We start from the raw sequence: 54,693 nt of genomic DNA, 5'->3' as shown, positions 1-54,693 counted from the left end.
AGAAGGCATTCCCGATTCCTGCTGACGGACCATGTGTCCCCCGCGTGTCTCTATCTACGAGACAGTGACGAAATCAGCTCGGGCTAAACACGTACGATTTGAGTAACAAACAAGCAGGCTTTCATTAGCGCCTTCAGTGAGGGTTTATCGGCTGTCACAACGCCTCATAGCGGTTAGAAGCGGATGTTAAAAACTGGTATCGAGCTTCCGGGAGTGTGTCGGGTCGTGTTCGGGGCGTACCCTGAAGATCGTAGTACGATACGGGGAGATCACAGTGCTGGCTTGATACTGGGCGTGTCCTAAGAGCGGTATATCGCGTATTAACGGTGATTATCGTGCGATAAAAAGAAACAACAGTGTCGGCGATCCTACGATGGACTATTCTGAGTCGGCGAAGGCAGCTCCATCGCTGCCATCGACCTCCGTGATGTCATCGATCGTCTGGTCGGCAATGATCGACTGCGAAGGCGTGTGGATCAGGCGCACGCCGTCAATAATAGTCTGATCATCAGCAGTATCAGTATCTGCTAATTCAACCGAAACCGAGTCGCCAACGCTGATCCGAGCGTCGTCGTTCTCGTCAATGACTTCGCTAAGCTGGTCCCGGTCGGTCGTGTCACTTCCGCTACGAATCACGATATCGATGTTCTCGGCGTCGATCGTATCACCGCCAGTGTGTTCGATGGTTATCGTTCCCGCCACGTCCTCATCGGTGCTTTCCTCACCCGAGATCGATAGTTGTGCGGTCGGCTGGTTATCCCCGAGACTGTCGCCCAGTCCGAGGACGAACGTCCCGATGACGGCCGCGAGGATCACCGTGATCGCGACCATTAGTATGACCCCTATGACTGGACTGACGGCCCTCTCGTCCGTGTTGAACAGGTTTCCTGTTTCCATGATTACACCCAGCTGCGTCCGACGAGCATCACCTTGACATCAGCGTTCAAGACGAGCCCGCCGGAATACTGGCTATCTGAACGGAGGCGGATCCTCCTTATGTACTTGCTGGTCCGATTTTCAGTTATAAGAATACTAACTCGTCGTCTCCGAGCTCTGCGTGACGCGACGCGCAGTTCATCGGTCTGTTTCCGTTTTCTGCGAGGAGTCGTATGCCTACGGACGTTCTCGACGTTCTCATCGACCGACCGTACGCAACCCGTTCGAGGAGCGAACTCGCGGATGACCGGCGGGTACTCCGAAGAGAGGTATTTAGCCACTGACGCCGGTGAAGTCGGCCGTGGAGATCAAGCCAGGGCAGGGATTTGAACCCCGGAAGTCTCGATTACAAGTCGAGTGCATGAACCGCCCATGCTCCCCTGGCGCAGGCGGGCGTACTCGGTCCTCGTATGAGTGCGTGTCGCTTTCGGCGAGCCCTCCGGGTCACCCGCCCCGGTTCTCGGTCCCGTCTCGCTTCGTCTCGTCTTTCTCCGTCCCGTTTTTTTCCGGTCCACCTTCTTCCGTCCCGTCACCGAGGGGTTTCCCGAACTCGATGCGGGTAGGCTCGTATCCGTGGTCGGTGTAGAACGCTCGCGCGCGCTCGTTGTCGACGAGTGCCTCCAAGGCGACCGCCTCGGCCCCGGCGTCCGCGAGCGCCGCCTCGGCCGCCGCCAGCAATGCGGCTCCGATCCCCTCGCCGCGTCGCTCCGGTCGGACGTAGAGGTTGCTGACGGTGCCGCGCGTGTGGTCGCGCTCGTACCCGCCACGTTCGAGCGAGAAGCCGACGAACCCGAGGAGTTCGAGGTCGTCGCCGTCAGGATCGGCATCGCGGTCCGGACGAGCGACCAACAGTTCGCCGGTGACGATACCGCGGGCGACCCACTCGCGAGCCGCCTCCCGGTTCGCCCCCGCGAGCAACGTGGACCCGTGCCGCTGCTGTCCGCGGGCGAGGTCGACCCACAGCTCCGCGACCGCGTCGAGGTCGTCCATCGTGGCGGCGTCGACCCGCGGGTCCTCGACTCGTGACACGGACGCCGGTTCGCCCCCGACGGTGTTGAGGATGTCGGCGTCGGCGTCGCCCCCGCGTTTCGGGCCACCGGGCTGCGGATCGCCCGCCGGACGCGAGCGACTCAGACCTCGCGACAGTTCGGACAGACCGCCTGCCCGTTCGCGTTCGCGAGCTCGGGAGCGAGCGCGCCACAGACTTCACAGACCCCTTGCGTCGACGCTCCGGACGCGTCGGTCGACGACGCGGTTCGGGCCCGGTCCGACCCGCGGGCGGCGTCCTGAGCCCCGGTCGGCGATGCGTCTCCCGGCGTCCGCTCCGCGCCGTCGCCGGCAACGCCCGGTTCTCCGGCAGACGACCCCGCTCCCGCGGGACGCGTCGTGCCCGCCGCCAGCGAGTCCTGGGCGGTGACGACGCCGACGGCCTCACCGTCGTCGGCGACGACCACCCGACTCACGCCCTCGGCGACGAGCAGTTCGTCGACACCCACCAGCGCGTCGTCCGGCGCGACCGTCGGGAGCGGGGGCCGCATCACGTCCCCGACGGTGGTCACGCCGCCGTTCGTCTCGCCCGCGTCATCGGTTCCCGCGTCGGTTCCCGCCACGCCGTCGAGCACGCCCCCGAGCGCGTCCCGGGCGGCCAGCCGGCCGACCGCCTCGCCGCCCCGGAGGACGACGGAACAGTCCGTCCCCTCTTCGACCAACAGCGCGGCCGCGTCCGCCAAGGGATCAGACTCGCTGACGCCGAGGAACTCGCGATGCATCACGTCACGAACCGTGGTATCTGTGCGCATGATCGGTTGATCCACGGCGAGCGGCTAAAAGGTGCCCCCGGTACCGTTATGACGTGTGCGGCCATATCTCGGGGTTCGGACCCGCAGACGTTCGGAGCCGCCAGTCGTCTCCTCGCCACCGAAGGGGAGGGTTGAAGCGGTCCGGCGTCGGAACGCGGACATGACCATTCCCTCGTTCGTGATCGGGATCGCAGGGGGGACCGGGGCGGGGAAGACGACCGTCTCCCGGCTCGTCACCCGGAACCTCGGCGACGACGTGACCCGGATCCCGCTCGACAACTACTACGAGGACCGTTCGGAGCTCTCCATCGAGGAGCGCCGCGAGATCAACTACGACCATCCCTCGGCGTTCGAGTGGGACCTCCTCCGGGAGCACCTCGAAGCGCTGTTGGAGGGCCAGTCGATCGAGATGCCGACGTACGACTTCGAGGTCCACAACCGAAGCGAGGAGCGCGTCACGGTCGAGCCCACGGACGTGATCGTGCTGGAAGGGATCCTCGCGCTCCACGACGAGGGGATCAACTCGATGATGGACCTCCGGCTCTACGTCGAGACGGATGCCGATGTCCGGATCCTCCGGCGTATCCGGCGGGACGTGCTCGACCGCGGCCGCGACCTGGAGGGGGTCATCGATCAGTACCTCTCGACGGTAAAGCCGATGCACGAGCGGTTCATCGAGCCGTCGAAGAGCCACGCCGACCTGATAATCCCCGAGGGAGCGAACAGCGTCGCGATCGATCTCATCGAGGAGAAGCTCCACGCGGAGGTCGAGGGGGACGCGCTCCGCAACTGGGAGCGTGGGAGCCTCGAACGCGAGTTGGCCGAGAAACGCTCGCTCGACGTCGACGTCGATTCCGACCCGGCAGCGGGAGGCGACCCGGCAGCGGGAGGCGACCCGGCAACAGGAGGCGACGCGGGGACCGGCGAGTAACCGGGTAGCGCTCGCGAGCCGGCGAGTGACCGGGTAGCGACTCGGGAGACGACATCCGGATCAGCCGAGTCGCTCGTCTAGGATCAGTCGAGTTTTCGTGGACTTGACCTCGTCGAGCTCCCGCGCCTGTGTGATGAGTTCGTTCACCGCGCGGGTGTCGACCGCGTCGACGACCAGCACGATGTCGTCCTCGCCGGAGACCTGCCAGACGAAATCGACCTCCTCCCACTCCACCATTCGCTCGCCGACGGCGGCGGTGTTGACGTTCATCTCCACTGAGATCTCGATCATCGCCTTCACGTTCCCGGTCCGGGTAGTTACTGTGAACCGCTCGATGACGCCCTCCTCGGTCATCCGGTCGACGCGGTTGCGAACCGTCCCCTCCGAGGTACCGACGCGGTCCGCGATCTCGGTGTAGGGGGTTCGCGCGTCCCGTCGCAGGATCGAGAGGATCCGCCGGTCGAGGTCGTCCATATCACGAGATCCGCTCGCGGCGACTTACCGTTTACGAAGATCGTAACACGACTTCGAACTCCACAACGACCCCCGTCTAATACTGCGATCTTCGCAGACAGTGGTACGCTTGCCGTTCGTCCGTGCCCCGGCCACGAGTCGGCGTGTGCCCGCTCCGCTGGATCCGCTCCGCTGGATCCGCTCCGCTGGATCCGCTCCGCTCGAATCACTCGGCCGGGGGCGACGACGATCGGGCGGGGGAGAGGACCGATCACGTGCTCGGTCCCCACCCCGGTGGGCCACGTGTAGCGGTGGGTGACCGTGATCGAGCCACACTCGCCACGCGAGTTACGAATTTCGTAACGAACCTACGAACGACGCACTTATTACGGTCCATCCATACGTATCTCGTAATGTCGGACGCCTACATCGCGCTGGCCGACGGACGCGTGCTCGAAGCGCGCGCCCGTGCGCCGGGGCGTACACGTGGTGAACTGGTGTTCACGACCGCGTACACCGGCTACGAGGAGTCGCTCACCGACCCCTCCTACGCCGAGCAAGTGCTCACGTTCTCGTACCCCTTGATCGGGAACTACGGCGTCCGAGCGGAACGATTCGAGTCCGACGACGTCCAGCCGCGCGCCGCGATCGCCCGCGAGCTGACCGACGACGTGGCGGAGTGGCTCGAAAGCGAGGACGTTCCGGCGGTTGACCACGTCGACACCCGCGAGATCGTCACGACCGTCCGCGAGGAGGGCGCGATGGCCTGCGGGATCGCCGCCGGGCCGGACGCGACGCCCGAGGACGCGATCGCGGAGATGGAGGCGTGTGAGCCGATGAGCGCACACACCGACATCGGCGCTGGCGTCTCGGTGACGGAACCGACCGTCCACGAGGGCGGCGGGGAGGCGACGGTCGCGATGATCGACTGCGGCGCGAAGGGATCGATCATTTCCTCGCTAACCGAGCGGGGCGCGGACGTTCACGTCCTCCCGTACGACGCGACGCCCGAGCAGGTGGCCGGGATCGACCCCGACGTGTTGTTCGTCTCGAACGGCCCCGGCGACCCGGAGAACTTCGTCGCGGCTCAGGAGGTCGTCGACGCGTTCGCGGGAGAGACGCCAATGGCCGGCATCTGTCTGGGCCAGCAGGTCATCACCAGTGCGCTCGGCGGTTCGACCGAGAAGATGGCGTTCGGCCACCGCGGCGTCAACCAGCCGGTCCGGGACCTCCGGACCGAGAAGGTTGTGATGACGACCCAGAACCACGGCTACACTGTCGACGACACCGGCCCGCTGGAGGTGACGCAGGTGAACGTCAACGACGACACCGTCGAGGGGCTCGACAGCGAGGACCTCGACGTCATCACCCGACAGTACCATCCCGAGGCGAACCCCGGTCCGCACGACTCGCTCGGCTTCTTCGACGAAGTGCTGGCGATGGCCGACACCACCCGCCGCGTCGCGGCCGACTGACCGCCCGACACCATCCCGTCGCCGTACCCCTCGGCGCCCGTCGGTCCCCATCCCGACCGCTGACCGTTGGAGTACCAGTCCTCCACCGACGCCCGAACGCTTCCCCCCGCCAACACCGAGCGATTCGCGACGTTTTTCGGCGACGTTTTCACCCGTGACGACACAGGTAGCCGCATGAGTCCCGACCTCCTCCTCACCAACGACGACGGGATCGATGCCGCGGGGATCCGCGCGCTGTACGACGCGCTCTCCCGGAGCTACGACGTGACCGTCGTCGCGCCGGCGACGAATCAGTCGGGCGTCGGCGGCGCGCGCTCGTGGTGGGACACCACCGTCGAGTACGCGGAGGCCGACCTCGGCTACGCCGTCGAGGGGACCCCGGCCGACTGCGTCGCCGTCGCGGACGTCGCGCTCGACCTCGATCCCGACCTCGTCGTCTCCGGCTGTAACCACGGGCCGAACATCGGCGCACACATACTGGGACAGTCCGGGACGGTCGGCGCGGCGATGGAGGCCGCGTTCCTCGGGACGCCCGCAATCGCGGTGTCGATGTACGACCGCGGAAACCTCCCGATTCCGCCGACCGTGAGCCACGACGACTTCGCGGTCGCGGAGCGGGCAACGCTCGCGCTGCTCGACCTCGTCGAGGACGGTCAGCTCCCCCTCGGTGCGGACGTGTTGAACGTGAACGTCCCCGCCGCGGACGACGAGAACGCGGCCGACCCCACCTATCGGCTGACGGAACCGGCTCGCGGGTTCGACGTGATCGAGTTCCATCCCGGCTCCGTGGACCGGTCACACGCGGACGAGGAGGAGTCGGCCGCCGCGTCCTTCGACGAACGGCGCGGCGAGATGGGGATGGAACTCCGCGACCGGTTCTGGCGGGAGTTCCTCCGGGGCGACATCGACGACGATTCTGGATCCGACCGCCTCGCGACGGTCGAGGGCGAGATCAGCGTCTCGCCGCTGTCGTCGTCGCGAGCTATCGGCGGCGACCGCGTCGGCTCCGTCGTCGACGTCGGCGTCGGCGTCGGAGAGCGGATCAACCCGGAAGAGCCGCGATAGCCTCCCGATCGTCGCCGCTACGGCCGCCGGGACCCGCCCGTGAACTCCGAGGCGAGTCGGCCGAGATACCACACGAACGCCAAGCCGAGGAGGAATCCACCGCCCGCGGCCGCCGCGACCTGCGGGAGGGTCGGGTCGCCGAGAAGCGCCATCATCGGGGGCGAGACCGTCACGATCAGGAGGAAGCCGACCTTGATCTTGCGGTTCCCGGAGTCGCGCTCCTCCCGCGTCATCGGCTCTACCATCCGACACCCCTCCACCAGTGGGCAGTCGCGCTTCTCCACCGGCGGCCGACCGCATTCGAGCATCGTGTCCACATACTCGATCGACGAGTCGGCGGGCTATCAACCCCGTGGACCGAGCCGAAGGAGCGGCGTGTAGCCGAATCAACTTGTGGTTAGGTAATATAACCCTTACGACCGTTCACGCCGGTAGTGACCGATTATCGCCGTGAACGGTCTCGGTAGTTTACGTCCGTCCCCGACGAATCGTACGATGCCCCTACCCGCGGACCCCGACACGGCTACCACGGAGCCGATCGGGGCCGACGGCGGCGCGTCCGCGCGGGATCGCCTCCGTTCCGCGCCGGAGGCGTCGTCCGGTTTCTCGTCGGCGTCCGGAGTCCGAGGCGACACGACCCCGGTTCTCGGGGACGCTACCGTCGGATGCTGCCGGACCGGCCGTTTCGCGGCGTTTTTTACTCGACCCCGACAAGTCCACGGTATGGACGACGAACTCCGCGAGCAGGTCGAGAACGCGGGTGAGACGGCCGCGCTGTTCAACGCGCTCAAACACGGCAGCGATCCGGACGTGGGTGCCATCATGGGACCGTTGATGGGTGAGAACCCCGAGTTCCGCCCCCACGGCGACGAGATCCCGGGCGTTCTCGCCCCGGTCGTGAACCGGGTCGCCGGGATGGACGAGACGAAGCGTCGCGACCGACTGGAGACGCTCGCGCCGGAGCTGCTCGCCGAGCTCGACGCCGACGACGAGGGCGACGACCACGTCCTCCCGGACCTCCCGAACGCCGAGCCCGGCGAGGTCGTGATGCGTGCCGCCCCGAACCCGAACGGCCCGTGGCACATGGGTCACGCCCGCATGCCCGCGGTCATCGGGACGTACAAGGAGCGCTACGACGGCGAGTTCGTCTGCCGGTTCGACGACACGGACCCGGAGACGAAACGTCCCGACCTCGACGCGTACGACGCGATCCTCGGTGACATCGAGTATCTTGGGTTCGAAGCCGACCGCGTGCTAAAGGCGTCCGACCGGCTCGAAACCTACTACGAACACGCCCGCGAACTCATCGATCTGGGCGGCGCGTACACCTGTGACCTTCCGGCCGAGGAGTTCTCCGAGCTGAAGAACGCCGGCGAGCCCTCGCCGAACCGCGACAAGGACCCGGGGACGGTTCACGACGAGTTCGGCGACATGATCGCGGGCGAGTACGACGCGGGAGAAATGGTGCTGCGCGTCCGGACCGACATCGAACACAAGAACCCCGCGCTCCGCGACTGGGTCGCCTTCCGGATGATCGACACGCCCCATCCCCGGGAGGAAGCCGCGGAGTACCGCTGCTGGCCCATGCTGGATTTCCAGTCGGGTATCGACGACCACCTCACGGGCGTCACACACATCATCCGTGGAATCGACCTCCAGGACTCCGCGAAGCGCCAGCGGTTCGTCTACGACTACTTCGACTGGGAGTATCCCGAGGTGCTCCACTGGGGCCACGTCCAGCTCGACGAGTACGACATCGACCTCTCGACGTCGACGATCAAGGCCCTGATCGAGGACGGCGAACTCACCGGCTGGGACGACCCGCGCGCGCCGACCATCGCGTCGGTCCGTCGTCGCGGGATCCGCGGTGAAGCCCTCGTCGAATCGATGACGAGTCTCGGGATGTCGACCTCCGACGTCGACCTCGCGATGTCGTCGGTGTACGCCAACAACCGCGACCTCGTCGACGACGAAGCTGACCGCTACTTCCTCGTCCGCGACCGCGCGGACGACCCGGCCGTCGAGTTGCCGATCACGGACGCCGACGGCGCACCCGCACCGAAAGCGGGTCATCCGGCGGTACACCCCGACTTCCCCGATCGGGGCGACCGAACGGTGCCGGCGGGCCGAGTGCTCGTCGAATCGTCGGACCTCCCGCCGGCGGGCGAGCGCGTCTGGCTGAAGGGGTACGGCTGCGTCCGGTACGAGCCCGAGGGAGACGCGGATGACGGGAGCGACACGACCGGCGATTCGACCGACGCGGGGACGTTAGCCTACGTCGACGCCGACATCGACGTGGTCCGCGAGGGCGACGTCGACGTGGTCCACTGGGTATCGGCCGCGGAGTCGCTCGAAACGCTGCTCAGAACCGTCGCCGGCGACGTCCGTGGACACGCCGAGCCCGCGATCGTCGACGCCGGGACGGACACGGTCGTCCAGTTCGAGCGGGTCGGCTTCGCCAGACTCGACGCGTTCGATCCGACATCGACCGACGAGCCTGACGGGCCGACGGGTGAGGAGGAGTTGGTCGCGTACTACGCACATCCCTAGCCGGGCGGGAGGGAATCACCTCCACGTCGTCTCCCCGTCGCGGTGTTTAAATATCGACGGGCGAAACGACGTGTAAGATGGGCATCGATCCGAACTTCGAGCGGAACCGCGAGCAGGTCGGCGAGGAGGACGACGTCGCCGTGTGGGGGCCGGTCGATCCGCCCGAAACGCTCGGGATCCGCGGCACCCACGTTGCCGTCGACTTCGACATCTGTCTGGCCGACGGCGCGTGTCTGGAGGACTGTCCGGTCGACGTGTTCGAGTGGGTCGACACGCCGGGTCACGGCGAGTCCGAGATCAAGGCGAACCCGACCGACGAAGAGCAGTGTATCGACTGTATGCTCTGTGTCGACGTCTGTCCGGTCGACGCCATCGACGTCGACCCCGGCAGGGAGAATCGGATCTGAGACTGACCCTCCTTCGAAAGAGCCCTTCGGCCTACTCGCTCTCGGCGGGCTGTTCTTGGAACTGTTCGAACTGTGCCGCGGACACGAGCGCTCCGATGTCGTCGTTGTCGAGGGCCTCGATCATCGCGGCGGGATCGCCGTCGACGAGCAGCGCGCCGGCTTGGGTGCTGGTTTCGGTCACGCTGAGCCCGTCGATATCGGCCGCGTACGACTCGACCGCCTCGACCGCGTCCTCCAGTGCCTCGATTTGGGCGGCCTGAAACTCGGCTTGCGCCTCCTCCTGACTGATCTCTTCGTCCTGTAACTGCTGTTGGATCTCCGCTTCGCGCTCGGCCATGCGCTCGTCGATGTCGACCGCGACCGTCGCAGTCCCCCCGGCTCCGTCGGTGTCGAGGGGAGCGTCGTCATCGAGAGCGCTACATCCGGCCAGTGAGAGCGCGGTTCCGGTCGCCGCAGCACCGAGAACTCGTCGTCGAGAGGGATCGTTCATACTCATGCTTCGTCTCGACGCGTATTTGCCTTCCGTTGGAACGACGTGGAGGAGTTCCGTAGTTGAAGGGGCCGGTCGGCGGCGACGCTCGACGTGTCGAAACGAGGTATGGCCGGGGTGGGCTCCGAACCCACGATCTCCGCATGTCCCAGGTCCGAGGCTCGGCGGAGCCACGGGAAGGACGCGGACGCTTCCAAGGCGTCACCGCACCGAATCTCCGAACCCTATGAGTGCGGCGCTATGTCCAGCTAAGCCACCCGGCCTCACCTCTCCGTACCGCGATGACGCCCTTTAACCTTCCCATCCGAGGTCCGAATGGGATGGACTCGCATACTCGGATCCAATGGCGAGAACGGGACCCCGCGGATTTATGCCGAACGACTCGGACGTTCGACGTATGAGCCTTCCCGAACTCCTGTCGGGAACCGTCGGCGACGAGGATGTCGTCGCACGGGTCCCGCTCGGGGGAGACGACCTCCTCGCGGTCACGCCGACGCGAACGCTCGTGTATCGGGCCGATGGCCTGCTCTCCGACGAGTCGGTCGAGGAGTACGGCCACGACGCGGAGCGAATCGACGTCTCGACGGGCCGACGCAAGTCGAAGATCGTCCTCCGCTACGGTCTCGACGGCGACGAGACGCTCTCGCTGCCGACCAAACGCGTCGACGACGTACTCCACCCGATCCTCGCGGGCGTGCTGTCCGCCACGGGCGTCACGGAGCCGGGTGAGTCCGTCAGACGAACGTTCCGCTTCTCCGAACTCACCCTCGTCGTCACCGACCGCCGGCTCGTGAAACACGTCGGATCGGCAGTGTGGGACGAGGAATTCGAGGAGTTCCCGTACGCGAACCTGACCGATCTCGACTTCGAGGAGGGGACCGTCGCGACCGCGGTCGTACTCACACATGACGGCCGCTCCGAGCGGTTCAAGGCCCCGAACGAGTCCGCCCGCGCGGTCCGTGAGACCCTCGTCGACGCGGTATGCGCGTTCCACGATGTCGACAGTCTGGAGGAGTTCCGCGTGACCGCGGCCGCAGATGAGGACGCCGGAAGCGAGACCACCGAGGAAGGCGGAACGACTGATTTCGGAGCGGGGCCGGATCCGCTATCGGCCTCGCCGGCCGCGGACGCAGAAGCAGACGCGGAACCGGACTCCGAACTCGGAGCGGAGCCGACGCTTGACGGTGCGGACGGAACTGAGACGGTCGAGAGCGGTCGAGTTGTCGATGACACCGGGGTAACCGATTCTACCGCGTCGGACGAGCCTGTAGCCTCCGCGGCAACGGAAAACGGGGCAGCACGCGGGAACTCGACTGATTCGGACCCGCTCGCAGACGACTTCGGAGTCGATGAGACTACCGAAGCCGAGACGGCCGCCGAAGCGGAGCCAACGTCTGAGCCGGAATCACAACCCGGAGAAGCGGCCGGATCCGGGGCGGAACCGCCGGTTGGTTCAACTCCCGGGACAACCGGAACTGACCACGCCGATACGAGGGCGGAAGCCGAAGTCGACGCGCCCGCGGAGTCCGCCGAGCCGGACGCGTTCGAGGAGTCCCCCTTCGAGAGCGCTGGCGTCGAGGACGACGACCTCGCCGCCGAGGTTGCGTCGCTTCGAGCCGCCGTTGAAGCACAGTCCGAACGCCTCGAGAGGCAGTCGGAACTCATCGAGCGACTGATCGAAGAACTCCGGCGCGGTCGTTGAGAAGTCGGCCAGCCGGCATCAGTCGCTCTCGCGTCCCGTGACTTTCCTGACACACGAGGAGCCGAACGGACCGAGTTCGCCCGCGTCGAGGCGGACGAAATGGCCGGTTGTGACCGACGCGCCGCACCGTTTACACTCGAACTCTCCGTCGCGAGTCACCACTTGGCTGTCGTAGTTCACGTAGGTGCCGCTGCGTTGTACTCGTAAGCGGGCGTTCTCGCGCTCGATGACGCCGCGTTTCTCGGCGGTATCGAGGATCTCACGCGTGAGCGAGGGGCTCGTCGTGACCGTCTCGATCCGGTCGATCGCGGCCGCAAGCGACAACTCCTCGTGTTCGAGGTTCGCCAACAGCTCGACCCCGAGCTCCCGCTTCTCCGCTCTGCTTGCCGGCCCACTCACGCACGGATGGACGGACGCGCCGGACATAAGTCGGACGGGTGGTCAGCGACATCTCGCCTGACAGTCACGGCTCGCCGCGCGAGAGGGGAAGACAATTACCGTCCGGTCGAGTTGAACTGATATGGACGTACTGGAGGTCGCCGACCGCGCGACCGCGACCGGACCGGTGTGTGACGCGTGTCTCGGCCGTCTCGTCGCCGATCGGAGCTTCGGACTGTCGAACGCCGAACGTGGCTCATCCCTACGAGTGTCGCTCTCGCTTCGGGACGACGCGGACCACGAGCCCGTCGAGACGGCCGACTGCTGGGTGTGTGACGGCTACTGTGACGCGTTCGACGAGTGGGCCGAGCGCGCGGCCGAGACGGTTACTGACGTGGAGTTCGCGACGTACAACGTCGGGACGCGCCCTCCGCCGCTCGTCGAGGAGAACGAGTCGCTGCTGCGTGAGGAGGCCGGTCTGGAGTCCGACGCGGGCGAGCCGTTCAAATCCGAGTTCAACCGGGAAGTCGGCAAGCGGTTCGGTCGGCTGACCGGCGCGGAGGTCTCCTTCGACCGCCCCGACGTACAGTTCACGATCGACCTCGCGGACGACGATTTGGACGTGAAGGTGAACTCCACGTTCGTGTACGGTCGCTACCGCAAACTCGAACGCGACATCCCACAGACCGAGTGGCCCTGCCGGGAGTGTCACGGCTCGGGAAAGGCAGGACACGAGCCGTGTGACCACTGTGGTGGGTCGGGCTATCTCTACGACGACAGTGTCGAGGAGTTCACCGCACCCGTTATCGAGGACGTGCTCGACGGCACGGAGGCGACGTTCCACGGTGCGGGTCGTGAGGACGTCGACGCCCGAATGCTTGGAACCGGCCGACCGTTCGTGGTTGAGGTCGCGGAACCGCGTCGTCGCCGGGCCGACGTCGAGCGACTACAGGCCGACATCAACGCGTTCGCCGACGGCGCGGTCGAAGTCGAGGGGCTCCGGCTAGCGACGTACGATATGGTCGCACGAGTGAAGGAGCTTGAAGCGTCGAAACGGTATCGCGCGGAGGTCACGTTCGACGCCGACGTGACGGCCGAGGCGCTCGCGGAGGCGATCGCCGAACTCGAGGGTGCGACCGTGGAGCAGTACACCCCGAACCGCGTGGACCATCGCCGAGCGAGCCTGACTCGCGAGCGCGACGTGTACGAGGCGTCGGCAGAACTCGTCGACGCACGCCACGCGACCGTCGAGATCCACGGCGCGGGCGGACTGTATATAAAAGAGCTCGTCTCCAGCGACGAGGGCCGGACCGAGCCGAGCCTCGCCGGACTCCTCGGCGTCGGCGCGGAAGTAACCGCGCTCGACGTACTCGCCGTAGAAGGCGAAGCGGAACCGTTCGAGCGAGAGGAGTTCTTCCGGGACTGACGGGGCGCGCTCACGCGGGTATTTATAAACAGATCGGCGAGACAGGCGGGCGACTACCGGAAACCAACAGGATTTATCATGCGTCTGTCTGACGCATAGGTATGTACGGGAGCGACGCCGACGACGGGGGCGGCGGCGAACCGACCGTTGAAGAGGCGGGCACGGGGGGAACCACCGGCCACCCCTCGGTCGTGGACACGGCGTCGCTGGACACGGTCGTTCACGGAGCGGCCGCGGAAACGCCGACCGTGCGTCGAGCGACACTTAAAAACGAAGACCGCGTCGAACGTCCGAATCGGGTCGCCTCGATCCTCGTCGCGGTGGGGGCCGGTCCACATTCCGGAGCCACCGTCGATGTCGCGAAGCGGCTCGCGGAGGCGACCGACGCGTGGCTCGAACTGTTCCACGTGACGCCCGGCGAGTCGGCGACGGATGCGACGAACCCGCCTCCCGACGGCCAAGCCCTTTTAACGGCGGCACGGGAGCGAGTCGCCGAGTTCGAGCGCGCCGATCGGTTTCTCGTCGAGGGTGAGTCGGCGGCGGCGGCGATCGCCGAGCAGTCGGCGTACTACGACCTCGTCGTCGTCGGCGCGACGACGACCGGAACCGTCGGGCGGTTCGTGTTCGGCTGTACGACCGACGCCGTCGTCGACGACGCGGCGGTGCCCGTCGTCGTCGTCGAGTCCGACGAGCCGACTCCGCTCTTATAACCGGGCCGCGTCAGCGTCGTGTCTCCGCCGTTGTGTCCCGACTTTCGATCGGGTCGTCTCGGCGCGTATCGACTTCGCCCCGACAACGTTAAATTAGTGTACATACTTGTACATCACAAGACGGACTCATACATTGGTGGACACTATGGATATCCAGAACACGGTCGAACGCGTCACGAACGGGGAGGAGCTGACGGTCGAGGAGGCTCGTGAGACGGCACGGCTCGTCTTTGAGGAGATGACCGAGGCGCAGATCGGCGCGCTGCTCGCCGCGCTGCGCGCGAAAGGCGAGACCGAAGCCGAGATCGCCGGGTTCGCGCAGGGGATGCGCGACGCCGCCCGAACCATCGACCCGGATCGGGAGCCACTCGTCGACACTTGCGGCACCGGCGGCGACGACTACGACACGATCAACGTCTCGACGACCGCCGCGATCGTCGCCGCAGGTGCCGGAGTCCCGATCGCCAAGCACGGCAACTACTCGGTCTCCTCCTCGTCGGGCAGCGCCGATGTGTTGGAGGTCGCGGGCGTCGACGTCGAGGCCGAGCCCGAGGCGGTCGAGGCCGCCATCGAGGCCGACGGGATCGGCTTCATGCTCGCGCCCGTGTTCCATCCCGCGATGAAGGCAGTCATCGGCCCGCGCAAAGAGCTCGGGATGCGGACGGTGTTCAACGTGCTCGGCCCCCTGACGAACCCCGCCGGAGCCGACGCACAGCTGCTCGGGGTGTACCACCCCGACCTCGTCGCGCCGATCGCCCGGGCGGTCGCGCACATGCCGGTCGAGCGGGCGCTCGTCGTCCACGGCAGCGGGATGGACGAGATCGCGCTCCACGACGAGACCGTCGCCGCCGAGGTCGACGGCGACGAAGTCAGGGAGTTCACGATCGCCCCCGACGATCTCGGGCTCGACGCCGCACCGATCGAGGCGGTCGCAGGTGGTACTCCTGAGGAAAACGCCGCCGACCTCCGCGGGATCGTCGACGGCTCGGTGACGGGCCCGAAACGCGACCTGATCCTCGCGAACGCAGGCGCGGCTATCTACGTTGCCGGCGAGGCCGAGTCGCTGTCGGCGGGCGTCGAGCGCGCGGCCGAAGCGATAGACTCGGGGGACGCCGCAACCAAGCTCGCCGCGCTCCGTGGTGACGACTGATGGCCCGAACGAAGATCTGTGGGCTGACGCGCGGGGTCGACCTTGAGGCGGCTATCGACGCCGGCGCGGACGCGGTCGGCGTGATCTCGGAGGTTCCCGTCGACACGCACCGCGAGGTCGATCCGGCGACCGCGGCGGAGTTGCTCGCCGAGGTGCCCCCGTTCGTGACCGCGACGCTCGTGACCATGCCCGACTCGGCCGAGCGCGCCGTCGAGCTCGTCCGGACCGTCGGCCCCGACGCGATCCAGCTCCACGGTGAGTGGACCCCCGACGAGCTCGGATACATCCGCGCGGAGACCGAGCGAAAGGTGTTGCTCGCGGTCGACGCGGACGACCCGGCCCGGGCCGAGGAGTTCGACGGAGTCGCCGACGCCCTCGTGATCGACTCGACGGACGAGTCGGGCGCCGGCGGCACGGGCGAGACGCACGAATGGGAAGCGACCGGTGCGCTGGCGGCCCGGCTGACGACGCCGGTCGTCCTCGCGGGTGGACTCACCGCCGAGAACGTCGCGGAGGCGGTCCGCGTCGCCGAACCGTTCGCGGTCGACGTCGCCTCCGGCGTCGAACTCGCCGACGGCCGGAAGGACCACAACGCGGTCGCCCGGTTCGTCGCCAACGCGGACCGCGAGGTGGAGTTCGCATGACGGCCACGGGGCTCGACCGGTCGAGATCCGAGTTCGTCGACCTCGCCGCGGACGCCGACCGGCCGGTCGTGGTTCGAGCCGCGGCGTCGATCGATCCGGATACGACGCCGCTGACCGCGTACGCGACGCTCGTCGGCGAGAGTCCGTACGGGTTCCTGCTCGAATCCGGCCGGAAGGTCGCCTCCAGCGACCCGGACGGCGCGTTCACGGCGGGCGGGACGGCCGACAAACACGCCCGCTACTCGTTCGTCGGATACGACCCCGAAGCGGTCGTCTCGGTCGGCCCGGACGAGACGGAACTAACGCGGCTCGGACCCGGTGGGGCGTACATCGATGATCCGGCGGAAGTCGACGCCGCAGGCGACACCGTCGACCGGATCCGCGCGGCGTTCCCCGACGTGGCCCGGCGCGGCTTCCCGGAGACGGACCGGCAGATCCTCTCGGGCGGTTTCGTCGGCTTCCTCGCGTACGAGGCGGTGTACGACCTCTGGCTGGAGGAGGTCGGCGTCGAGCGTCCCGAGACCGAGTTCCCCGACGCGGAGTTCCTGTTGACGACGCGAACGGTCGTCTTCGACGAGAAGAAAGAGAGCGTCGAACTCGTCTTCACGCCCGTCATCGGCGACGACGACGACCCCGCGGAGACGTACGACGCGCTCGCGGCGGAGGCCGAGCGCGTCGCGGAGGCCCTTGCGAACGCCAGCCCGCCGGATCCGGACGGCGTCCGCGTCCGGGAGGAGGAAGCCGGTGCGCGGGAGGAGTACGAGGACGCGGTCCGGAAGGCGAAACGACACGTCCTCGACGGCGACATCTATCAGGGCGTGATCTCCCGGAGTCGACGGCTCCGCGGGGATGTCGACCCCTTAGGGCTGTACGCCGCCCTACGCGACGTCAACCCCTCGCCGTACATGTACGTCCTGAAACACGACGACCGCAGCATCGTCGGTGCGAGCCCGGAGACGCTGGTCTCGGTGAAGGGCGACCGGATCGTCTCGAACCCCATCGCGGGGACCTGTCCGCGCGGGACGAGCCCGGTCGAGGACCGCCGACTGGCCGGGGAGATGCTCGCGGACGGGAAGGAGCGCGCCGAACACACGATGCTGGTCGATCTCGCGCGCAACGATGTCCGGCGAGTGTCGGAGCCCGGGTCGGTCCGGGTCGAAGAGTTCATGAACGTCCTGAAGTACAGCCACGTACAACACATCGAGTCGACCGTGACTGGGACGCTGGCGGGCGACGCGGATCCGTTCGACGCGACGCGGGCGGCGTTCCCCGCGGGAACGCTCACAGGCGCGCCGAAGGTGCGCGCGATGGAGATCATCAACGACCTCGAAGTGACTCCGCGGGAGGCGTACGGCGGGGGTGTGGGCTACTACTCGTGGACCGGTGACGCCGACTTCGCGATCGTCATCCGAACTGCGACGCTTCAGGAGGGGGTCGGAAGCCGGAACGAGGACGAACTCACCGTCCGGGCGGGTGCGGGGCTCGTCGCCGACTCGGACCCGACCGCGGAGTACGAGGAGACCGAACACAAGATGGAGGGTGTCCTCGCCGCCATCGACCGGATCCGCGAGGGCGAACTCGACGAAGCCGAGATCCGGGGTGTCGAGCGATGAGAGTCGTCGTCGTCGACAACTTCGACTCGTTCACCTACAACCTCGTCGAGTACGTCTCCGAGCTGTCGCTCGAGGAACCGATCGACATCGCGGTCCACAAGAACACCGCGTCGCTGGCGACAATCCGGGACGAGGAGCCGGACGCCGTGATGATCAGCCCCGGTCCGGGTCACCCGAAGAACGAGCGCGACGTCGGGGTGACCGCGCCGGTCCTTCGCGACCTCTCACCGGACGTGCCGACGCTGGGCGTCTGTCTCGGGTTGGAGGCAGCGGTCCACGAGTACGGCGGGACCGTCGGTCACGCGCCGGAGCCGATCCACGGCAAGGCGTTCCCCGTCGACCACGACGGTGAGGGCGTCTTCGCGGGGCTCGAACAGGGGTTCCGTGCCGGCCGGTACCACTCGCTCGTCGCTCGCGAGGTCCCCGACGTCCTCGATGTCACCGCGACGACCGACCACGAAGGAGAGTCGATCGTGATGGGCGTTCGCCACCGCGAGCACCCGATCGAAGCCGTCCAGTTCCATCCGGAGAGCGTGCTCACGGCGGTCGGTCACGACGTCATCCGGAACTTCCTCGCGTCCGTGTGAATGTCGGCTCGGCGGCGTCGCGACCTCACTCCGTCGGCTCGTCCCGAGAGGCCAACCCCGCCAAATGGCCGATCTCAGGGAGTATCACGTCCTCGACGCCGAGCCGGACCGCGTTCTCCGACCCCGGCAGACAGAAGACGGCGGTTCCGTCCGCGATGCCGGCGGTCGCTCGCGATCCCACCGTTCGCGTGCCGACCTCCTCGTAGGAGAGCCGGCGGAACAGTTCGCCAAACCCGGGAAGCGTCTTGTCGAGGAGCGGTCGGACTGCTTCGGGCGTGACGTCGTCGGGAGTGACGCCGGTTCCGCCGGTGGTCACGACCGCGTCCGTATCGTCGCGGCGGACGAGCCTGTCGACGGTCCCCTGAACCCCATCGAACTCGTCGTCGACGAGTTCGCGGACGACGACCTCGTGGCCGGCCGTCTCGAAGGCGTCGACGATCCGGTCGCCCGAGGCGTCCGCCTCCAGCGATCGCGACGAGGAGACCGTGACGACGGCGACCGCGACGGTATCGGCGTCGTGATCGTGATGGTCGCCATGCTCGTGGTCGGCGTGACCTCGTTTAGCAGCGTGATCGTGGTCGCCGGCAGGGTCGCTCTCGGCATGCTTGGAACTATCGCTCATGCGTCGTCGTTGGGGCGGGCTCACAAAAGCGACGGCGATCGGAGTCAGGGCCAGTCGTCGCGGGACGGCTCCTCGGCGACCTCGCCCTCGTCGGGCGAGGTCAGGGTCCACCCCGCGGCCTCCGCAGCGTCCTCGACGTGGAGGAACTCCCAGTCGGTCGCCTCCGCGACGGCCACGTCGTCGTCGTCGATCCCGACGAAGACGTGCCGGTCGGTGTCGAACTGCCCCTTGATGTTCTCTAGACTCTCCTCGACGCCACGCGGTCCGGAGAAGAAGTCCTGACGCACGCGGTGTTTTCGGGTGAAGTTCGTGACGACGTACGTCGGCTTCTCGCTGACGACGCCGACGTATTCGGTCCACTGCCGAGCCCCGTTGAACACGCTGTTGGGATCGGCGAGCGCCTTCAGCGCCTCCAGCTCGAACGCCAACGTCATGTCGCTTGATCCACCGCTATCCATGAGCGTGAATTCCACACGGCGGGCGAAAACAACTTCGTTTCGAGCGTCGGTCGCGGTCGTCCCCGGTCGGCGGTCAGTGTGGGGACCTGGCAGTCGGCAGGAGAGTGATGATCAGCGGGCGCGGACGACGTAGTAGTCGGTGAACTTCACCACGTCGCCGTCTTCGAGATCGCTCGCCTCCGCGGCCGTCCGCGGTCGCCCGGCGAGTTCGGCGACGGTCGCCTGCGCGTCATCGCCGAGCTCGTCGTAGTGCCGGATCCGCGCCTCGGGCAGGATGGTGCCGGTACGCCGCAGCCGCATTCGCCGTCCCTGTTCTCTGATTGGCATATGACACCATATATCATGGTAAATGATAAACGTTGTGTCGGACTTCGACACGAGAATGGTACCCCAAAGCGAGCGGCGTACCGGCCAAACCAGTCGACGACACTACGGCTCGTGACGTGGAAGGGAGACCGTCACGACGGTTCCGCGCGGCTCCGCGTCACGGACCGTCGCCGACCCGCCCGACTGCCGGAGCACCCAGTACACCATCCACAGCCCGAGCCCGCTACCGTGGTACAGCGCGTCCACCGCGCGTCCGGTCTCCAACACGTCGCGGTTCATCTCGGTCAGCCCGGGCCCGTCGTCAGTGATCCGGACCTCGACGTAGTCCTCCGTCACGTCCACGCTAACATCGACGACCGGACGATCACGGTCGTGATGGATCACGGCGTTACGGACCAGTTCTTCGAGGGCGCGAGCGAGCCACTCCGTCGCCGACGCGACCGCGACGCCGTCGCCCGGCGTCGATGTCGATATCGTTGCCTCCGAGAACTCGGCAGCCAGCGACGGGACGAACTGCTCCACCGTCCTGGAGACGTCGGTCGGCTCCGGGTCTGCCGGGTCGCCCAGCACTTCGGTGATGTGATGTGCCTTCTCGCTCGTCGTCAGGAGCTCCTCCGCCCGTGACAGGATGTACGACGCCGCCTCGGCGGCCTCCGGAGTGCTGTCAATGTCGGCCGCGTCGGCGTTTGGGTCATCGACATCGCCGGAGTCGTCGACGGTCGCGCTGCCGGCGATCTGTTTCGCCCGCCCCTGTATGACCGTCAGCGCGTTCCGAAGGTTGTGCTGGAGCACACGGTCGACGACCCGGAGCTGTGTGGCGCGATTCTCGCTGTCAGTCACGTCCCGAAGCACGCCAACGACACCCCCCACTTCGTCGTCATCGGCGGCCGTGTTCAGCGGGTAGTACCGCACGTCGAACGTCCGCGTTCCGCGGTCCGGATGCGTCCGTGTCGTCCGGTACTCGATCGAGTGGCCGCGGAGCGCTCGGTTCACGTTGCGTTTCACGTCGGGATACTGCTCCCCGTCGATGACGTCCGTGAGCGAGAGGCCGGTCACGTCGTCCGCGTCGATCCCGTGGTAGGCCCGATATCGCCGGTTCGCGAACAGGAACTCTCCGTTCCGATCGACGGCCGCGATGAGGTCCGTCGCCCCATCGACGGCACGTTCGAACCGTTCGAGCTCCGTCGCCCGTTCCTTCAGGTTGGTAACGTCTCGACAGACCGCGAGCGTCCCGGCGAGCTCCCCGTCGGCGTCGTAGTAGGGATATCGGCGCGTGCTGAACGTCGCCTCGCGCCCGCTCCGCTCGAACGTCGGTGACGTTTCGTACTCCACCGGCTCCTCGGTTTCGAGGACCTCGCGGCGGCGGTCCTCGATGAGGGCCGCGGTTTCGGGATCCATGAACGCGGACTCGTCGGTCCCGTACAGCTCCTCGCGCGGGAGGCCGGCGAACTCGCTTACCGCTTCGTTGAGCAGCTCGAACTCCCCGTCGAGGTTCTGGAGAAGGATCGGATCGTCGAGCCGTTCGACGACGTCTCGATACTGCTTCAGCCGCCGTTCCGCAGCCTTCCGGTGGGTCACGTCAGTCTGGATCGCGATGAATCGCGAGACCCTCCCGTCATCATCGAGGACGGGGGCGATCGTCTGGTGGGCGTGGTACAAGCTCCCGTCGCGACGTTGGTCGATCACTTCCTCTTCGTACACCTCACCGGCACGGATCGTGTCCCAGAGCGACTCGAAGTACGCCTCGGGCATCTCGCCCGAGTTGAGAACCGCCGGCGTACGACCGATCACTTCCTCGGGCTCGTATCCTGTGTGTTCGGTGAACGCCGGGTTGACGTACTCTATCGTACCGTCGCGGTCCGTGACGTAGATCGCGTGTCCCGCGTGCTCGACAAGGTTACGGAACGCCCTGAGTTCGTGGCCGTCATCCTCGTCGATCCCGTCGCGAAACACGCCCGTGTGGACGGACAGATCGTCGACCTCGTGGGCGTGAAACCGGACCGAGAACACGACCTGTGCTCCCTCGGCGGTTCCGATCGGGACGATCAGCTCGCCCGCATCGGCCAGCCCCTCGACGTCCCCGAGGCGACCGAGAACCGACCGAACCCGCCCGTCATCAGGATCGTCGGGGATCAGCGTTTCGAGCCGGCGACCGACGAGGTCATCGGCATCGTACCCGAGCGCATCCTCGGTCGCCGGGCTGACGTAGACGATCGTCCCGCCATCGTCGATCGATATCACCGGGTCGGAACAGCCCTCGACGAAGGACGCGAAGAAGCCGTCTCCGGAGGTATGGATCCGATCATCGGGAGCGCCACGGGCCATCGTGTGATCGGAGCCGTTGTGGCTGTGAAAAAGTATTGACTGCGTCGCGGCCCTTCGACGCGGCTACTGTTCGGTCGGTGCAGCCAAGTCGTCGACGGAGAAGCCGGGCTCCATCAGGAGATCGGTCTGCCCGCGCACGTCGCGTCCCTCGCGCATCAGCTTCTTGAACGCCGACTGCGGCGAGAGGTCGCCGATCAGCACGCCGCCGACGACCTTTCCGTCCTTCAGCGCCACGCGCCGCCATTCGCCCTCGGCCGTGGTCGCCTCGACGGAGTCGTCCCCGAGCGTCGGGTGGCCGAAGGAGAGGAACGGGAAGTCGAAGTGGGTGATCGAGTACGACGACACCCACTCGAACCGCTCGCTCTCGTAGTCGATCATGTTGCGTGCAGCGATCGTCCCCTGCTCCTTCGCCGACCCCCACGCGCCGTTCTGGGCCTGTTCACCGAGGAGCACGTCGTAAAAGCGCGTGATATCGCCGGCCGCGAACACGTTGTCGACGTTCGTCCGCATATACTCGTCGACGACGATCCCGTCGTCGACCTCGATCGGAGTCCCCTCGACGAGCTCGGTGTTCAGATCGAGGCCGATGGCGACGCCCGCGAAGTCACACTCGTAGCGCTCGCCGTTCGGGTCGACCGCGGCCTCGACGTGGCCGTCGTCGTCGACCTCGAACCGGTCGACGCCGGAGTCGAAGACGGGCTCGACGCCGCGCTCACGCATCGCCTCGTGCATGATCTCCGCACCCTCGTTCGAGAGCGCGTAGCGCCACCAGGAGTCACCGCGCATCAAGTACTTCGCTTCGACGTCCTGTGCGCCGCAGATCGCCGCGAAATCGATGCCCAACAGTCCCGCACCGACGATGGCTCCCCGGTCGGCGTCCTCGACGCTCTCCTTGATCTTCCGGGCGTCTTGGAACGTCCAGAAGTGGTGGATTCCCTTCGCGTCAGCGTTCTCGACGGGGAGCTGCTGTGGCGTCCCGCCGATCCCCAAGAGGAGCTTGTCGTAGCCGATCGTCTCGCCCTCGTGGGTCCGGATCTCGTCGCTCTCGACGTCGACGTCGACGACGACCGTGTCGAGCCGGAGGTCGACATCGTGGTCGTCGTACCACGACTCGTCGTGGATCGAGATCGGCGCCTCCGGGAGCTTCCCTTTCGCGTACTCCTTGATCAGGATTCGGTTGTAGAGGGACTCTCCCTCGTCCGTGATGACCGTGATATCGGCGTCCGGCGCTTCTTGGCGGAGGGTCTCGGCCGCGGAGGCCCCCGCGATTCCGTCCCCGATGATCACGTACGAATCGCTCATGATCAGCCGTTCGGATTCGGGGGTAAAATCGGTTGTCATCCGGACTGAGGGACCGGGAAACGGCTTGATACCGCCGTGGAAAAGCGGTTTCTGACTTCTTTGCCCTCCTTCATATATAAAATAAATTTGGTGGTGTGACACGTTCGACGAGGGAACCGACGACGGCCCGTTCGTCACCACGCGGCGTCGAGCACCGAACGTATCTCCGTCTCGGTCGGTACTACGGGCGATTCGTCGAGGAGCCCGTCGGCCGCGATCGTCTCCGCGATCGTCGGGAGTCGATCCCGGGAGAGCCCCGCTATCTCCCGAAGTCGTGACGGGAGTCCGAGGTCGTCGCTCACGCCGGCGACGGCCTCGACGACCGCGTCGTCCGCCGCGTCCCCATCGTCGCCCGCGACGGCAGGAGTCCCGACCCCCAGCCCCTCCGCTATGGCCTTCCGTCGTCCGTCGACCGCCCCAAACACGAACTCCAGAACGTGCGGGGCAACGATTCCGTGGACGGTTCCCTGGTGGACGTCGTAGTCGTGTGAGAACCCGTGGGCGAACGCGTGGATGATCGACGCGCGGTACGTCCCCGGGGTAGAGATCCCGTACTGTGCGAGGACGACGCCCGTCACCGCCCCGTACAGCTTCCGCTCGTCCATCTCCGGCTCGGGGAGCGTTTCGAATCCCGACCGCATCAGCGAGAGCGCGCGCATCGCGGTCCCGTCGGTGATCGGCGTCGCGTGCGGCGAGTAGAGGCACTCGACCGCCTTGTCGAAGCCGTTCATCGCGGAGGCACACAGCACCGACTTCGGCGTGGTCTCGAACAGCGCGAGGTCGTACACCAGCGCCGTCGGCATGAGTCGGCGGTCGCTCGCCGAGCCGTTCGGGATCTCGTGGTCGGGGACGCCAGCGGGGTCGAGCGAAAGCCCCACGCCGGCGATGACGGACAGATCCGCACCCGCGAGCGTCGTCGGGACGGCGACGACCGGCGTCGGGTCGCCGTCGTCCGCGACCGCCACCGCCCCCGTCTCGATCGCCCGCTCGGCCGCCGCCTCCGGGTCAGCGTGGCTTCCGAGCGCGCTCGCGACCTTCGCCACGTCGAGGGAACTCCCGCCCCCGACGGCGACGAGAGCGTCGAACGGGCCGCGTCGCACGCGCTCCGCCGCAGTCAGCCCCGTCGACAGGTACTTTTCCGGCGTCGTCTCGGCGAACACCTCGACGGGTCGATCGCCGAGGCCGGCCTCGACCGGGTCCATCACGTCGCGGTTGGCACCCACGTTCGAGCCGGTGACGACGAGCGCGCCGTCACAGTCGCGGGCGTCGAGCACCGCGTCGAGATCGGAGACACGGCCGCGGCCGCACCTGAGTTCCCCGGGATCGTACTCGAACACGAACCGCGATCCGGCCGGATCGGTAGAGCGGGACATGGCTACCCGTGGGCGAGCGTTCACTTAAATACGGCTCACGTACCTGAGAGCCAAGCCGTTATACTCGTCGCCCGCACACGGGCAGTTATGAGCCTCTCCCTCGACGCTACCCAGCTCGACCGGTACTCCAGACACGTCATCATGGACGAGGTCGGCCCGGAGGGGCAGCAACGGCTTCTGGAGGGCCGTGTCCTCGTGATCGGTGCCGGCGGGCTCGGATCGCCCGTGATCCAGTATCTCGCGGCCGCGGGCGTCGGAACGCTCGGGCTCGTCGACGACGACGTCGTCGAGCGCTCCAACCTCCAGCGACAGGTGATCCACGGGGACGACGACGTCGGCGATGCGAAGGTCGCGTCGGCTGCGCGGTACGTTGAGCGACTCAACCCCGACGTCAACGTCGAGACCCACGAGGCACGGCTCGACGTCGACAACGCCCACGAACTGATCGGTGCCTACGACGTCGTCGTCGACTGTGCGGACAACTTCCGGACGCGATACGTCGTCAACGACGTGGCCCGGATCGAGGGGATTCCGGTCGTTCACGGCGCGATCTACAAGTTCGAGGGACAGGCGACCACGCTGGTCCCCACCGGTCCCTGTTATCGATGTCTCTTCCCGGAAGCACCGGAGCCCGGGACGGTCCCCGACTGTGCGACGACCGGGGTGCTCGGCGTGCTACCCGGGACGCTGGGCTGTATTCAGGCGACGGAGGCGGTCAAACTCCTGCTCGATACGGGAGAGCCGCTCGTCGGCCGGCTGCTGTTTTACGACGCGATGGACCTGACCTTCGAGACGGTGCCGTACGAGCGAAACCCGGACTGCCCGGTCTGTGGGAAGAACGGGATCGACGCGATCGACGGGATCGACTACACGGGCGGCTGTCGGATCGACGCGGACTGACCGATCACCACGCGTCCACCGATCACCACGCGACCGTCGATCGCTACACGACCGTCGACCGGTACGGATCGACCACGCTTATGAACCGGGGCGGAGAGGGTGATCGTATGACGAACACGGTCCATACCGAGTCGGCACCCGAAGCAGTCGGAGCGTACAGCCAGGCGAAGACGGACGGGAATCTCGTGTTCACCGCGGGACAGATCCCCCTGACCCCGGACGGCGACCTCCTCGATGACGCGTCGATAGCCGACCAGACCGAGCAGGCGCTCGACAACCTGCTGGCAGTACTGGAGGAGGCGGGTGCGGGTCCGGACGACGTGCTCAAAACGACGGTGTTTCTGGCTGACATCGACGATTTCGAAGAGATGAACGAGGTGTACGCGGGCTACTTCGAAGAGTCGCCGCCGGCTCGGTCGGCCGTTCAAGCAGGCGCGCTACCGAAGGGCGCGGGCGTCGAGATCGAAGCGGTTGCCAGTCTCACGTAGGATGTCCGGCGGCTCGGCCGATGACGGGGACACCGCCGGCGACGACCCGGGCGACGAACGGACCGGACCGACGGCGCAGTCGACTCCGGGCGTTCCGGCGACGAAGCGCAACCGCGTGAAGTCGGCGGTGTTGTGGGGTGCGGTCGGCGGGTTCGCGTTTCTCGTGCTCGCACAGGGATACCTGTTGCTCGGCGGCGAACTCCCCTTCCGGTACGCATGGCTGTTCGGCCTCGCCATGGCGGTCGGGATCGGAGCGACCGGGATCACGTACCTCGCCGAACACCGGATCCGAGCCGAACGGTCGAAGAGAAGGACTTAACAGTCCCAGTTGACTACCGTCGAGTGAGCCAGGATGGCCGAGTGGTAAGGCGCACGCCTGGAAAGCGTGTTCCCTTCCGGGATCGGGGGTTCAAATCCCTCTCCTGGCGTTTTCGAGTGAATCGACCGGAGAGCGACTGCGACAGCCGCCAGCCGATCCGGCACAAGATTCATAAGTATGTGGGATGTTAACACACATGATCATGCCGGACACGAAATCGGGACGCGAACGGAAAGGACGGGACAAGCGCCGCCAGCTGGAGAGCCATCTCAACCGACGCGAGCTCGAAGCACCCGAGGAGCCGCCGGAACCGTCCCTCGACGCCATCGATAGCGAGTTCCTCACGGAGCCGACCGACGCCGACGACTGATCGGGTCGACCGACGACCGTCCCTCTCGCTACGGGCGATAGCTTTTGACCGCCCCGTTCGAACCCCGCCCATGACACGCGTTGCTGAACTGGTTGCGTATCCGCTGAAGTCGTGTGACGGGGTCGACGTCGACCGCGCCGTGATCGGTCCGGAGGGCGCACTCCGTGGCGACCGCTCGTACGCGCTCGTTGAGGCCGGCGTCGATCCACACGAGGCGTCCGTCGGCGGGGGTGGCGGCTACGTCAACGGCAAGAGCGAGCCGGCAATCCACCGCCTCCGTGCCGATCACGAGCCATCGGGGCCGACGGACGCGACGCCCACGGCGGTGACGCTCTCGCGGCCGAAAACGGAGGCTACCCCGGCCGATGAGCGGACTTTTGAGCTTCCGGAGGAGGGAGACGCGTTGGCCGCGTGGGTCGGCGAGTATCTCGGCTACGACGTGGACCTCGTCCGCGATCCCGCGGGCGGGTTTCCGGACGATCGCACGGCGCACGGCCCGACGATCGTCTCGAGAGCGACGCTGGAGACGGTCGCCTCGTGGTTCGACGGGATCACGAACGCACGAGAGATGCGCCGTCGACTCCGGCCGAACGTCGTACTGGACGAGTGTCCCGCGTTCTGGGAGGACCGGCTGTTCGCGGATCACGGCGAGGGCGTCCGGTTCACGGTCGACGACGTCGATCTGATCGGAGTGAACCCGTGTCAGCGCTGTGTCGTTCCCTCTCGGGACCCGGACACGGGAGAGGAGATCGACGGGTTCCGCGAGACGTTCGTCACGAAGCGGCGGGAGACCCTCCCAAAGTGGACGGAAAGCGACCGGTTCGACCACGACTTCCGACTGATGGTGAACACGGTCGTCCCCGAGGGATCGTGGGGGTCGGTCGTGGGCGTCGGGGACGCGATCGAGATCCGTGAGACGACCCGGGTCGGCGAGGACGGAACCAACCCACCCGCGGGGTGACGGCCGCCTCTAAGCAGCGTTTTATATCCGATACCGCATCCAGTTCGCGTCGAGATGACCGATCAGCCACGCAGCGGGAACGCCCCGGCGACGAACGAACCACCGGAGACGACGGAGACGAACGAACCACCGGAGACGACGGAGACCGATCGACGGTCTCTGGTCGGCGGGCTCGCGGCGGTCGTCGGTGCCGGACTGGCCGGCGGTGCCGTGCTCGCGACGACGCCCGAGCCGACTGCCGCCGTGGCCGGCGACCCCGCAGCGTTCGAGGCCGGCGACGATCCCACGGTGACGAGCAACGACGGTCAGATCGAGTCTGTCTACCTCTCCCCGCGGGTCGAGGTCACGTGGGTCGACTTCGGTGACGGCGTCGACACCGTGTCGATCACTCTCGCCGTCGGAACCGAGGCGGGCGTCGACGAGGTGTACGCCGAGACCCTGAGCGCGGACGACCCTGACGCGACCCCCGGGGACGTGGCGACCGTCGAACGGTTCGACGACGGGACGGTCAAGGGGAGCCTCGAGGTCGCTCTCGACCGCGTCGACGCGACCGAACGGGGAGAGACCCTGACGAGCGCCGCGCTGAGCGACGAGGGGCTGGCCGGCGGCGAGACCGCGACGACGACGTTGGATCTACTCCTCCGCGCGGAGGTCGTCGGTGGCCGCGACGAGACGACGGTCGTTCGAACGACGACCGTCGATCTCACGGTGGAAAACCCCGAATCCGACGCCGCCGCGGGCGGAGACGTCGGTATCGACGCGGCGTAGGTGGGGCGGAGGGGATGGGAGAGGCGGAAGGGATGAGAGAGGCAGAGAGGTCGGGTCCCACCCGGTCGCTTCAGCGCTCGCTTCTCGCCTCGTGGCCGAGGTGTTCCTCGACGGCCGCGACTTTCTCGTCGGCCGTCGTCTCGACGGTCCGTTTGTCGTCTATCTTCAGGACCGTGGAGACACGGTCGCCGTCGACCGCCTCGTGGGCGGCTTTCGCCGCCGCGAACAGGGTGTCGACGTCGTCGGCCTCGATCACGGTTCCCATCGGATTGGTCTCGTAGCGCACGTCGTACGCGTCGAGCGCGTCCACGGCCTTCGCGACCTCGCCGGACATACTTCCCTCACGAACCGGGGCGACGCTCAACAGGGCGACTACGGTCATGTTTGGCGGTTCGGTCCGTCCCAACATAAAATCGCGTCTCCGATCAGCCCGTCTCGATCCACTCGGTACCGAACTACTCCTCGACCGCGTCACGCAAGAATGAGAGCTGATGGCCGACCGCGGGCTCGAAGTCCGCGCCGAGAACGGAGAAGTGGTCCGCGGGCATCGAGACGACCGTCCCGCGATCGAGGCTCCTGCCGGCGGTAGTGACGTCGTCCACCGGGACGATCGCGTCGTCGGTTCCCGCGAGCAGCAGGGTCGGGGCACGGATCTCGTCGAGCCGGTCGCCGGGTCGGTAGTTGACCAGCCGGAGCAGCGATCGGGCGGGCGTCTCGTTTCGCCAGCGCGACTCCCGGTCGACGAGGTCGAGGTAGCCGCGCGTGGAGCCGGGTTCGGTGATCGCCGCGAGTTCCTCGCGGTCGCCGACGATCGGGACCGTTCGCCCGCGACCGAACCGATGACCGAGCAGGTCCCGGAGCCCCGTCACGCTCGCTCGGAGGACGTACTTTCCGCCGCGCGACCGAACCGTCGAGCGCGCGTCGAGCAGGGGAACGACCGCGATCACGGCGTCGATATCGCGACGCTCCGCCGCGAGCGTCAGGACGTGACCGGCCGACAGCGACGCGCCCCAGAGAACGCGTTCTCTACCGACTTCGTCCACCTCGTCGAGCCGATCGATGGCGGCGGCGTAGTCGGCACGCTGGCGTGCGGGGTTGATCGCTTGCGAGTCACCGTCGGACCCACCGAACCCACGGTAGTCGAACAGCAACGCGGCGTAGCCGGCATCGGCGAAGCGCTCGGCGACGGCAGGATAGCCGAAGGACCGCTCCGCACCTAGTCCGGGTGCCATCACGACGACGGGCGGATCGTCGTCGTTTCCGCCGGGGAGATAGAGGGTTCCGCGACAGGTCGATCCGTCGACATCGAAGGAAAGCGTGCGGGTCGCAAAGCGCTCGCGTGGCGGACGGCCGAGCCGCCGTTGGGCCCGGTTGACAGGGTTGCGCCGGGTCACCGTGTGGCCTCCCCGTCGACGTGTGTCAGGGTTTCGATGACGCGAGTCGAGAACTCCGTCTCGCTCAGTTCGTACCCGATCAGCGCCTCGAACCATTCCGCCTCGGCCCGCCACGTTCCGAGCGGGTCACCCGGGGATCGGATCACGGTCGCCTCGACGCGGACCGGATCCCATTCGTCCGCCTCGGCGCGGTCGATGAGGGCGTTGAGGGCGCGTCCCATCTCGTTGTGATGGACCTCACGGCCCGGAAAGGCGGTCATATAGGTCAGTTCAAGGGGATCACCGTCGTCGATCGACTCGACGCTGATGCCGTAGCTTCGGAGGGTCGGTTCGATCCCGCCCGCCGCGTCGTCGTCGCTCATACCGGACGGTCGGCGGGATGGGATAAATCGGTACCGACGCATCCTAACCGGCCCGTGTCTCGGTGTCGAAGCAGTGCTATCGGTGGAACCGTTCGGTCGAAAGCCGCTGGCGGGGGCGGCCGTCACGAACGACGGCCGGAATCGGCTCTGTCAGAGGCACACGATTGTCCCGCGCGGCCAGATCAGATCTTCTCGTCATAGCTGATAAATCATGGGTGAACGGTGTTTCAGTCATTGCGCCGACAGGCCCCCACTCGTGGACGAGCCGTGTCGGCGTCGTTCGACCGTCGTGTTAACTTAAGCATGATTCCACCAGACGGCGTGGGCTTGCAACCACGTTTCCGCGGTCGGCGGATCGACGTGGCTGAAACAGTTTGAAAATGAAGAGGTTCGTCGTTCTACTTCTCTAAAGACACGTTCGACAGAATTTCTATAGCCGTGTTGTTCGACGCGGTAGCTGTAGTTTTCGCGGCGCAGACCACCGACCAGATCGTCTGCGTCATCGACGAGAAACAGCGCGTCTTCGACATCGTGTTTCTCAGCTAATTCAGTGAGAAATTCTCGTGCGATCGGAATCGTATACGTCGGAAACAGCCGCGAATGAAGGATTCTGTTCGTTTCAGGATCGACGGCAGCGTACAGCCAGTATTGCTCGTCGTTGATCCGGATCGCCTTCTGATCGACCGCAACGCGATCCGGGCTCTTCCCATCAGCTGGCTGTAAATTGGCTTTCTGTACCCAATTGTGAACAGCAACACGACTTCGTTGGACACCCAATTCCTCAAGAAGAATAACTGTATTCGAGAGTGATAACCCAGCGAGATGGTGGCGAATACCCTTTTCAATGATCTCGCGGGGTGTCCGCTCTCGCTCCACAAACTCCAAGTCGATCCACTCGGTACACTCGGTGAGGCGGGCGGTTTTCGGCATAGAGCACTGAATCCTCGTCCCGCCTCATCCTTAACTTAACACCGCGCGTTCGACCGCCCGGAACAATTTATACTGTCCCGGAACACGCATGTGTATGCTCCGGGGAGCGCTGGCGACGCCGACACGATCCGCCGATGCCGCCGGAACGCTCGTCGTCGGGGCCGTCCTGACGTTCCTCGCATGGGTCGTCACCCCGGTCTGGCTGGTCGCCGTCGTTTTGACGCCGCCCGTCGCGCTCGCTGCTCCGATCGCGCTCGCGCCGGCGCTCGTCGCACGCGGGTACTACCTACGAGTGGTCTTCGGGGAGATCGGGTCGAAACGTGTCGACGGCGCGCCGCCGTTCGTCCGCTGGGGCGGGCTGTACCGTGACGGGATCAGATCGGCACTGCTCACCGTAGGGTATCTCCTGCCGCTTGCCCTCGTTCTCGGGGCCGTGGCGCTCGCGGGCGTTCTCGTCGAATCGGGCCGGGTAGAGCCGACTCCTGTGACGGATCCGGTACTCGGAGGTGGCTCTGCGGATCCCGGCGTTGCCGTCCCGGTACTCGGTGCTCTCGGTGGACTCATCGTATTGCTCACCGTTGCGTACCTTCTCGTGTTTACGTACGTCAGACCCGCCGCGCTGGCGACGTTCGCCGCCACGGGTCGGCTCCGCGACGCGTTTCGCCCTACCCTCGTCGTCCCCGTCGCACGCTCCGGCGAGTACGTCGTCGGATGGTCGCTGGCCGCGGTGGTGTTGCTCACGGGATACACGTTCGCGATACCGCTTGTTCCCCTCTTCGTCGGGATCGGTCTGGTGTTCGCCACTCGGATCGTCGCCCATGCGCTGTACGGACGGGGGGCAGCGGACGTGTTGAACGGACATCCGTCGACTCTCGCCGACTCCCCGGACGTGACGGGCATGGAGGGCGAAGCGAGAGGCGCTGCGGACGAGGGCGTTCGTTCCGCCTTTCCGCGACGGGGGGCCCGAGACGGCCCCGTACTGGCGGAGGTGCCGGTCGACGTACAGACGGGTCGGTCGGTGCCGCTTGGACGCTCGACGGCGGGGTCGAGCGAGGGCGGGAGCGACGACCGCGTCCCCGTTCGCGGTGACGTGTTCCTCCCAGCCGACCCCCAAGAAGCGGACGAGAGTCCGGTGTTCAGCGACGACACCGGTGATCGCACCGACGTCGACCCGGACGATGACACTGACCGTGACCCCGGTGCCGACGAGGGACGTGACTCCGGTGCCGACGAGGGACGTGACTCCGGTGCCGACGGGGGGCGTGATGCCGACCGCGATCACGACGATGACGGCGGCTTCGATTGGGGGCCGCGGACCGACGGTTGACGGCTCGTTCGTCCGACCGGAGCGGATGACAAGGGTTGATACCCACCCGACCGAACGCCCCCTCATGCGCATCGCCGAGCGAGGATACGGCGAGGAGGGTCGCGAACGACTCACGCTCGTCCCCGAGAACGTCGACGACCTCTGGCACCTCGCACACGTCCTCGAACCGGGAGATTTCGTCGAGGGCGACACGACTCGCCGGATCCAACGGAACGACGACCAGATGCGGGACACCGGCGGCCAGCGCGAACACCTGTTCGTCACGCTCGAAGTGGACGACGTGGAGTTCGCACGGTTCGCCAATCGACTCCGCGTTTCGGGGGTGATCGTCGACTGTTCGCGGGAGGACCAGCTCAACGCTCACCACACGATCAACGTCGAGGAGCACGACGAGATCACGGTCGAGAAACAGTTCAAGCCGGACCAGACCGAGCGTCTGGAGGAGGCGACGGAGGCCGCCGAAAACCCCGACGTCGCCATCGCGACCGTCGAGGAGGGGGCCGCGTACGTCCACACCGTCCAGCAGTACGGCACCGAGGAGTACGCCTCGTTCACGAAACCGACCGGAAAAGGTGAGTTCTCCCGTCCGCGCGAGGAGCTGTTCGCCGAACTCGGCGAGGCGCTGGCTCATCTCGACGCCGACGCCGTGATCCTCGCGGGGCCCGGTTTCACCAAGCAGGACGCTCGCGACTACATCGAGGCGGAGTTCCGCGATCTCGCCGAGGACATCACCACCGTCGACACCTCAGGTGTCGGCGACCGCGGCGTCCACGAGGTGCTCAAACGCGGCGCGGTCGATGATGTACAAAAGGAGACACGGATCTCGAAGGAGGCGAACCTCATCGACGAGCTGACCGAGAACATCGCCACCGGCGCGAAAGCGACCTACGGTCCCGAGGACGTCGCCGAGGCCGCGGAGTTCGGCGCGATCGAGACCCTGCTCGTCGTCGACGACCGGCTCCGTACCGAGCGACAGGGCGAGGGCGATTGGCACATCGACGTCAACGAGGTCATTCAGTCGGTCGAGCGACAGGGCGGCGACGTGGTCGTCTTCTCCTCGGAGTTCGCGCCCGGAGAACAGCTCTCGAACCTCGGCGGGATCGCAGCGATCCTACGATACCGGCTTCAGTGACGGCGACCTCCGCCCGAGCCGTCCCTTTTAAGCCCGGCCGGAGCGACGGGCCGCGCATGGAAACCGAGCGGATCGTCGTCCTCGCCCACGGAAAGTTCCCCGACCGCGCGAAGACGGCGCTCGGCGTGATGCGGTACGGCGATCAGACCGTCGAGGCCGTCCTCGACCGCGACCGCGGCGGCGACCGGGTCTCGGACCACGTCCCCGACGTCGCGGACGCGCCGATCGTCGACTCCTTCGCGGACGCGCTCGCGGCCGCCGACGGCGACGTCGACGCCTTATATATCGGGATCGCGCCGATCGGCGGTGGCTTCGACGAGTCGTGGCGTGAGGACGTACGCGCGGCGATCACAGCGGGCTGTGACGTCGTCGCCGGACTCCACTACTTCCTAACCGACGACGAGGAGTTCGCCGCGCTGGCGGCCGACCACGGGGTCGAGCTCCGGGACGTACGCCGGCCGCCCGAGGGCCTCTCGGTCGCGAGCGGCGAGGCGGGCGATGTCGACGCCGACGTGGTACTCACGGTCGGTACCGACTGTTCGGTCGGGAAAATGACGACCTCGTTGGAGATCGTCGCTGCCGCCCGCGAGCGCGGGATCGACGCCGCGTTCGTCCCGACCGGCCAGACCGGGATCATGATCGCGGGGTGGGGGACGCCGATCGACCGGGTGATATCCGACTTCACCGCGGGTGCTGTCGAGGACCTCGTCGTCGAGGCGGCCACGGACCACGACCTGCTCGTCGTCGAGGGGCAGGGGGCCATTACACACCCCGCCTACTCGGCGGTCACCTGTGGAATCCTCCACGGCGCGATGCCCGACGCCTTGGTGCTCTGTCATGCGGCCGGTCGCGAGGCGATCCACGGCTACGAGTCCTTCCCGCTTCCGCCGCTCGCGGAGTACGTCGACCTCTACGAGAGCCTCGCCGCGCCCGTTGCGAACGCGAACGTCGTCGCCGGCGCGGTGAACACGAAGGGGTTCGACGACGCGGCCGCCACGGAGGCCGTCGAGTCGGTCGCGGCGGAGACCGGCGTTCCCGCCGCGGACCCGATCCGGGACGGGGCCGATCGGATCGTGGCTGGAGTACTGGACGGGCTCGACCACGAGGACGTCGACGGAGGGGTGGACGAATGACCCTCGAAACCTCGATCGAGCGGGTGTCGATGGAGCTGGCGGAGCCGTTCACCATCTCTCGGGGGACCCGGACCCACGTCGAGAACCTGATCGTCCGGGTGACCGACGAGGGCGGCATGACGGGGGTCGGTGGGGCGGCCCCGTCGAGACACTACGGGGAGACGGCCGACACGGTCGCCGCCGTGCTTCCCGAACTCCTCGGAGTCGTCGAGTCCGTCGGCGACCCCCACGCGCTCCACGAGATCGAGTCCCGGATGGAGGCGACCGTCCACGACAATCCGGCCGCGCGCTGTGCGGTGTCGATCGCGGTCCACGACCTCGCGGCCAAGCGGCTCGGCGTCCCCCTCTACCGGCTGTGGGGACTCGATCCGGACGACGCGCCCGAGACATCGTTCACCGTCGGACTCGACACGACCGAGCGGATCCGCGAGAAGGCGGCGGACGCGGGCGACGCGGGGTACGAGGTTCTGAAGGTCAAACTCGGAACCGACCGCGACCGCGAGATCGTCGAGGCGGTCCGGGAGGCCGCGCCGGAGGCGACGATCCGGGTCGACGCCAACGAGGCGTGGACGCCCCGCGAGACGGTCACGAAGAGCGAGTGGCTCGCGGACCTCGGCGTCGAGTTCATCGAACAGCCGGTTCCGGCCGAGAATTCCGAGGGGCTTCGGTTCGCCTACGAGCGGTCCGTGCTGCCGATCGCCGCCGACGAGTCGTGTGTGACCGCCGCCGACATCCCCGCCATCGCCGATCGCTGTGACATCGCGAACCTCAAACTGATGAAGACGGGCGGACTCCTAGAGGCTCGGCGGGCGATCGCGACCGCGAGATCCCACGGGTTGGAGGTAATGCTCGGCTGTATGGTCGAGTCGAACGCCTCCATCGCGGCCGCAACGCACCTCGCGCCGCTGCTCGATTACGCTGACTTCGACGGCTCGCTGCTGCTCGCCGCGGACCCCTACGAGGGCGTCAACGTGGCCGGCGGGCCGATCCGGCTCGACGAGACGGACCGAGCGGGAACGGGAGCCGTTCGCGACTCGAACGGGGAGTGATCGGTCGGAAACGGCGTTCTACCGCGAGAACTCGATCGCCGCCCCCTGCCCGAAGCCGACACAGAGCGTCGCCAGCCCTCGGTCCGCGTCACGCTTCGCCATCTCGTGGATCAGCGTCACGGGGAGGCGTGCGCCGGAGGCTCCGAGGGGGTGGCCGATGGCGATCGCGCCGCCGTTGACGTTGTACTTGTCCTCGTCGATCCCCAACTCTCGCCGGGAGTACTCACACTGTGAGGCGAACGCCTCGTTGAGTTCGACGAGGTCGTAGTCGTCGATGGTCGTACCCGCGCGGTCGAGCAGCCCGCGAGTGGCGGGCACCGGACCGATCCCCATCACGGTCGGGTCGACGCCGGCGACGTTGTTCGTTCCTACTTCCGCGAGCACGTCGAGCCCGTGGTCCTCCGCGAACGCCTTGCTCGTGACGAGCGTCAGCGACGCGCCGTCGGAGATCTGTGAGGCGTTCCCCGCGGTGACGGTTCCGTCGCCGGTGAAGGCGGGCGAGAGCCCGGCGAGCTTCTCGGCCGTCGTGTCCGGGCGGATCCCCTCGTCCGCCTCGACGAGGCCGTCGTCGGTCTCGACCGGAACGATCTCGTCGTCGAACCGACCGGACTCCGTCGCCTTCGCGGCTCGTTGGTGGCTCCGTGCGGCGTACTCGTCTTGAGCCTCCCGGCTCACGTCGTGCTCCTCGGCGACCTTCTCGGCGGTCATCCCCATCTGTAGCTGGAAGACGTTGTACGCTTCCGAGAGCTCGGGATGGAGGTGCTGATAGGAGTCACCGTCCATCGGCACGCGACTCATGTTCTCGACGCCGCCGGCGACGATACAGTCGCGGTTGCCCGCGGCGATCGCGTCGGCGGCGGAGATGACGGCCTGCATCGAGGAGGCGCACCATCGGTTGATCGACGTCGCCGGCACCGACTCGCCGAGATCGGAGAGGAGCGCGATCACGCGTGCGACGTTGTTGTCCTGTTCGGCCCGCTGCTGTGCGACGCCCCACATCAGGTCGTCGACGTGGTCGCTCGTCAGCCCCGTCTCCGCGAGCGTGTGGTCGATCAGCCGCGTCGAGAGGTCCTCGCTGCGCACGTCCTCGTACACCCCTCCGTCTCGTCCCTGTGGCGTTCGATACGCGGCCGCGATCACCGGCGTCGTAGTATCCGTCATGGATCCGCACAGATCCCTGACCGGCTTAAAAGGGCGTGGAACCGGGAGAAATCAACCCGAAGTTTATCGTTGTAAGAGACTCTCGCCGGTCATCTCGACGGGTCGATCGAGCTCCAGCAGGTCGAGCAGCGTCGGGGCGACGTCACACAGCGAGCCGCCGGACCGGACGGTTCGGTCCCCGTCGTCGCCGTCGGGTGTCAGGTAAACGAACGGGACCGGGTTGAACGTGTGTGCGGTGTGGGGGTCCGCTTCCGTGCCCATGTCGTCGGCGTTGCCGTGGTCGGCGGTGACCACGGCGTGCCCGCCCGCGTCCGCGACCGCGTCGAGGAGTCGCGAGAGCTCGGCGTCGACCGCCTCGACCGCCTCGACCGCCGCGTCGAAGTCGCCGGTGTGGCCGACCATGTCCGGGTTCGCGTAGTTCAACACGACCAGATCCGGGTCGTCGTCCTCGATGACGCGGATCGCCTCGTCGGTGAGTTCCGGCGCGGACATCTCCGGCTGGAGGTCGTAGGTGGGTACGTCCGGGCTCTTCACGATGGATCGCTGCTCGCCGGGGAACTCCACCTCGCGGCCGCCGTTGAGGAAGTACGTGACGTGCGGATACTTCTCGGACTCGGCGATCCGGAGCTGGGTCCCCTCGTCCTCGGAGACGACCTCTCCCAGCGTGTTCTCCGGGATCTCCGGCGGGAACGCCACGGGGAACGTGAACGTCTCGTCGTACTCCGTCATCGTCACCAGCTCGATGTCGGGCTGATCGACCCCGAACTCCCACTCCGGGCGCGTGTCCGTGAGCAGTCGCACCAGCTGTCGAGCGCGGTCGGCCCGGAAGTTGAAGAAGATCACCGCGTCGCCGTCCGCGACGCCGTGAGTGTCGTCTCCGGTGGGCACCAGGGTCGGTTCGATGAACTCGTCGGTCTCGCCGCGGGCGTGCGCGTCGCGTGCGGCTTCGACGGCGGAGTCGACCTCGCGGTCGGCTTCCCGGTTCACGATCGCGTCGTACGCGCGTCGCGTTCGGTCCCAGTTCTCGTCGCGGTCCATCGCCAGATACCGGCCGACCACGGTCGCGACCTCGCCGGTCCCGCGCTCGGCGGCGTGGTCGGCGACCCTCGCGAGGAACTCGTCGGCGATCTCGGGTGCCGTGTCCCGCCCGTCGGTGAACGCGTGGGTCGTCGCCGGGACGCCCGCCGCGGCCGCGGCGTCGATCAGCGCCTCCAGATGCGAGACGTGCGAGTGGACGCCCCCGTCGGAGACGAGCCCCATGAAGTGAACGCGTCCGCCCGTCTCCGCGACACGGTCGAACGCCGACGCGAGGGCGTCGTTGTCGGCGAATGTCCCCGCCGCGAGCGAGTCGGTGATCCGGGTGTACGCCTGCTTGACGACCCGGCCCGCACCGATGTTCAGGTGACCGACCTCGGAGTTCCCCATCTGTCCGTCCGGGAGACCGACGCGCCGGCCGTGGACGACGAGCGAGCCGTACGCGCCGCGGTCGACCGCGCCGTCGAACGTCGGCGTGTCCGCCGCCGAGACCGCGTCGCGTCCGCCCTCGGTCGGGACGCCCGACTCGTCCGCGAGGTCGTCCGTCCGGTACGGCGAGTCGGGACCGAGCCCCCAGCCGTCGAGGACAACAAGTGCAGTTCGCATACCGGTATCACCCCGCCGCGGCGTAATTAGCCTTCGTTCCCGCGCGAACCCTCTACGGGATCGATCGGGAACGGGAAGTCAACGTTTTATTCTTCGGACGCTAACCACACGTTAATGGACTCCGCGGTACTGCTCGATCTCCTCGGCAACGAGAACCGGCGACGCATCCTCCGGCTTCTCGCACGGAAACCCTGCTACGTCACGGAGATCTCGGAGTATCTCGGGGTGAGTCCGAAGGCGGTCATCGACCACCTCCGGAAGCTGGAGGACGCGGGCCTCATCGAGTCGACGACGGACGACCAGCGACGCAAGTACTTCCGGATCACCCGAAGTCTCCGGCTGGAAGTGAGCGTCTCGCCGTACGGATTCGGCGCGAAGAGCGCGTATCCGGCCCGGAGCAGCCTCGACATGTCCGGACGGTGTCCCCATCTCTCGCTCGATGTCGGGGCTCCGGATGAGGACAAGACGAGGGCGAACGCGGACGGCGCGACGACGGACGGAGCGGGCACCGATGCTCAAAACGACCACCGGAACGGTGCTGACGGTGGCGACGAGCCGAGCGAGATCGCCGAGATCGCGGCCGAGTACGGACGGCTTCAGGAGATCGACCGGGAGCTGTCGTTGGCGCAGCGATGGGTCCACGGTCGCGTCGAGGACGCGCTCGCCGAGATCGACGAACGACTCGGAACCGAGGCCGACAGCCGTTTTTACGCTGCGATCCTCGCCGCGCTCACTGAGACGGACGGCACTCCCGAGTCGGTCGCCGAGGAGGTCGGGAGCCACGAGGACGCCGTCACCGACGCGCTCCGTCGGCTCTCCGACGTCGGCGTCGTCTCCCGCGACGGTGACGCCTTCCGGATCCGCTGAGGCGGTTCCCGCCGCTTCCGGAACCTTTTGTCCCGCAGGCAGTTCAGGTGTGACGTGAGCAGGTATCGAACCGTCGGGGCGTTTCTCGCGCTCGCCGCGATCTGGGGATCCGCGTTCATGGCGATAAACGCCGGGCTGGCGTACTTCCCACCCGTCCTGTTCGCGGCGCTCCGCTTCGACGTCGCCGGCGTCGTGATGCTGGCGTACGCGTTCTACGCCGCCGACGATCCGATCCCCCGCGGACGGGACGAGTGGTCGGTCGTGGTCGTCGGCGCGGTGCTGATAATCGCCGCGTACCACGCATTCTTATTCCTCGGAGAGAGCGACCCGGCGGTGACGAGCGCGGTCGCCGCGGTCATCGTCAGCCTCTCGCCGGTGTTGACGACGGTGTTCGCGCGGGCGTTTCTCCCCTCCGAACGACTGACCGTCGTCGGCGTGATCGGGCTCCTGATCGGCCTTCTCGGGGCGGTCGTGTTGGCCGCGCCCGATCCCTCGAACCTGACCGGCGGGGGGACCGGAGCGAAGTTCCTCGTGTTCCTCGCGGCCGCGGCGTTCGCGCTCGGCTCCGTGCTCACGCGCGCGCTCGACTCGGGGATGGAGATCGAGACGATGGAGGCGTGGTCGATGCTGTTTGGGGCCGGTCTCACCCACCTCGCCGCCGTCGCGCTCGGCGAGTCCGCCGCCGACATCGTCTGGACGACGGAGGCGGTCCTCGCGTTGGCCTACCTCGCGATCGTCGCCAGCGGGATCGGATTTCTGATCTACTTCGAGCTGCTCGATCGGCTCGGGCCGATCGAGATCAACCTCGTCTCGTACGTCGCCCCCGTGTTCGCGGCGTTGTCCGGCTGGATCGTCCTGAACGAGGGGATCACTGAGACGACCGTCGTCGGGTTCCTCCTGATCTGTGCCGGCTTCGCCGTCGTCAAGCGGTCGGCGATCCGCGAGGAGCTCCGGCGGAAGGGCGTCGTGTCGTGACGCCGTGGTTGATGTCTCCTCGTTCGGCGGGATCAGCTCGACCCAGCAGGCCTTTGTCGTCGGGCCGCAAGTCCTCGAACATGGATCGCGATCAGGTCGCCGCACGCATCGACCACACCGTTCTCGGCCCGACGACGACGTGGAGCGACGTGGAAACCGTCCTCGAAGAGGCGGCTGATCACGGAATGAACGCCTGTATCCCGCCGTGTTACGTCTCGGAAGCGGCCGCGTTCGACGACGCCCCCGACACGGTCGCAACGGTCGTCGGGTTCCCGCACGGCCAGTCCTCGATGGCGACGAAACGCGAGGAGGCGGTCGACGCGTGGGACGCCGGGGCCGACGAGCTCGACCTCGTGATCAACGTCGGCCGGCTGAAGGCGGGCGAGGACGACGCGGTCGCAGCCGAGATCAGCGAGGTCGTCGCCGCGGTCCCGATCCCGGTGAAAGTCATCATCGAGACCGCGCTGTTGACTGACGCCGAGAAACACCGTGCCTGTGAGGCTGCGGTCGACGCCGACGCCGACATGGTGAAGACTTCAACGGGGTTCGCGGACGGCGGGGCGACGATCCCCGACGTCGAACTGATGAGTGAGTACTTGCCCGTCAAGGCGTCCGGCGGAGTCGGATCCTACGAGGAGGCACTCGCCATGTTCGAGGCGGGCGCGGAGCGGATCGGCGCGTCGTCCGGGGTCGCCATCGTCGACGGCGCGCCGGAGTGACAGTCCGACGACTCACAGGACGCGTCGACGCACCGATGACTAGTGAGCCGACAGCGGCGTTCCGCCCGCTGTACGGTAGAATTGGACACTCGATCGATTATAATTCGATTATATATCGTATCGATCAGGAAGGTACGCAGAACACGACAGGCAGGTCGGTGACGTTAAATAAGACCCGTAGAGACACACGCCCATGTCAACCGAGACCGATCGCAACACCGGCAGGGGTGGCTACCCGTGAGCGACGACGAGGAGCTCGCTAAAAGCCTCGGGTTGATCTCCGCGATGACAATCGGTATCGGGACGATGATCGGGGCGGGTATCTTCGTTCTCCCAGGAGTGGCCGCGAACGAGGCTGGACCGGTCGTCGTCGTCTCGTTTCTCATCGGGGGCGGGGTGGCGATGGTGAACGCACTATCGGTCTCCGAACTCGGAACAGCGATGCCGAAGGCGGGTGGTGGGTACTACTACGTCAACCGCGCGCTCGGCCCGATGTTCGGTTCGATTGCGGGTCTCGGCGACTGGCTCGGGTTAGCGTTCGCGTCCGCGTTCTACTCCATCGGCTTCGGCCAGTATCTCGTGACGCTGCTCGGCGACACCACGTTCGTTCTGCCAGTACTCGGGACGCTCGCGTTGATCCCCTCGTTCGATCTCGGCGTATTCACGATTACACAGATCCAGATCGGTGCGCTGTTCGCCGGGATCGTGTTCATCGGCGTTAATTACATCGGAGCGAAGGAGACCGGAGGTATTCAGACGGTTATCGTCACGCTGTTGCTCGTTATTCTCGGTGTGTTTGCGCTTGCCGGATGGTTCTCGTTCGACTACGGAACCCTAACCACCGACGGCTGGGCACCAACCGAAGAGGGATACGGCGCGATCCTCCCCGCGACGGCGCTCGTGTTCGTCTCCTTCCTGGGATACGCGAAGATCGCGACTGTCGCGGAGGAGCTCGAGAACCCCGGTCGGAACCTTCCGATCGCGATCATCGGATCCGTCGCCATCGTGACCGTCATTTACGGCGTCCTCGTAACGATCATGCTCGGGATCGTTCCGTGGGACGTCCTCGACACGGACGCGCCCGTCGCACAGGCGGCGGAGCTCGCCTTCCCGGACCAACTGTTCGGCATAAGCGGCTTCGCGGCCGCGGCAGCAACGGTGATGACGCTCGGCGCGCTGCTCGCGACCGCCTCCTCGGCGAACGCATCGATCCTCTCGTCGGCCCGGATCAACTTCGCGATGGGTCGTGATAAGATCGTCACCAACTGGCTCAACGAGATCCATCCGCGCTTCTCGACGCCGTACCGGTCCATCTTCCTCACCGGTGCGATGATAGTCGTGTTCATCGTTCTGCTCGGTCAGAGCGTCGAGGTCCTCGCGCAGGCGGCATCGGTGTTGCACCTGATCGTGTACGCCCTGATGAACGCGGCGCTGATCGTGTTCCGTGAGGCCGACGTCCCCGAGTACGATCCGGAGTTCCGGGTTCCGTTGTATCCCATCACGCCGATCGCCGGAATGGTGTTATCACTCGGGCTGATCGCGTTCATGAGCCCCATCGAAATCGGACTGTCGGCGGCGTTTGTCATCGCCGCGATGCTCTGGTACTTCCTGTACGCCCGGCGAGAAACGACTCATCAAGGATACCTCGGCCAGTACGTTCTCGACCGGGCCGACGACATGCCCGACTCCGCAGTCTCGGCCGCGGAGTCGGTCCAGCCCGACCAGACGAGCTACCGGGTGATGGTCCCGCTCGCGAACCCGCGAACCGAAAGCGAACTGATCGAGCTGGCCTCGATCATGGCGAAGGCGAACGACGGGGTCGTCGAGGCGGTCCACATCGTCAGCGTCCCCGACCAAACTCCGTTGTACGCGGGCGCAGAGCACGTCGAACGGATCGACGCAGAGTCACAGCGCTTACTTGACTCCGCTCGTGAAAGCGCCGAGACGTTCGGGGTCGACGTCGAGACCCGGACTGTCATCTCCCACCAGTCGTTCGAGGAGATCTTCGATTCGGCAGAAACCGGGGACGCGGACCTGGTTGTGATGGGATGGGCGAACCAGCCGTTCTGGTCGTCCGGGACCGTCTCACGCGGTCTCGACGAACTCACTCGTGAGCTTCCGTGTGACTTCCTCGTGTTGAAGGACCGCGGGTTCGATCCCGAGCACCTCCTCGTGCCGACCGCGGGTGGGTCCGACTCCGACCTCTCCGCGGAGGTCGCTCGGACCCTCCGTGATAGCCGTGGTTCCGAGGTAGAGCTCCTGTACGTCGTCGATGGTCCGGACAATCGTGCCGCCGGGACGGAGTTCCTCGGCAAGTGGGCCCAGGAACAAGAACTCGGTGACGCGACGCTCACCGTCGATGTCGAGGGCGACGTCGAGAACGCGATCGCCAAACGGTCCCGCGAGTCGAGCATGGTCATCATGGGCGCGACCGAGCGCGGCCTACTCTCTCGGCTGGTCAGCGGCTCGCTCGTCTACGACGTCGTCAACGAGGTCGACTCCTCGGTGCTCCTGTGTGAGCGTCCCGACACCCGGTCGCTTTGGGAGCGGATCGTCGGACGCGGATCCGCGGCGAACCGTGAAGAGGACCCGGTCACGAACGAGGCGGCGGATGAAGACGAGATGGGGGTCGTGGATGACACGGACGAACCGGACCGTGGTGACGAGGCGGGCGACCCCACACCGTCGGGCGACTAACACGCACGACGGAGCCCCGACGAATCCGCTCCGGTTCGGTCGATGCGCTCCCGGTTCGTTTTTGCCCGTCCGCGACCCATGCGCGGTATGACCATCGACACCCACACGGTCGAGTCGCTGATCGAGTCAGAGATTCCGAACACGGTCGCGCGGGTAACTGCCCCCCGGATCCACAACGACGAGGACGAGGACGCTCACTTCGCGGTCGTGGCCGTCTCACCCGTCTTCGAGGGCGAGTCGCTGGTCGATCAACACCAGCTCGTGTACGACGCGGTCGGCGACCACATGACCCAGTCGGTCCACGCACTGGAGATCAAGACGTACGCGCCGGCGGCGTACGCCGAACACGGCGACGGGAGCCTCAACAGCGACCTCCGCGAGGCCGGACTCCTTCCGGTGGAAGAGTAGACGCCGAGCAATCATTTTGATCCGTTCGTCCGGAGAATTTTCACTCGTCGCCCCCGGCAACTTCGACATGGCGTTCCCGTCATCGGTGTTCGAACGGCTCCGGTACGCCTCGTGCCCAGTCGTTACCCTCGTGGTCGGCGTGGCTCTCGTCGTGGTGTACCGTCGAGCGAGCCGAATCGATCCGGCGTTCGGTCTCGTTGTCGTCGGGTTCCTCGTACTCAACGGTGGACTCGTCGCTCTCGCCGCGTGGGCCGCAAACCGGGACTGAAGTCGAGAGGCTTCCACGGTGGCGGCCACTACGGGCCCGACGACCACGAAACCCTACAGTTCGTACAGATTTTCGAACTTCTCGCGGGCGTAGTCGACGAACGGTTCGGCGGAGAGCTCTTGCCCGGTTGCCTCCTCGATGAGGTCAGGTGTCGTGTACCGCTGTCCGTGGCGATGGACGTTCTCGGTCATCCACTTGTGGATGGGCTCGAAGTTCCGTTCCCGAACGAGTCCGTCGACATCGAGATCGTCGCGGATCGCGTCGTTCAACTGTGCGGCGACGACGCTGCCGAGCGTGTACCCGTGGAAGGCTGCGAATCCGCCGGTCCAGTGGATGTCCTGTAGACAGCCCTCGCTGTCGGTTTCTGGGCGGACGCCGAGATACTCGTCCATCTTGTCGTTCCAGACCTGCGGGATCTCCTCGACCCCGATATCTCCTTCGACGACGCCTCGACCGATCTCGCTCCGGAGAATGATGTGCATGTGATACGTGAGTTCGTCCGCTTCGACGCGGATGCGATTGTTCGGATAGATGCGGTTTGCCGCCTCGTAGGCCTCTTGTACCGTGAGGTCGCCGTGGCCGTCGATGTGGTCTTTGAACACCGGCAGGAACGCCTCCCAGAACGGTTTCGTCCGACCGATATGGTTCTCCCAGAAGCGCGATTGGGACTCGTGGATGCTCATCCGTGCCGCACCCAATGGCGTCCCGTACTCGTCTTGTCGGAGTCCGAGCTGATAGGTGGCGTGGCCGAGCTCGTGGATGGTAGCAGTCAGCGCGTCCATCGGGTCGCTCTCCTTGAACCGCGTGGTGACGCGGGCGTCGAACTGGTTCCCGGCCATGAACGGATGCGGAGCGGTGTCCATCCGCCCCCGGTCCCGATCGTACCCAAGGAAGTCGAGTGCGGCCTGTGAGAGCGCCTCCTGGTTCGCGTCGGGATACGGACCCTCCCACGGGTCGGCGAGGTCACGTCCCGACTCGCGGATCTCCGCGACGAGTGGCGGGATCTCCGACCGAAGCGTCTCGAAGATGCCCTCCATCGTCTCGATGGGGACGTACTGGTGGCTCCCCTCGTACAACACCGTGTACGGGCTCTTTTCGGGGTCGATATGCTCGGCCTTCTGCCGCTGGAGGTCTCGCATCGTCTCCAGCCGGGGGGCGAACGACTCGAAGTCGTCATCAGCCTTGGCCGCCTGCCATATCTGCTGGTTCTCGGCAGCGGTTTGGGATAGTTCCTCGGTGAGGTGCGCGGGGACCGGTGCCTCGCGCTCGTACCGGTTCCGGATCTCGCGGACGTTTGCGGCCTGTTCGTCGGTCAGGTCGGCGTCCGCGAGCGCGTCGAGCCATGCGGCGACGTCGTCGTCGACGAGCAGTTCGTGGGTCGTCGCCGACAGTGCCGATAGCTGCTGCGCCCGCCCCGGTGCCCCGCCCTCGGGCATCGTCACCTGCTGGTCCCAGTTGAGGTACATCGAGGCGTAGTTCAGGTTCGTCAGGCGTCGGTTCCGTTCGAGTAGCTGTTCGTAGGCGTCCGGCGTGTCGGCGTCCGTCGTTACCATGCCAGTGTTATCAAACACCAACACAATAGGTCCCATGATCCGTCAGCGGTGTGGATCCGTGTGTACTCACCGACCGCCTTCCCAACGATCTCGACCTCCTCATCAGTGACCCCGTACAATTCGTACACGATTTCGTCGATGAGCGGGTCCATCAACTCGATCTTCTCGTCCATCTGCTCAGTACGCTCCGTCGTTTTTAAGTAGCTCTCTAGGCCGTCGGCTACGTTGACGGCGACGGAATGCTGAAACGGTAACGTCCTTACTCCTCTGGATCTTCGAGCGACGTAGACGATGGGGAACGGAAACGTACAGTACTTCGAATGGGTCGAACACCCACACGCTCGGGTTCGTGTCGAGATCGACACGGTAGGTGGGACTCCTACCCGGTTCGTCGTTCAGCTGGAACGTCGTGTCGACGGATCTTGGCAACAGGTCGTCCGGTTCGATCACGACTCGGAGAACCCGATGGGACACGACATCACCGAGGAGGGACTACATATGGACGTGTACCGTGAGGGTACGAAGACCCGGGTGAAAGACGATTTCCCACCCGTGGACTTAACATGAGCGCCGCGCTACTGTGTCGCGTACATCGAGCAGCACGCAGAAGTGCTGCTCCGGAGGTTCGAGAAATGGCACGATCTGAATCAGGACCCGACCCACGGGACGAGCCGATGAGCGATTCCGAACTCGCAGCGTTCGAGGACGCCGTCGCCGACCTCGGCGAGCGCGTGAGTGAGCATCTCGTGGAGGAAACTGACCACACTGTAGCCGAGATCGAAGCCGACGTCGACGAACTCCCGATGCCCGACCCGCTCGACGATCGCACCTTCGACGAGTAACGGGTGACCGTCGCGGTTGTTCGCCGTCCCCGACTACTCGCCCACCGCCTCACTCCGACCGTTTTCCGAGTCGGCTCGCTCGCTGCGCTCGCGACCGCTCACGGAAAAATCTCGACCAAAAGGCGCGAACTCGCTTCGCTCGTTCGCGGTCGACGACTATTTTGAGTAGTTCTCTCAGTCGTCGGCCACGTCGTCGACGTCGGGCAACTCGATCGCCTTCAGCCGGTCGACCAGCGAGTTCGTCGTTATCTCAAACGAAGAATCAAAAGTCTACTAGAATAACTGACACTCAGTCGATTCAGCTATCATCACTATCGTCATCGCCACGTTGTCGGCCTTTCGATACCCGCTCACCACCGCTGAGGAGACTCTCACGCGCTTTTTCTTGATCAGATTGCTCTTCACTTTCTGCGCTCATATTCACAAATTACACGGTCAGGTGTATAATAGTTCGGTCAGCGCCACTCTCGCAGGTCGTCGATCGCTCGACCGACTTGTGTGATCAGCCCGGACACCCAGATGACTCCTCCAAGCAGTACGATCGAGGGAAGCCAGAGCCAGATCGGGACGGATCCCGAGACACCGTAATAGAGCCCTAGCACGAACGAGACGATCGCCGAGACGAGTAGAACGATCGTCAACTGAATTAGCGGGATATTCCGGAAGTTTGTACTCCGGTTGAAGTTGATCCGCATGATGTAGTTCTGTACGAGAAGTTCTTCGGTTTCCTCTCGCGTGAAGTCTGCTTTGAGGAGCGTCGTGAGATTCTCCGAACTCACTCCGACATCGAGTTCTGATGCGGTGTACGTCATCGCTGCGAAGGCGGTCGACAGGACCAGCGCGCCGAGTCCGATCTCCGTATACACGTTTGCGAACGGTTCGACGTTCCCGAGTCCCGTCTCTGAATCGGGACTGACCTGTACCGCGATGGACAGTACGGAGATGAGAACACCGATCACTGCGACGTTGAGCCGAAGTATCTTACTTGCCTTCGTATCGATGTCGTTGAGCGTCTCCCGCTGTGCGTCGACCGTTTCACGAGCCTCCGAACGCAGCTCGGCGAGCTGCTCCGGATCGCCATCGAACTCCACATCTTGGAGTTCCGCTCGCAATTCGGCCGGATCACGGCTCGCCATCGTCAGCTCACCGCCTCCTCGACGATCTCGATCTCCTCATCAGTGAGCCCGTACAACTCATACACGATCTCGTCGATGAGCTGGTCCGTCTGCTCGATCTTTGCGTCGAGCTCCTCGGCGCGCTCCTTCGTATTTAAGTAGTTCTCCAGATCGTCGGCCACGTCGTCGACGTCGGGCAACTCGATCGCTTTTAAGCGATCGATGAGCGAGTTCGTCTTCGTCGCCGTTTCGCGGAAGTTCGCGAAGCCGCCCGCCTCGTCGACGGCGACCGGCACGAAGTGCTCGATCAGGTCCGCCTCCGTCTCTGTGAGATCCGTGATCCGGAACGCCGGCAGGTACGCCGTCTCCGTGTAGCCCCACCGGTCGGTTTCGTGGGCGTCTTCGTCGTTGGGCTTGTAGCGGGCAGTTGTCTCTATGAGGACTGTGTTCGGAGACTCGCGTTCGACGCGGGCGGTGCCGACTCGGAGGTTCGGTTTCTCATCAGATGTCTCTTGGAGTACTGAATCTGGTGAGTGTTCGCTCGGCTGTATTAGACCAAGTTTAGGAATGGCCAACTGAGTGTTGTACTGGCCAAGATGGTCAGAAAGAGACAGATTAAGATGTGCTTTTTTATTTTTGACTCAGCTTTGAACGTTGAAGTAGGATCGTGACGTAGGCGGTAGCGAACACGGATGATGCCGATTACGGACTTCTTGTCGTGCACGCGTGTATTCGACGAGTTCGAGTCGCTGTCACCCGCACAACGTCAGCACGCGAAAACCTACGCCACAGGTCTTGTTGCGGCCAGCAACAAGACCGTGGCAGGCATCGCACGCGAAGTCCTTCCAGCTGGAGACAAACGCGCTCTCAACAAGTTCCTCACCGAGTACGACTGGGACGAACAGCAATTTAACCACGAACGCCTCGAAGAACTCCAAAAACACGGTGAAACACGTTGGTCGAAGGATGGTTACATCATCCTCGACGACACGATCACCGAGAAAGCCGGGGACGAAGTCCCCGGCGTCGGACACTTCTATGATCACGCCGAAGGTGACACTGTCTGGGGCCAAGACCTCATCTACGCCTTCTACGCTGACGACAAAACTGCCTACCCACTCACTTTCCGCCTCTACGAAAAACAGGACGAAGATGACCAAAACCACGACACCAAGTACGATCTCGCCCGTGAGATCGTCACCGAACTCGAAGACGAGGTAGGTGTCCCAGCGGACACCTACCTCTTCGACTCGTGGTTCGCTCACGATTCTGCCCTCGTCGAACACATCGAATCCTACGGCAACGACTGGATCGGCCCGCTTCGGAGCAACCGACAGGTAACCTACGCCGGCGAAGAGATCAGCGTCGATGCGCTGGCAGAGCGCATCGACACCGTCGAGCGTAACGTTGAGGACGAGACCTACCACATCTGGACGAAGAAGCTTCCCGTCTCCCAACTGGGAGACGTGAAGCTGGTCATCGCCGAGAAAGAAACCGATGAAGACGAAGAGAACCCGGTCAAATACCTCGCCACGAACAAGATCGACGCACCGACCGAACACGTGATCCGCTCCTACGGAATGCGATGGCGCATCGAGACGTTCTTCGAGGACTCGAAGCAGGATCTCGGCCTAGGAGACTGCGAGATGCAGACTGACGAAGGTGCCAGTCGGCACTGGCACCTTCTGATGGCTGCCTACAGTCTCGTTCGTCTTGATCCCGATTCGAGCGCCTTGGGGACGGTTCGCTCGAAAGCGTCATCGCTTCGAGCGAACCTCGAACATTCCCTGAAAGAAGCCGTTTACAACCTGCTCTCGTGGGTTCGAGACAACGATGATCGTGGCGTCGATGACCTTATGCAAGAGATCGACCACCTTTTCGTTCACTCAACAGCCGACGCTAACGTTCAAAGCTGAGTTTTTGAGTTCAGTAATCGCTTGTGAGGACTGTGTTAACGCTGCTCGTGTGTTGCCGTTAGTTGAGATCTCTTCAGCTAATTCTCTTCCTGATTTGTCGGAGTTGAGAACTTCTTCGGTAACGTTAGTAGGTTTGTTGGATTTTTGACTCTGTTCCGGAATTATAAATGGAAGTTTCCGTACGTTTGTTGCTTTCACTTCGGCAAAAGTTCTTCCTTTCTCGGGTACAAGTATTTGGTAAGCGAACTGTAATAACGACGAATTAAAAATTGGGAGTATGACCAATAATGGAATAGATACATCTTCTTTTAATCGAAGGATATGAGTTGAGTGTCTAGAAATATAACCCTCGTCGTCAAATGCTCCAACAGGTTTATCTGCCGTTTGTCTTAGTAGGATCTTATTATCTTCAAATAATTCTGGAGATCTTAGAGCAAAGTCGACTTTATTTTGGCGTGTGTTTAAATCATCTGGATCCAGCCTCTGTTTTAGTGAGGGGTCATAGTTGATCCAAAGGTTCCGCCACGTTATGGTATATTTATTGATGTCTTTTCCCTCAATAAACCGACGATGGGTCTCTTTAGTAGGCTCGTTAGATATCAGAACGTCTGCTGCGTTCCCGGTATTAACTCCATTATTTACTGTTACAAAGTTACCAAGTGGTTTTCCGCATGTTTTCAACTTATCATATAATTCAAGCTCTAAGTTATTTTTGACAGTAAATTTGTATTCGGGCGTATTCAAAAAATAATCTTGTTTTATATTTTGGGTACCGCTACTGGCTAGATCCATGGGCTCAGAAATCGTGCCAACTCTCAGTGAGTGGTCGGATCTCACATCATTCACTTTTTTAAATATTCCAATGACGTTTCGACCTGTTTCAACATTTTTAAATATGGAATAGTCGGATTCAATAATACATTGTATCTCTGAATTGGTAACTAATATCTCCCGAATGTTTTTCATATATTGATTATCGAGGAGGGTCCTTGGCGTAATATATGATATCCTGCCACCCAATTTACAAACATCTTGTATTAATTCGTAAAATAGTGCGAATGTGTTGGGTTTATACTCTGAAGATTCATAAACAGCATCATAATATAACAATTTTGACTTATCAGTAGTGTCTTGTTTACCACCGTGAGTAACGTATGGCGGATTTCCAATAACAATATCAAACCCCGCCTCACCCATCTTCTCACCCTCCGAATCGAAGAACACCTCGGGAAACTCCAGTTCCCAGTGGAAGAAGTTCTGCTCGGCGGCCGTCGTCTGCGCACTTTTAAACCACGGCTCCTCACGGATCGCTTCCCAATCACGTTCGTCCTCGATCGCGCTCGCCATCTGCTCGTAGGCGTCCTCGGGCACGTCGACGCCGAACTCCTCGGCGGTGTGGACGTTCGCCAGTTCGAACAGCCGCTTATAAAGGGGGTCCTCGCGGATCTCGTCGTACAGCTCCTCCATCGATTTGACGTCTTCCAGCGTCTCGTTGTCGTACGCGAGCAGATCCGCCATCAACTCCATCACGTGTTCGAGCGTGTCCTGCCGGACTCTGGCGAACGCCTGCGTCAGCGTCAACTGTCCGCCGTCGTCGCCGTTGTCCTCGGAGAGGACTTCGGTGATGTCGCTGCCGACAAGCGAGTTGCCCGATTTTAAGTGGTGATCGAGGAAGGCGAGCGGCTGGTCCGCCGCGAGCGTTTCGAGCCACATCGAGAGCTTCGCGAGTTCGACCGCCATCCCGTTGATGTCGACGCCGTAGATGACCTCCTTCGAGATATCCCGACGGAACTCCTGTTCGTCGTACGACTGGATCTCCTGCTCGCGAACCACGCTCATCACCTGCTCGGTGAGGTACCCGGTGGCCTTCGTGAGGAAGTGCCCGGAACCCATCGCGGGGTCGAGCACCGTGAGATCTGTCACCCGGTCGTAGAACCGCCGGAAGTACTCGGTGTCACTCCGGGCGAGCCCGTCCGCTTCGAGGTCCGCGTGGATCTCGTCGATCAGCGGGTCGACGGTCTCCTCGACGATGTAGGTGACCACGTAGTCCGGCGTGTAGTACGCCCCCGTGGCCTTCCGCTCGCCCTCGTCGTTGACGACGTAGAGCCCGCCACCATCGACCGTCTCGACCGCGTCCGCGACCGACACCTCGTCCGCGGGCTTCCACACCTGCCCGCCCTCGGCCGCGACCGCGGCCATACCCGCCTCCGGCGCGATCCGAAACTCGTGTTCCAAGAGCCCCTCATAAATGGAGCCGAGGTGCCGCGTGTCGAGGTCGGCGTAGTCCGCGGGCACGTGTTCGCCCTCGTCGTTTTTTGTCGTCGACAGCCGGAAGATCACCTCCGCGATCGCGGCATCCGACACCGCGTTCTCGGCGAGGAACTCGTGGTCGTCGTGGTCGAACAGTCCCCCGTTGTACGGCGGGATGTCGAGCGCCTCCTCCCCGTCGTCGATCAGCTCGAACAGCCGCGAGAGCCGGTTCCAGATCGTCGTGGAGAACTCGCTGTACTCCTCGCGGAAGGCCGCCCCCGATTCGATGTCGCCGCCTTCGACCCGCTCGATGATGTCGCTGCGAACTTCTTCGAGGCTGAAGTTCTCGTGGTACTCCGCGTTCGCGCTGGGCTCTTCCGGGTCGATCAGCCCGCGCGACTCCGCGTAGAGGACGAACATCAACCGGTACAACAGCACGAGCGACTGCTCTTTCAGTTCGGCCCGCGCTGACTCGTCTTCCGGATCGATCGCCAAGTCGTTGCTCTCGACGAAGCCCTTGCCGAGCACCCGAAGCGCGGTGAAGACGTTGTCCTGGAGGTCCTCGCCGAGCTCCTGCGCGGCGGTCTCCGACTCCGTCCACACGGTTTCGAGGAACGAGGTGCCGGCGACCTCGGTGAACGCCTCGGGTCGAAAGAAACAGTAGAAGTATTTGAACTGCTGGAGGTCGCCGGATTCGAGCAGTTCCGGCAGGTCGACCTCGTAGTACGTCTGCGTCTCGTAATCCTTCGTTCCGTAGAGCCGCCACTTCCGTCCGTCCGTGAGAATCCCCCACTTGAGGTCGGATGGTGTCCGTTCGAGGTAGTACTTTACCTGGTGTGAGGCGTCACGATAAGGTCGTTCGTCGCTGAACCGCGCCTCGAAGTCGTGACCCCACTGTTTGGCTTCGAGCAGGGCGGACGCCCCCGAGAACATCCCCTCTCGGTCGTCGTTCTGTTTTCGGTCAGCAGCCGTGTATCGGGCCTCGCGAGATTCGTAGAGGAGCCGATCGACGTATCCGCCGCCTCCGGGAAGCGTTCCTTCGGAGATCGTGTCGAACCCGAGGATGTCGAGCACTTCACCGATCCACTGGTCGATCAGTTCGTCTTCGCCGTGCGAGGCGACGTACTCTCCTTCCAGTTCCCAGAGTTCACGGAGAGCTTCGAATGCCGCTTCTGCCTCGTCATCAGATTCCCAGTCGTCCAGGTCAGCGACGCGTTCGTCGAGATAGTATCCCGAGAAGAGACTGGAGTTCCGATAGGGGCCACTGCCGAGTGTGGCTTGGCTCATGTGATACTAATTCCACATGTTACCTGCCACAAATAGATGACGGACCGGCAGACAGATCGTCGGGGCATTGCTACTGTGAACCTGGCTGCTCTGTTGGAACTTTCATCCGGACCTGTATTTTTGCGACCGTGCTGAATACAGGGCGCGAGCCGTAGACGGTACAAAATCGGAAAACGACAGATTTATTGGCAAGACCGACGGCTGTTGGATATATGACAGTCCGGCGTAGATTCATTTCCGGGTTAGTGACTACAGGTACAGCTGTGGTTGCTGGTTGTCTTGGCGACGGTGGCGATGAAACTGGGAGTGGGGCCGATAGTTCCGATACGGGATCGGATGAGACGGAATCCGCATCCGAACCAACGGATGGGTTCACGCAAGAATATGAACAACCATGGCGTACCCGAATTTTTGACCCAGGTGAGCGAACCTCAGCAACTGATAGTGCAGTCGCGATAGTGAGTGAACTCTGGAAGGTATTCGACTCACTATCGGAGGAAGACGAATTGTATCAGGAGGTATATGAGCGATTTGATGAACCGTATGTTGAGGATCCAACTCAGATGGAGTACCTGTTGAACCACCACCCATTCGAGGAGGATATCGGACAATCGGCCAGAGTGAGAGTCGGAGCGTTCGACCCCGAAACGTATTTGGATTCGATCGCAGAGCAACTCCCATCAGCTGAACGAGAAGACCCCCGTAATGGATTTGAGATACTGATACATGACGAACGGGACTCCGTGTGGGCAGCGAATTCAGAGATCATCATAAATTCACATGACGCGGATCGATATCTGGTAAATACGTTTGAGGGGGGAGAACGGTTATCTGCTGTACAATCTGATTTTGAACTAGCGTATAATGCAATTCCCCGTGAGGCATTTACTATGAGATTCGCCGATCTCGATGAGTCAAACATATCAGTCGGGTGTGGCGGCAATCTACTTACGGCGGATCCGGGCCCGGAGTTCGATTATATAGTGGCCGTGTTTGCGTCTGAGGTACGTGTTTACCCCGAGGTCTCGACAGCCGGCACAGCGTGAGCCCGTGAGATAACCTCATTATTGCTGACGACTCGACGAAGTTCTTCGTATGG

The 54,693-nt window shown here is 64.8% G+C and carries 52 protein-coding genes, 3 tRNA genes and 4 pseudogenes; 33 read left to right on the top strand and 26 right to left on the bottom strand.

Translation table 11 applies throughout. The annotated features are described in order from the left end of the window. Positions 1-378 precede the first annotated feature (378 nt). The 4 genes from J2751_RS11630 to J2751_RS11615 all read right to left on the bottom strand — a co-directional run bounded on the left by J2751_RS11630 (position 379) and on the right by J2751_RS11615 (position 2,735). Positions 379-897, bottom strand: a complete 519-nt coding sequence (locus tag J2751_RS11630; RefSeq protein ID WP_209486210.1) for a type IV pilin — start codon at positions 895-897, stop codon at positions 379-381. Positions 898-1,247: 350 nt separating this feature from the next. Then, a tRNA-Thr gene (locus J2751_RS11625) sits at positions 1,248-1,321 on the bottom strand. A gap of 59 nt (positions 1,322-1,380) precedes the next feature. Beyond that, positions 1,381-1,926, bottom strand: coding sequence for a GNAT family N-acetyltransferase (locus J2751_RS11620; RefSeq protein ID WP_209486218.1), 546 nt, complete (start codon positions 1,924-1,926; stop codon positions 1,381-1,383). 140 nt (positions 1,927-2,066) lie between these two features. Further along, positions 2,067-2,735 carry a CBS domain-containing protein gene (locus tag J2751_RS11615; RefSeq protein WP_209486208.1) on the bottom strand — a complete coding sequence of 223 codons (669 nt, stop codon included), beginning with the start codon at positions 2,733-2,735 and terminating at the stop codon, positions 2,067-2,069. A 160-nt stretch (positions 2,736-2,895) separates the two neighbouring features. Here J2751_RS11615 and udk point away from each other — a divergent pair. Then, positions 2,896-3,588 (top strand): annotated as a pseudogene (gene udk / locus J2751_RS11610) (uridine kinase); the annotation flags it as partial. 138 nt (positions 3,589-3,726) lie between these two features. On the opposite strand, the gene J2751_RS11605 reads toward udk, so the two are convergent. Then, on the bottom strand, positions 3,727-4,140 hold the full coding sequence (locus J2751_RS11605) for an Lrp/AsnC family transcriptional regulator (protein ID WP_209486204.1): 414 nt from the start codon (positions 4,138-4,140) through the stop codon (positions 3,727-3,729). A 392-nt stretch (positions 4,141-4,532) separates the two neighbouring features. Between J2751_RS11605 and carA the strand changes: the two genes are divergently transcribed. After that, positions 4,533-5,594, top strand: a complete 1,062-nt coding sequence (gene carA / locus J2751_RS11600; RefSeq protein ID WP_209486203.1) for a glutamine-hydrolyzing carbamoyl-phosphate synthase small subunit — start codon at positions 4,533-4,535, stop codon at positions 5,592-5,594. A 174-nt stretch (positions 5,595-5,768) separates the two neighbouring features. Then, the gene (gene surE / locus J2751_RS11595) at positions 5,769-6,659 is read left to right on the top strand and encodes a 5'/3'-nucleotidase SurE (RefSeq protein WP_209486202.1); all 891 of its coding nucleotides are present in this window, start codon (positions 5,769-5,771) and stop codon (positions 6,657-6,659) included. A 17-nt stretch (positions 6,660-6,676) separates the two neighbouring features. Here the strand turns inward: surE and J2751_RS11590 are convergent, their stop codons facing one another. Beyond that, complete coding sequence (locus tag J2751_RS11590) at positions 6,677-6,904, bottom strand: hypothetical protein (protein ID WP_209486201.1); 228 nt, start codon at positions 6,902-6,904, stop codon at positions 6,677-6,679. A 478-nt stretch (positions 6,905-7,382) separates the two neighbouring features. Between J2751_RS11590 and J2751_RS11585 the strand changes: the two genes are divergently transcribed. Both J2751_RS11585 and J2751_RS11580 read left to right on the top strand, forming a co-directional pair. Continuing rightward, a complete protein-coding gene (locus J2751_RS11585; RefSeq protein WP_209486200.1) occupies positions 7,383-9,209 on the top strand; it encodes a glutamate--tRNA ligase in 1,827 nt (608 codons plus the stop codon). Between the two features lie 77 nt (positions 9,210-9,286). Continuing rightward, positions 9,287-9,616, top strand: coding sequence for a 4Fe-4S dicluster domain-containing protein (locus tag J2751_RS11580; RefSeq protein ID WP_209486199.1), 330 nt, complete (start codon positions 9,287-9,289; stop codon positions 9,614-9,616). A gap of 31 nt (positions 9,617-9,647) precedes the next feature. On the opposite strand, the gene J2751_RS11575 is transcribed toward J2751_RS11580, so the two are convergent. Together J2751_RS11575 and J2751_RS11570 are read right to left on the bottom strand one after the other, a co-directional pair. Beyond that, on the bottom strand, positions 9,648-10,106 hold the full coding sequence (locus J2751_RS11575) for a hypothetical protein (RefSeq protein WP_209486198.1): 459 nt from the start codon (positions 10,104-10,106) through the stop codon (positions 9,648-9,650). Between the two features lie 109 nt (positions 10,107-10,215). Next, a tRNA-Met gene (locus J2751_RS11570) sits at positions 10,216-10,369 on the bottom strand. Between the two features lie 134 nt (positions 10,370-10,503). On the opposite strand from J2751_RS11570, the gene J2751_RS11565 reads away from it, so the two are divergent. Then, positions 10,504-11,808 (top strand): DUF7115 domain-containing protein, encoded by a 1,305-nt coding sequence (locus J2751_RS11565; protein WP_209486197.1) that lies wholly within the window; start codon positions 10,504-10,506, stop codon positions 11,806-11,808. 18 nt (positions 11,809-11,826) lie between these two features. Here J2751_RS11565 and J2751_RS11560 read toward each other — a convergent pair whose 3' ends face one another. Next, positions 11,827-12,234, bottom strand: coding sequence for a DUF5830 family protein (locus tag J2751_RS11560; RefSeq protein ID WP_394357390.1), 408 nt, complete (start codon positions 12,232-12,234; stop codon positions 11,827-11,829). Positions 12,235-12,328: 94 nt separating this feature from the next. On the opposite strand from J2751_RS11560, the gene J2751_RS11555 reads away from it, so the two are divergent. The 6 genes from J2751_RS11555 to trpG all read left to right on the top strand — a co-directional run bounded on the left by J2751_RS11555 (position 12,329) and on the right by trpG (position 18,316). Continuing rightward, on the top strand, positions 12,329-13,612 hold the full coding sequence (locus J2751_RS11555; protein ID WP_209486193.1) for a tRNA pseudouridine(54/55) synthase Pus10: 1,284 nt from the start codon (positions 12,329-12,331) through the stop codon (positions 13,610-13,612). Positions 13,613-13,713: 101 nt separating this feature from the next. Further along, complete coding sequence (locus J2751_RS11550) at positions 13,714-14,322, top strand: universal stress protein (RefSeq protein ID WP_209486191.1); 609 nt, start codon at positions 13,714-13,716, stop codon at positions 14,320-14,322. Between the two features lie 145 nt (positions 14,323-14,467). Further along, positions 14,468-15,472, top strand: coding sequence for an anthranilate phosphoribosyltransferase (trpD, locus tag J2751_RS11545; protein ID WP_209486189.1), 1,005 nt, complete (start codon positions 14,468-14,470; stop codon positions 15,470-15,472). Next, positions 15,472-16,116 carry a phosphoribosylanthranilate isomerase gene (locus J2751_RS11540; RefSeq protein WP_209486187.1) on the top strand — a complete coding sequence of 215 codons (645 nt, stop codon included), beginning with the start codon at positions 15,472-15,474 and terminating at the stop codon, positions 16,114-16,116. Before trpD ends, J2751_RS11540 begins: the two co-directional genes overlap by 1 nt. After that, a complete protein-coding gene (gene trpE, locus J2751_RS11535; RefSeq protein WP_209486185.1) occupies positions 16,113-17,729 on the top strand; it encodes an anthranilate synthase component I in 1,617 nt (538 codons plus the stop codon). Before J2751_RS11540 ends, trpE begins: the two co-directional genes overlap by 4 nt. After that, complete coding sequence (gene trpG / locus J2751_RS11530) at positions 17,726-18,316, top strand: anthranilate synthase component II (protein WP_209486184.1); 591 nt, start codon at positions 17,726-17,728, stop codon at positions 18,314-18,316. The genes trpE and trpG overlap by 4 nt, the downstream gene beginning before the upstream one ends. Before the next feature lie 25 nt (positions 18,317-18,341). Here trpG and J2751_RS11525 read toward each other — a convergent pair whose 3' ends face one another. From J2751_RS11525 to J2751_RS11500, 6 genes are all read right to left on the bottom strand, one after another. Next, positions 18,342-18,938: a MogA/MoaB family molybdenum cofactor biosynthesis protein gene (locus J2751_RS11525; protein WP_209486183.1), complete on the bottom strand. Its 597-nt coding sequence runs from the start codon at positions 18,936-18,938 to the stop codon at positions 18,342-18,344. 44 nt (positions 18,939-18,982) lie between these two features. Next, positions 18,983-19,396, bottom strand: a complete 414-nt coding sequence (locus J2751_RS11520; protein ID WP_209486182.1) for a DUF7124 domain-containing protein — start codon at positions 19,394-19,396, stop codon at positions 18,983-18,985. A 111-nt stretch (positions 19,397-19,507) separates the two neighbouring features. Then, positions 19,508-19,723, bottom strand: a complete 216-nt coding sequence (locus tag J2751_RS11515; protein WP_245202751.1) for a hypothetical protein — start codon at positions 19,721-19,723, stop codon at positions 19,508-19,510. A gap of 102 nt (positions 19,724-19,825) precedes the next feature. After that, the gene (locus J2751_RS11510) at positions 19,826-22,048 is read right to left on the bottom strand and encodes a PAS domain S-box protein (protein WP_209486181.1); all 2,223 of its coding nucleotides are present in this window, start codon (positions 22,046-22,048) and stop codon (positions 19,826-19,828) included. A gap of 63 nt (positions 22,049-22,111) precedes the next feature. Next, a complete protein-coding gene (locus J2751_RS11505; protein ID WP_209486180.1) occupies positions 22,112-23,350 on the bottom strand; it encodes an NAD(P)/FAD-dependent oxidoreductase in 1,239 nt (412 codons plus the stop codon). Positions 23,351-23,523: 173 nt separating this feature from the next. Then, complete coding sequence (locus J2751_RS11500) at positions 23,524-24,762, bottom strand: iron-containing alcohol dehydrogenase family protein (RefSeq protein ID WP_209486178.1); 1,239 nt, start codon at positions 24,760-24,762, stop codon at positions 23,524-23,526. Between the two features lie 87 nt (positions 24,763-24,849). Between J2751_RS11500 and ubaA the strand changes: the two genes are divergently transcribed. The 7 genes from ubaA to J2751_RS11465 all read left to right on the top strand — a co-directional run bounded on the left by ubaA (position 24,850) and on the right by J2751_RS11465 (position 28,568). Then, on the top strand, positions 24,850-25,662 hold the full coding sequence (gene ubaA, locus J2751_RS11495; RefSeq protein ID WP_209486175.1) for an SAMP-activating enzyme E1: 813 nt from the start codon (positions 24,850-24,852) through the stop codon (positions 25,660-25,662). Positions 25,663-25,769: 107 nt separating this feature from the next. Then, positions 25,770-26,150, top strand: coding sequence for a Rid family detoxifying hydrolase (locus J2751_RS11490; RefSeq protein WP_209486173.1), 381 nt, complete (start codon positions 25,770-25,772; stop codon positions 26,148-26,150). 1 nt (position 26,151) lies between these two features. Continuing rightward, positions 26,152-26,469, top strand: coding sequence for a hypothetical protein (locus J2751_RS11485; protein WP_209486171.1), 318 nt, complete (start codon positions 26,152-26,154; stop codon positions 26,467-26,469). A 27-nt stretch (positions 26,470-26,496) separates the two neighbouring features. Further along, a tRNA-Ser gene (locus tag J2751_RS11480) sits at positions 26,497-26,578 on the top strand. Between the two features lie 93 nt (positions 26,579-26,671). Next, complete coding sequence (locus J2751_RS11475) at positions 26,672-26,839, top strand: hypothetical protein (protein WP_209486170.1); 168 nt, start codon at positions 26,672-26,674, stop codon at positions 26,837-26,839. A gap of 70 nt (positions 26,840-26,909) precedes the next feature. Then, complete coding sequence (locus J2751_RS11470; RefSeq protein ID WP_209486168.1) at positions 26,910-27,800, top strand: MOSC domain-containing protein; 891 nt, start codon at positions 26,910-26,912, stop codon at positions 27,798-27,800. A gap of 54 nt (positions 27,801-27,854) precedes the next feature. Beyond that, a complete protein-coding gene (locus J2751_RS11465; protein ID WP_245202750.1) occupies positions 27,855-28,568 on the top strand; it encodes a hypothetical protein in 714 nt (237 codons plus the stop codon). A gap of 70 nt (positions 28,569-28,638) precedes the next feature. On the opposite strand, the gene J2751_RS11460 is transcribed toward J2751_RS11465, so the two are convergent. From J2751_RS11460 to J2751_RS11445, 4 genes are all read right to left on the bottom strand, one after another. Then, positions 28,639-28,950 carry an MTH1187 family thiamine-binding protein gene (locus J2751_RS11460; protein ID WP_209486166.1) on the bottom strand — a complete coding sequence of 104 codons (312 nt, stop codon included), beginning with the start codon at positions 28,948-28,950 and terminating at the stop codon, positions 28,639-28,641. Positions 28,951-29,023: 73 nt separating this feature from the next. Beyond that, complete coding sequence (locus tag J2751_RS11455; RefSeq protein WP_209486164.1) at positions 29,024-29,962, bottom strand: alpha/beta hydrolase; 939 nt, start codon at positions 29,960-29,962, stop codon at positions 29,024-29,026. Then, the gene (locus J2751_RS11450) at positions 29,959-30,324 is read right to left on the bottom strand and encodes a hypothetical protein (RefSeq protein WP_209486162.1); all 366 of its coding nucleotides are present in this window, start codon (positions 30,322-30,324) and stop codon (positions 29,959-29,961) included. Before J2751_RS11450 ends, J2751_RS11455 begins: the two co-directional genes overlap by 4 nt. 297 nt (positions 30,325-30,621) lie before the next feature. Further along, a complete protein-coding gene (locus J2751_RS11445) occupies positions 30,622-31,254 on the bottom strand; it encodes an IS6 family transposase (RefSeq protein WP_209486159.1) in 633 nt (210 codons plus the stop codon). Between the two features lie 94 nt (positions 31,255-31,348). On the opposite strand from J2751_RS11445, the gene J2751_RS11440 reads away from it, so the two are divergent. From J2751_RS11440 to J2751_RS11425, 4 genes are all read left to right on the top strand, one after another. After that, on the top strand, positions 31,349-32,581 hold the full coding sequence (locus J2751_RS11440) for a DUF4013 domain-containing protein (protein WP_209486157.1): 1,233 nt from the start codon (positions 31,349-31,351) through the stop codon (positions 32,579-32,581). Positions 32,582-32,645: 64 nt separating this feature from the next. Beyond that, positions 32,646-33,713, top strand: a complete 1,068-nt coding sequence (locus J2751_RS11435; protein ID WP_209486155.1) for an mRNA surveillance protein pelota — start codon at positions 32,646-32,648, stop codon at positions 33,711-33,713. A gap of 56 nt (positions 33,714-33,769) precedes the next feature. Further along, positions 33,770-34,846: a DUF1611 domain-containing protein gene (locus J2751_RS11430; protein ID WP_209486153.1), complete on the top strand. Its 1,077-nt coding sequence runs from the start codon at positions 33,770-33,772 to the stop codon at positions 34,844-34,846. Beyond that, a complete protein-coding gene (locus J2751_RS11425) occupies positions 34,843-35,895 on the top strand; it encodes a dipeptide epimerase (RefSeq protein WP_209486152.1) in 1,053 nt (350 codons plus the stop codon). Before J2751_RS11430 ends, J2751_RS11425 begins: the two co-directional genes overlap by 4 nt. An 18-nt stretch (positions 35,896-35,913) precedes the next feature. Here the strand turns inward: J2751_RS11425 and J2751_RS11420 are convergent, their stop codons facing one another. Next, positions 35,914-37,056, bottom strand: coding sequence for a thiolase family protein (locus J2751_RS11420; protein ID WP_209486150.1), 1,143 nt, complete (start codon positions 37,054-37,056; stop codon positions 35,914-35,916). A gap of 63 nt (positions 37,057-37,119) precedes the next feature. Beyond that, positions 37,120-38,697, bottom strand: coding sequence for a 2,3-bisphosphoglycerate-independent phosphoglycerate mutase (gene gpmI / locus J2751_RS11415; RefSeq protein WP_209486148.1), 1,578 nt, complete (start codon positions 38,695-38,697; stop codon positions 37,120-37,122). Between the two features lie 114 nt (positions 38,698-38,811). Here gpmI and J2751_RS11410 point away from each other — a divergent pair, with 114 nt between their 5' ends. The 6 genes from J2751_RS11410 (at position 38,812) to J2751_RS11385 (ending at position 44,631) form a co-directional block, all read left to right on the top strand. Further along, positions 38,812-39,564 carry an ArsR/SmtB family transcription factor gene (locus tag J2751_RS11410; protein ID WP_209486146.1) on the top strand — a complete coding sequence of 251 codons (753 nt, stop codon included), beginning with the start codon at positions 38,812-38,814 and terminating at the stop codon, positions 39,562-39,564. Between the two features lie 54 nt (positions 39,565-39,618). Continuing rightward, complete coding sequence (locus tag J2751_RS11405) at positions 39,619-40,539, top strand: DMT family transporter (RefSeq protein ID WP_209486145.1); 921 nt, start codon at positions 39,619-39,621, stop codon at positions 40,537-40,539. An 80-nt stretch (positions 40,540-40,619) separates the two neighbouring features. After that, a complete protein-coding gene (deoC, locus tag J2751_RS11400) occupies positions 40,620-41,258 on the top strand; it encodes a deoxyribose-phosphate aldolase (protein ID WP_209486144.1) in 639 nt (212 codons plus the stop codon). Between the two features lie 237 nt (positions 41,259-41,495). Next, a complete protein-coding gene (locus J2751_RS11395; protein WP_209486143.1) occupies positions 41,496-43,955 on the top strand; it encodes an amino acid permease in 2,460 nt (819 codons plus the stop codon). Between the two features lie 87 nt (positions 43,956-44,042). Beyond that, the gene (locus tag J2751_RS11390; protein ID WP_209486142.1) at positions 44,043-44,363 is read left to right on the top strand and encodes a BolA/IbaG family iron-sulfur metabolism protein; all 321 of its coding nucleotides are present in this window, start codon (positions 44,043-44,045) and stop codon (positions 44,361-44,363) included. 67 nt (positions 44,364-44,430) lie between these two features. After that, complete coding sequence (locus tag J2751_RS11385) at positions 44,431-44,631, top strand: hypothetical protein (protein WP_209486141.1); 201 nt, start codon at positions 44,431-44,433, stop codon at positions 44,629-44,631. A 53-nt stretch (positions 44,632-44,684) separates the two neighbouring features. On the opposite strand, the gene J2751_RS11380 is transcribed toward J2751_RS11385, so the two are convergent. Both J2751_RS11380 and J2751_RS15925 read right to left on the bottom strand, forming a co-directional pair. Next, positions 44,685-46,184: a carboxypeptidase M32 gene (locus J2751_RS11380; protein ID WP_209486140.1), complete on the bottom strand. Its 1,500-nt coding sequence runs from the start codon at positions 46,182-46,184 to the stop codon at positions 44,685-44,687. Between the two features lie 65 nt (positions 46,185-46,249). Continuing rightward, positions 46,250-46,411 (bottom strand): annotated as a pseudogene (locus J2751_RS15925) (restriction endonuclease); the annotation flags it as partial. A gap of 64 nt (positions 46,412-46,475) precedes the next feature. Here J2751_RS15925 and J2751_RS11370 point away from each other — a divergent pair. Together J2751_RS11370 and J2751_RS11365 are read left to right on the top strand one after the other, a co-directional pair. Beyond that, complete coding sequence (locus J2751_RS11370; protein ID WP_209486139.1) at positions 46,476-46,751, top strand: DUF7718 family protein; 276 nt, start codon at positions 46,476-46,478, stop codon at positions 46,749-46,751. Positions 46,752-46,858: 107 nt separating this feature from the next. Beyond that, positions 46,859-47,026, top strand: coding sequence for a hypothetical protein (locus J2751_RS11365; protein ID WP_209486137.1), 168 nt, complete (start codon positions 46,859-46,861; stop codon positions 47,024-47,026). A gap of 455 nt (positions 47,027-47,481) precedes the next feature. Here J2751_RS11365 and J2751_RS11360 read toward each other — a convergent pair whose 3' ends face one another. Together J2751_RS11360 and J2751_RS15550 are read right to left on the bottom strand one after the other, a co-directional pair. Then, a complete protein-coding gene (locus J2751_RS11360) occupies positions 47,482-48,162 on the bottom strand; it encodes a hypothetical protein (RefSeq protein WP_209486135.1) in 681 nt (226 codons plus the stop codon). Positions 48,163-48,164: 2 nt separating this feature from the next. Next, a pseudogene (locus J2751_RS15550) lies at positions 48,165-48,761 on the bottom strand (Eco57I restriction-modification methylase domain-containing protein); the annotation flags it as partial. A gap of 72 nt (positions 48,762-48,833) precedes the next feature. Here J2751_RS15550 and J2751_RS11350 point away from each other — a divergent pair. Next, on the top strand, positions 48,834-50,057 hold the full coding sequence (locus J2751_RS11350; RefSeq protein WP_209486133.1) for an IS701-like element ISHti12 family transposase: 1,224 nt from the start codon (positions 48,834-48,836) through the stop codon (positions 50,055-50,057). Positions 50,058-50,237: 180 nt separating this feature from the next. Here J2751_RS11350 and J2751_RS11345 read toward each other — a convergent pair. Next, positions 50,238-53,594: pseudogene (locus tag J2751_RS11345) on the bottom strand (Eco57I restriction-modification methylase domain-containing protein); the annotation flags it as partial. A 458-nt stretch (positions 53,595-54,052) separates the two neighbouring features. Between J2751_RS11345 and J2751_RS11340 the strand changes: the two are divergent. Next, a complete protein-coding gene (locus J2751_RS11340) occupies positions 54,053-54,640 on the top strand; it encodes a hypothetical protein (RefSeq protein ID WP_209486129.1) in 588 nt (195 codons plus the stop codon). The last annotated feature ends 53 nt before the right edge of the window (positions 54,641-54,693 follow it).

Origin of the sequence: Halorubrum alkaliphilum, from assembly GCF_017873815.1 — an archaeon.
In the GTDB taxonomy this organism is placed as follows: domain Archaea; phylum Halobacteriota; class Halobacteria; order Halobacteriales; family Haloferacaceae; genus Halorubrum; species Halorubrum alkaliphilum.
This window is presented reverse-complemented; position numbering and strand designations above follow the sequence as displayed.

Excerpts from the sequence above, each read along its gene's own strand:
- J2751_RS11620 (WP_209486218.1), bottom strand. The coding sequence starts at position 1,926 with ATGGACGACCTCGACGCGGTCGCGGAGCTGTGGGTCGACCTCGCCCGC.
- J2751_RS11505 (WP_209486180.1), bottom strand. The coding sequence starts at position 23,350 with ATGAGCGATTCGTACGTGATCATCGGGGACGGAATCGCGGGGGCCTCC.
- ubaA (WP_209486175.1), top strand. The coding sequence starts at position 24,850 with ATGAGCCTCTCCCTCGACGCTACCCAGCTCGACCGGTACTCCAGACAC.
- J2751_RS11425 (WP_209486152.1), top strand. The coding sequence starts at position 34,843 with ATGACCCTCGAAACCTCGATCGAGCGGGTGTCGATGGAGCTGGCGGAG.
- J2751_RS11365 (WP_209486137.1), top strand. The coding sequence starts at position 46,859 with ATGAGCGATTCCGAACTCGCAGCGTTCGAGGACGCCGTCGCCGACCTC.
- J2751_RS11370 (WP_209486139.1), top strand. The coding sequence starts at position 46,476 with ATGGGGAACGGAAACGTACAGTACTTCGAATGGGTCGAACACCCACAC.
- J2751_RS11560 (WP_394357390.1), bottom strand. The coding sequence starts at position 12,234 with ATGTCCGGCGCGTCCGTCCATCCGTGCGTGAGTGGGCCGGCAAGCAGA.
- J2751_RS11605 (WP_209486204.1), bottom strand. The coding sequence starts at position 4,140 with ATGGACGACCTCGACCGGCGGATCCTCTCGATCCTGCGACGGGACGCG.
- J2751_RS11465 (WP_245202750.1), top strand. The coding sequence starts at position 27,855 with ATGACCGATCAGCCACGCAGCGGGAACGCCCCGGCGACGAACGAACCA.
- J2751_RS11420 (WP_209486150.1), bottom strand. The coding sequence starts at position 37,056 with ATGACGGATACTACGACGCCGGTGATCGCGGCCGCGTATCGAACGCCA.
- J2751_RS11575 (WP_209486198.1), bottom strand. The coding sequence starts at position 10,106 with ATGAACGATCCCTCTCGACGACGAGTTCTCGGTGCTGCGGCGACCGGA.
- J2751_RS11445 (WP_209486159.1), bottom strand. The coding sequence starts at position 31,254 with ATGCCGAAAACCGCCCGCCTCACCGAGTGTACCGAGTGGATCGACTTG.
- J2751_RS11540 (WP_209486187.1), top strand. The coding sequence starts at position 15,472 with ATGGCCCGAACGAAGATCTGTGGGCTGACGCGCGGGGTCGACCTTGAG.
- J2751_RS11550 (WP_209486191.1), top strand. The coding sequence starts at position 13,714 with ATGTACGGGAGCGACGCCGACGACGGGGGCGGCGGCGAACCGACCGTT.
- J2751_RS11350 (WP_209486133.1), top strand. The coding sequence starts at position 48,834 with ATGATGCCGATTACGGACTTCTTGTCGTGCACGCGTGTATTCGACGAG.
- trpD (WP_209486189.1), top strand. The coding sequence starts at position 14,468 with ATGGATATCCAGAACACGGTCGAACGCGTCACGAACGGGGAGGAGCTG.
- J2751_RS11555 (WP_209486193.1), top strand. The coding sequence starts at position 12,329 with ATGGACGTACTGGAGGTCGCCGACCGCGCGACCGCGACCGGACCGGTG.
- gpmI (WP_209486148.1), bottom strand. The coding sequence starts at position 38,697 with ATGCGAACTGCACTTGTTGTCCTCGACGGCTGGGGGCTCGGTCCCGAC.
- J2751_RS11500 (WP_209486178.1), bottom strand. The coding sequence starts at position 24,762 with ATGTCCCGCTCTACCGATCCGGCCGGATCGCGGTTCGTGTTCGAGTAC.
- J2751_RS11490 (WP_209486173.1), top strand. The coding sequence starts at position 25,770 with ATGACGAACACGGTCCATACCGAGTCGGCACCCGAAGCAGTCGGAGCG.
- J2751_RS11410 (WP_209486146.1), top strand. The coding sequence starts at position 38,812 with ATGGACTCCGCGGTACTGCTCGATCTCCTCGGCAACGAGAACCGGCGA.
- J2751_RS11485 (WP_209486171.1), top strand. The coding sequence starts at position 26,152 with ATGTCCGGCGGCTCGGCCGATGACGGGGACACCGCCGGCGACGACCCG.
- J2751_RS11510 (WP_209486181.1), bottom strand. The coding sequence starts at position 22,048 with ATGGCCCGTGGCGCTCCCGATGATCGGATCCATACCTCCGGAGACGGC.
- J2751_RS11580 (WP_209486199.1), top strand. The coding sequence starts at position 9,287 with ATGGGCATCGATCCGAACTTCGAGCGGAACCGCGAGCAGGTCGGCGAG.
- J2751_RS11430 (WP_209486153.1), top strand. The coding sequence starts at position 33,770 with ATGGAAACCGAGCGGATCGTCGTCCTCGCCCACGGAAAGTTCCCCGAC.
- J2751_RS11460 (WP_209486166.1), bottom strand. The coding sequence starts at position 28,950 with ATGACCGTAGTCGCCCTGTTGAGCGTCGCCCCGGTTCGTGAGGGAAGT.
- J2751_RS11380 (WP_209486140.1), bottom strand. The coding sequence starts at position 46,184 with ATGGTAACGACGGACGCCGACACGCCGGACGCCTACGAACAGCTACTC.
- trpG (WP_209486184.1), top strand. The coding sequence starts at position 17,726 with ATGAGAGTCGTCGTCGTCGACAACTTCGACTCGTTCACCTACAACCTC.
- J2751_RS11565 (WP_209486197.1), top strand. The coding sequence starts at position 10,504 with ATGAGCCTTCCCGAACTCCTGTCGGGAACCGTCGGCGACGAGGATGTC.
- deoC (WP_209486144.1), top strand. The coding sequence starts at position 40,620 with ATGGATCGCGATCAGGTCGCCGCACGCATCGACCACACCGTTCTCGGC.
- J2751_RS11630 (WP_209486210.1), bottom strand. The coding sequence starts at position 897 with ATGGAAACAGGAAACCTGTTCAACACGGACGAGAGGGCCGTCAGTCCA.
- carA (WP_209486203.1), top strand. The coding sequence starts at position 4,533 with ATGTCGGACGCCTACATCGCGCTGGCCGACGGACGCGTGCTCGAAGCG.
- J2751_RS11440 (WP_209486157.1), top strand. The coding sequence starts at position 31,349 with ATGCTCCGGGGAGCGCTGGCGACGCCGACACGATCCGCCGATGCCGCC.
- J2751_RS11435 (WP_209486155.1), top strand. The coding sequence starts at position 32,646 with ATGCGCATCGCCGAGCGAGGATACGGCGAGGAGGGTCGCGAACGACTC.
- J2751_RS11525 (WP_209486183.1), bottom strand. The coding sequence starts at position 18,938 with ATGAGCGATAGTTCCAAGCATGCCGAGAGCGACCCTGCCGGCGACCAC.
- J2751_RS11515 (WP_245202751.1), bottom strand. The coding sequence starts at position 19,723 with ATGCCAATCAGAGAACAGGGACGGCGAATGCGGCTGCGGCGTACCGGC.
- J2751_RS11520 (WP_209486182.1), bottom strand. The coding sequence starts at position 19,396 with ATGGATAGCGGTGGATCAAGCGACATGACGTTGGCGTTCGAGCTGGAG.
- J2751_RS11475 (WP_209486170.1), top strand. The coding sequence starts at position 26,672 with ATGCCGGACACGAAATCGGGACGCGAACGGAAAGGACGGGACAAGCGC.
- J2751_RS11590 (WP_209486201.1), bottom strand. The coding sequence starts at position 6,904 with ATGGTAGAGCCGATGACGCGGGAGGAGCGCGACTCCGGGAACCGCAAG.
- trpE (WP_209486185.1), top strand. The coding sequence starts at position 16,113 with ATGACGGCCACGGGGCTCGACCGGTCGAGATCCGAGTTCGTCGACCTC.
- J2751_RS11390 (WP_209486142.1), top strand. The coding sequence starts at position 44,043 with ATGACCATCGACACCCACACGGTCGAGTCGCTGATCGAGTCAGAGATT.
- J2751_RS11450 (WP_209486162.1), bottom strand. The coding sequence starts at position 30,324 with ATGAGCGACGACGACGCGGCGGGCGGGATCGAACCGACCCTCCGAAGC.
- J2751_RS11615 (WP_209486208.1), bottom strand. The coding sequence starts at position 2,735 with ATGCGCACAGATACCACGGTTCGTGACGTGATGCATCGCGAGTTCCTC.
- J2751_RS11470 (WP_209486168.1), top strand. The coding sequence starts at position 26,910 with ATGACACGCGTTGCTGAACTGGTTGCGTATCCGCTGAAGTCGTGTGAC.
- J2751_RS11360 (WP_209486135.1), bottom strand. The coding sequence starts at position 48,162 with ATGGCGAGCCGTGATCCGGCCGAATTGCGAGCGGAACTCCAAGATGTG.
- J2751_RS11585 (WP_209486200.1), top strand. The coding sequence starts at position 7,383 with ATGGACGACGAACTCCGCGAGCAGGTCGAGAACGCGGGTGAGACGGCC.
- J2751_RS11385 (WP_209486141.1), top strand. The coding sequence starts at position 44,431 with ATGGCGTTCCCGTCATCGGTGTTCGAACGGCTCCGGTACGCCTCGTGC.
- surE (WP_209486202.1), top strand. The coding sequence starts at position 5,769 with ATGAGTCCCGACCTCCTCCTCACCAACGACGACGGGATCGATGCCGCG.